At 71.4% G+C, this 56,472-nt stretch carries 51 protein-coding genes (2 of these 51 cut by a window edge); 27 read left to right on the top strand and 24 right to left on the bottom strand.

Annotated elements, in window-relative coordinates; genetic code table 11:
• Together OHA21_RS20835 and OHA21_RS20830 are read right to left on the bottom strand one after the other, a co-directional pair.
• Positions 1-557: the 5' portion of an MOSC domain-containing protein gene (locus tag OHA21_RS20835; RefSeq protein ID WP_328476020.1), read on the bottom strand. It extends 148 nt beyond the left edge of the window; 557 of the gene's 705 nt are visible here — the first part of the coding sequence; the start codon lies at positions 555-557; its stop codon lies off the left edge, out of view.
• A gap of 117 nt (positions 558-674) precedes the next feature.
• Positions 675-1,124 carry a hypothetical protein gene (locus OHA21_RS20830; RefSeq protein ID WP_328476018.1) on the bottom strand — a complete coding sequence of 150 codons (450 nt, stop codon included), beginning with the start codon at positions 1,122-1,124 and terminating at the stop codon, positions 675-677.
• A 437-nt stretch (positions 1,125-1,561) separates the two neighbouring features.
• Between OHA21_RS20830 and OHA21_RS20825 the strand changes: the two genes are divergently transcribed.
• Entirely contained in the window at positions 1,562-1,732 is a 171-nt protein-coding gene (locus tag OHA21_RS20825) for a YdeI/OmpD-associated family protein (protein ID WP_328476016.1), read from the top strand.
• A 136-nt stretch (positions 1,733-1,868) separates the two neighbouring features.
• Here the strand turns inward: OHA21_RS20825 and murQ are convergent, their stop codons facing one another.
• Complete coding sequence (murQ, locus tag OHA21_RS20820) at positions 1,869-2,816, bottom strand: N-acetylmuramic acid 6-phosphate etherase (RefSeq protein WP_328476014.1); 948 nt, start codon at positions 2,814-2,816, stop codon at positions 1,869-1,871.
• Positions 2,813-3,700 (bottom strand): MurR/RpiR family transcriptional regulator, encoded by an 888-nt coding sequence (locus OHA21_RS20815; protein ID WP_328476012.1) that lies wholly within the window; start codon positions 3,698-3,700, stop codon positions 2,813-2,815. Before OHA21_RS20815 ends, murQ begins: the two co-directional genes overlap by 4 nt.
• 48 nt (positions 3,701-3,748) lie before the next feature.
• On the opposite strand from OHA21_RS20815, the gene OHA21_RS20810 reads away from it, so the two are divergent.
• Entirely contained in the window at positions 3,749-4,732 is a 984-nt protein-coding gene (locus OHA21_RS20810; protein WP_328476010.1) for an N-acetylglucosamine kinase, read from the top strand.
• Here OHA21_RS20810 and OHA21_RS20805 read toward each other — a convergent pair.
• A complete protein-coding gene (locus tag OHA21_RS20805) occupies positions 4,711-5,952 on the bottom strand; it encodes an exo-beta-N-acetylmuramidase NamZ family protein (RefSeq protein WP_328476008.1) in 1,242 nt (413 codons plus the stop codon). The genes OHA21_RS20810 and OHA21_RS20805 overlap by 22 nt on opposite strands.
• Entirely contained in the window at positions 5,949-7,649 is a 1,701-nt protein-coding gene (locus OHA21_RS20800; protein WP_328476007.1) for a glycoside hydrolase family 3 protein, read from the bottom strand. The genes OHA21_RS20805 and OHA21_RS20800 overlap by 4 nt, the downstream gene beginning before the upstream one ends.
• Positions 7,650-7,758: 109 nt before the next feature.
• Between OHA21_RS20800 and OHA21_RS20795 the strand changes: the two genes are divergently transcribed.
• The 6 genes from OHA21_RS20795 (at position 7,759) to OHA21_RS20770 (ending at position 14,441) form a co-directional block, all read left to right on the top strand.
• Complete coding sequence (locus OHA21_RS20795) at positions 7,759-9,507, top strand: serine hydrolase domain-containing protein (RefSeq protein ID WP_328476005.1); 1,749 nt, start codon at positions 7,759-7,761, stop codon at positions 9,505-9,507.
• Between the two features lie 13 nt (positions 9,508-9,520).
• Positions 9,521-10,921: an N-acetylglucosamine/diacetylchitobiose ABC transporter substrate-binding protein gene (gene ngcE / locus OHA21_RS20790; protein ID WP_328476003.1), complete on the top strand. Its 1,401-nt coding sequence runs from the start codon at positions 9,521-9,523 to the stop codon at positions 10,919-10,921.
• A gap of 1 nt (position 10,922) precedes the next feature.
• On the top strand, positions 10,923-11,828 hold the full coding sequence (locus tag OHA21_RS20785) for a carbohydrate ABC transporter permease (RefSeq protein WP_328476001.1): 906 nt from the start codon (positions 10,923-10,925) through the stop codon (positions 11,826-11,828).
• Entirely contained in the window at positions 11,828-12,715 is an 888-nt protein-coding gene (locus OHA21_RS20780) for a carbohydrate ABC transporter permease (protein ID WP_442875112.1), read from the top strand. Before OHA21_RS20785 ends, OHA21_RS20780 begins: the two co-directional genes overlap by 1 nt.
• Before the next feature lie 47 nt (positions 12,716-12,762).
• Positions 12,763-13,707, top strand: coding sequence for a class A beta-lactamase (bla, locus tag OHA21_RS20775; RefSeq protein WP_328475997.1), 945 nt, complete (start codon positions 12,763-12,765; stop codon positions 13,705-13,707).
• Positions 13,708-13,817: 110 nt separating this feature from the next.
• The gene (locus OHA21_RS20770) at positions 13,818-14,441 is read left to right on the top strand and encodes a DUF4760 domain-containing protein (RefSeq protein ID WP_328475995.1); all 624 of its coding nucleotides are present in this window, start codon (positions 13,818-13,820) and stop codon (positions 14,439-14,441) included.
• Positions 14,442-14,517: 76 nt separating this feature from the next.
• On the opposite strand, the gene OHA21_RS20765 is transcribed toward OHA21_RS20770, so the two are convergent.
• Genes OHA21_RS20765 through OHA21_RS20740 form a run of 6 tightly spaced genes read right to left on the bottom strand, consistent with a single transcriptional unit; the run spans position 14,518 to position 20,954 of the window.
• On the bottom strand, positions 14,518-15,078 hold the full coding sequence (locus OHA21_RS20765) for a pyridoxamine 5'-phosphate oxidase family protein (protein WP_328475993.1): 561 nt from the start codon (positions 15,076-15,078) through the stop codon (positions 14,518-14,520).
• Between the two features lie 40 nt (positions 15,079-15,118).
• On the bottom strand, positions 15,119-16,276 hold the full coding sequence (locus tag OHA21_RS20760; protein WP_328478473.1) for an ROK family transcriptional regulator: 1,158 nt from the start codon (positions 16,274-16,276) through the stop codon (positions 15,119-15,121).
• A 48-nt stretch (positions 16,277-16,324) separates the two neighbouring features.
• On the bottom strand, positions 16,325-17,821 hold the full coding sequence (locus OHA21_RS20755; protein WP_328475991.1) for a glycoside hydrolase family 36 protein: 1,497 nt from the start codon (positions 17,819-17,821) through the stop codon (positions 16,325-16,327).
• Positions 17,822-17,841: 20 nt separating this feature from the next.
• Positions 17,842-19,179 (bottom strand): ABC transporter substrate-binding protein, encoded by a 1,338-nt coding sequence (locus OHA21_RS20750; protein ID WP_328475989.1) that lies wholly within the window; start codon positions 19,177-19,179, stop codon positions 17,842-17,844.
• A gap of 27 nt (positions 19,180-19,206) precedes the next feature.
• Entirely contained in the window at positions 19,207-20,076 is an 870-nt protein-coding gene (locus OHA21_RS20745) for a carbohydrate ABC transporter permease (RefSeq protein ID WP_328475987.1), read from the bottom strand.
• On the bottom strand, positions 20,073-20,954 hold the full coding sequence (locus tag OHA21_RS20740) for a carbohydrate ABC transporter permease (protein ID WP_328475985.1): 882 nt from the start codon (positions 20,952-20,954) through the stop codon (positions 20,073-20,075). The genes OHA21_RS20745 and OHA21_RS20740 overlap by 4 nt, the downstream gene beginning before the upstream one ends.
• A 122-nt stretch (positions 20,955-21,076) precedes the next feature.
• Between OHA21_RS20740 and OHA21_RS20735 the strand changes: the two genes are divergently transcribed.
• The 7 genes from OHA21_RS20735 (at position 21,077) to OHA21_RS20705 (ending at position 29,302) form a co-directional block, all read left to right on the top strand.
• Positions 21,077-22,960 carry a DUF4832 domain-containing protein gene (locus OHA21_RS20735; RefSeq protein ID WP_328475983.1) on the top strand — a complete coding sequence of 628 codons (1,884 nt, stop codon included), beginning with the start codon at positions 21,077-21,079 and terminating at the stop codon, positions 22,958-22,960.
• A gap of 10 nt (positions 22,961-22,970) precedes the next feature.
• The gene (locus OHA21_RS20730) at positions 22,971-24,314 is read left to right on the top strand and encodes a DUF4832 domain-containing protein (protein ID WP_328475980.1); all 1,344 of its coding nucleotides are present in this window, start codon (positions 22,971-22,973) and stop codon (positions 24,312-24,314) included.
• A 61-nt stretch (positions 24,315-24,375) separates the two neighbouring features.
• Positions 24,376-25,659, top strand: coding sequence for an alpha-glucosidase/alpha-galactosidase (locus tag OHA21_RS20725; RefSeq protein WP_328475978.1), 1,284 nt, complete (start codon positions 24,376-24,378; stop codon positions 25,657-25,659).
• Entirely contained in the window at positions 25,656-26,573 is a 918-nt protein-coding gene (locus OHA21_RS20720; protein WP_328475976.1) for a carbohydrate kinase family protein, read from the top strand. The genes OHA21_RS20725 and OHA21_RS20720 overlap by 4 nt, the downstream gene beginning before the upstream one ends.
• Positions 26,570-27,619, top strand: a complete 1,050-nt coding sequence (locus OHA21_RS20715) for an amidohydrolase family protein (RefSeq protein ID WP_328475974.1) — start codon at positions 26,570-26,572, stop codon at positions 27,617-27,619. Before OHA21_RS20720 ends, OHA21_RS20715 begins: the two co-directional genes overlap by 4 nt.
• A gap of 11 nt (positions 27,620-27,630) precedes the next feature.
• A complete protein-coding gene (locus OHA21_RS20710; RefSeq protein ID WP_328475972.1) occupies positions 27,631-28,626 on the top strand; it encodes a UDP-glucose--hexose-1-phosphate uridylyltransferase in 996 nt (331 codons plus the stop codon).
• Positions 28,627-28,660: 34 nt separating this feature from the next.
• Entirely contained in the window at positions 28,661-29,302 is a 642-nt protein-coding gene (locus OHA21_RS20705; RefSeq protein WP_328475970.1) for a hemerythrin domain-containing protein, read from the top strand.
• Here OHA21_RS20705 and OHA21_RS20700 read toward each other — a convergent pair.
• From OHA21_RS20700 to OHA21_RS20680, 5 genes are read right to left on the bottom strand one after another with little or no spacing between them, the layout of a single operon-like run.
• Entirely contained in the window at positions 29,241-32,384 is a 3,144-nt protein-coding gene (locus OHA21_RS20700) for a BTAD domain-containing putative transcriptional regulator (RefSeq protein ID WP_328475968.1), read from the bottom strand. The genes OHA21_RS20705 and OHA21_RS20700 overlap by 62 nt on opposite strands.
• Before the next feature lie 11 nt (positions 32,385-32,395).
• The gene (locus OHA21_RS20695; RefSeq protein ID WP_328475966.1) at positions 32,396-33,781 is read right to left on the bottom strand and encodes an alpha/beta hydrolase; all 1,386 of its coding nucleotides are present in this window, start codon (positions 33,779-33,781) and stop codon (positions 32,396-32,398) included.
• Positions 33,782-34,624, bottom strand: a complete 843-nt coding sequence (locus tag OHA21_RS20690; RefSeq protein WP_328475964.1) for a helix-turn-helix transcriptional regulator — start codon at positions 34,622-34,624, stop codon at positions 33,782-33,784. It lies immediately after the preceding gene.
• Between the two features lie 9 nt (positions 34,625-34,633).
• Positions 34,634-35,305 (bottom strand): DNA alkylation repair protein, encoded by a 672-nt coding sequence (locus OHA21_RS20685; RefSeq protein WP_328475962.1) that lies wholly within the window; start codon positions 35,303-35,305, stop codon positions 34,634-34,636.
• A 29-nt stretch (positions 35,306-35,334) separates the two neighbouring features.
• Positions 35,335-36,690 (bottom strand): phenylacetate--CoA ligase family protein, encoded by a 1,356-nt coding sequence (locus OHA21_RS20680; protein ID WP_328475960.1) that lies wholly within the window; start codon positions 36,688-36,690, stop codon positions 35,335-35,337.
• 33 nt (positions 36,691-36,723) lie between these two features.
• Here OHA21_RS20680 and OHA21_RS20675 point away from each other — a divergent pair, with 33 nt between their 5' ends.
• Positions 36,724-37,920: a glycosyltransferase gene (locus OHA21_RS20675; protein ID WP_328475958.1), complete on the top strand. Its 1,197-nt coding sequence runs from the start codon at positions 36,724-36,726 to the stop codon at positions 37,918-37,920.
• A 4-nt stretch (positions 37,921-37,924) separates the two neighbouring features.
• Positions 37,925-38,476, top strand: a complete 552-nt coding sequence (locus tag OHA21_RS20670) for a TetR/AcrR family transcriptional regulator (RefSeq protein WP_328475956.1) — start codon at positions 37,925-37,927, stop codon at positions 38,474-38,476.
• 62 nt (positions 38,477-38,538) lie between these two features.
• Here OHA21_RS20670 and OHA21_RS20665 read toward each other — a convergent pair whose 3' ends face one another.
• Complete coding sequence (locus OHA21_RS20665; RefSeq protein WP_328475953.1) at positions 38,539-39,315, bottom strand: DeoR/GlpR family DNA-binding transcription regulator; 777 nt, start codon at positions 39,313-39,315, stop codon at positions 38,539-38,541.
• A gap of 89 nt (positions 39,316-39,404) precedes the next feature.
• On the opposite strand from OHA21_RS20665, the gene OHA21_RS20660 reads away from it, so the two are divergent.
• From OHA21_RS20660 to OHA21_RS20645, 4 genes are all read left to right on the top strand, one after another.
• A complete protein-coding gene (locus tag OHA21_RS20660) occupies positions 39,405-40,283 on the top strand; it encodes an SIS domain-containing protein (RefSeq protein WP_328475951.1) in 879 nt (292 codons plus the stop codon).
• Positions 40,280-41,158 (top strand): 1-phosphofructokinase family hexose kinase, encoded by an 879-nt coding sequence (locus OHA21_RS20655; RefSeq protein WP_328475949.1) that lies wholly within the window; start codon positions 40,280-40,282, stop codon positions 41,156-41,158. Before OHA21_RS20660 ends, OHA21_RS20655 begins: the two co-directional genes overlap by 4 nt.
• A 13-nt stretch (positions 41,159-41,171) precedes the next feature.
• Positions 41,172-42,005, top strand: coding sequence for a class II fructose-bisphosphate aldolase (locus tag OHA21_RS20650; RefSeq protein ID WP_328475947.1), 834 nt, complete (start codon positions 41,172-41,174; stop codon positions 42,003-42,005).
• A 69-nt stretch (positions 42,006-42,074) separates the two neighbouring features.
• Complete coding sequence (locus OHA21_RS20645) at positions 42,075-43,583, top strand: amidohydrolase family protein (protein ID WP_328475945.1); 1,509 nt, start codon at positions 42,075-42,077, stop codon at positions 43,581-43,583.
• A gap of 38 nt (positions 43,584-43,621) precedes the next feature.
• On the opposite strand, the gene OHA21_RS20640 is transcribed toward OHA21_RS20645, so the two are convergent.
• A complete protein-coding gene (locus OHA21_RS20640) occupies positions 43,622-44,425 on the bottom strand; it encodes a tyrosinase family protein (protein WP_328475943.1) in 804 nt (267 codons plus the stop codon).
• A gap of 27 nt (positions 44,426-44,452) precedes the next feature.
• Complete coding sequence (locus OHA21_RS20635; RefSeq protein ID WP_328475941.1) at positions 44,453-44,893, bottom strand: tyrosinase family oxidase copper chaperone; 441 nt, start codon at positions 44,891-44,893, stop codon at positions 44,453-44,455.
• Between the two features lie 360 nt (positions 44,894-45,253).
• On the opposite strand from OHA21_RS20635, the gene OHA21_RS20630 reads away from it, so the two are divergent.
• Both OHA21_RS20630 and OHA21_RS20625 read left to right on the top strand, forming a co-directional pair.
• Positions 45,254-45,724 carry a tyrosinase family oxidase copper chaperone gene (locus tag OHA21_RS20630; RefSeq protein ID WP_328475939.1) on the top strand — a complete coding sequence of 157 codons (471 nt, stop codon included), beginning with the start codon at positions 45,254-45,256 and terminating at the stop codon, positions 45,722-45,724.
• A gap of 68 nt (positions 45,725-45,792) precedes the next feature.
• On the top strand, positions 45,793-45,951 hold the full coding sequence (locus OHA21_RS20625; protein ID WP_328475937.1) for a hypothetical protein: 159 nt from the start codon (positions 45,793-45,795) through the stop codon (positions 45,949-45,951).
• Here the strand turns inward: OHA21_RS20625 and OHA21_RS20620 are convergent.
• The gene (locus OHA21_RS20620; RefSeq protein ID WP_328475935.1) at positions 45,899-47,590 is read right to left on the bottom strand and encodes a glycosyltransferase family 4 protein; all 1,692 of its coding nucleotides are present in this window, start codon (positions 47,588-47,590) and stop codon (positions 45,899-45,901) included. The two genes, OHA21_RS20625 and OHA21_RS20620, sit on opposite strands and share 53 nt — an antisense overlap.
• Before the next feature lie 119 nt (positions 47,591-47,709).
• Between OHA21_RS20620 and OHA21_RS20615 the strand changes: the two genes are divergently transcribed.
• The gene (locus OHA21_RS20615) at positions 47,710-48,999 is read left to right on the top strand and encodes a glycosyltransferase family 4 protein (protein ID WP_328475933.1); all 1,290 of its coding nucleotides are present in this window, start codon (positions 47,710-47,712) and stop codon (positions 48,997-48,999) included.
• Positions 48,996-50,528 carry a glycosyltransferase family 2 protein gene (locus OHA21_RS20610; RefSeq protein WP_328475931.1) on the top strand — a complete coding sequence of 511 codons (1,533 nt, stop codon included), beginning with the start codon at positions 48,996-48,998 and terminating at the stop codon, positions 50,526-50,528. The genes OHA21_RS20615 and OHA21_RS20610 overlap by 4 nt, the downstream gene beginning before the upstream one ends.
• Positions 50,529-51,371: 843 nt before the next feature.
• Here the strand turns inward: OHA21_RS20610 and OHA21_RS20605 are convergent.
• From OHA21_RS20605 to OHA21_RS20595, 3 genes are all read right to left on the bottom strand, one after another.
• Positions 51,372-52,148, bottom strand: coding sequence for a sulfotransferase family protein (locus OHA21_RS20605; protein WP_328475929.1), 777 nt, complete (start codon positions 52,146-52,148; stop codon positions 51,372-51,374).
• A 92-nt stretch (positions 52,149-52,240) separates the two neighbouring features.
• A complete protein-coding gene (locus OHA21_RS20600) occupies positions 52,241-52,417 on the bottom strand; it encodes a hypothetical protein (protein ID WP_328475927.1) in 177 nt (58 codons plus the stop codon).
• Positions 52,418-52,420: 3 nt separating this feature from the next.
• Positions 52,421-53,527 (bottom strand): FAD-dependent oxidoreductase, encoded by a 1,107-nt coding sequence (locus OHA21_RS20595; RefSeq protein WP_328475925.1) that lies wholly within the window; start codon positions 53,525-53,527, stop codon positions 52,421-52,423.
• 118 nt (positions 53,528-53,645) lie between these two features.
• On the opposite strand from OHA21_RS20595, the gene OHA21_RS20590 reads away from it, so the two are divergent.
• Both OHA21_RS20590 and OHA21_RS20585 read left to right on the top strand, forming a co-directional pair.
• Entirely contained in the window at positions 53,646-54,482 is an 837-nt protein-coding gene (locus OHA21_RS20590; RefSeq protein ID WP_328475923.1) for an ATP-binding protein, read from the top strand.
• A gap of 35 nt (positions 54,483-54,517) precedes the next feature.
• On the top strand, positions 54,518-56,472 hold the 5' portion of the coding sequence (locus tag OHA21_RS20585) for an AAA family ATPase (RefSeq protein ID WP_328475921.1). It continues 265 nt past the right edge of the window; only the first 1,955 of its 2,220 coding nucleotides appear in the window; the start codon lies at positions 54,518-54,520; its stop codon lies off the right edge, out of view.

Genomic DNA, 56,472 nt, shown 5'->3' with positions numbered 1-56,472 from the left:
ACGCATCGGGTGAGCGGTCGGACGATGCGCAGAACAACGTCGGCACCTACGCGGAGCCGACATCCTGACCAGTTGTCCTCTGGAAACCCATCCCCGGCACCATCGATCAGCAGGTTGGTCCGGAACCGTAGAGGATTGACCTCCCCGCCGCCGGGTTCGCCGCCGCTGAGCTGGGACAACGCCCGCAGAGATGCCGTGGTGAGCAGGCTGACGGGGCCCTCGTCATGGTGCGGGATGGATGCCTCCGGGGTGAGCGTCACCGTGCGGCCGAGGAGCTCACTGACTGCTCGATGCCCGGCGGGGTCATCGGCGGAGTAGGAGCGACCATCAGGCATCTCGACGACAGGAGCCGGCTCTGCGGCGTATGCCCGAAGGCGAAAGAGGCCCGGCATTCGCCGGAATCGCCGGGTGCTCTTGCCGCTGCCGAACTTGCCGTCCGCGTCGCGTGCCGCCCACAGCCGGTCACCAGCCAAGCCGCGTTCACCTATGTCGGCGGCCGGCACCGCCTCGCCAAGCATGGACTTCACCGGAAAGCGCCGGATCTCAACAAGCTGCACGAGGCGACGGTACGAGATCAGCGAAAGGCCGCCGTCTGGCCAGGGCCGTTGCCCCATAACGCCCCGAGGACCTGCTGCACTGGCTGTCCCGGCGCAGGCTCCGCCGGGCGCCGGCCTTCAGCTCTGGGCGAAGAGCGCGTACGGGGCGACGGTTACCCCTTCGGCGACTGCCCGTTCGTCGTCCTCAGCGGCGTCAGGGTCGAGGTCCTGAGCCGTCCGTGATCCCATTGACCACACTGCGAAGCCCGCGTGGAAGTTGAAGCCGATGTCGGACGGAGCGCTGGTGTAGCCCTTCGCAGTGAGGTCCGCGACCACGTCGTCGAGGAACCGGAACGTGAGCTGGACGCCCTGGAAGAACACTTCCTCGCGGCCGTCACCGGAGTATCCGATCTCGACAACTTCGACGGTGTTCGCCGGCGTGTAGCCGACGACGATGCCGGGCGTGGTGTCGTAGACGGCTTTTCTTCCACCCGGTCCGTGGACCGGACCTCCGATGCGTTCTTCGACGTCCTCCCGACGATCGCCGATCTTGGCAAGTGACACACCCACACCCGGAATGATCTCCACGGCCTCATCCTTCCACGAGGGTGACCCGGCGACGGGCTGCGAACGAGGTCAGGGGCACGGGATCAGAGCTGGTGGACAGGCTGGGTCCAGCTCAGAAGTGGCCAGGAGCTGTGGCTATTCTCCTGCGATGCGAACGCGGCGCCGGTGGTGTGACGGGTGACGAGGTACCGACGCCAGGGCCGCTGGCGTAAGAGCCCGGGCGGTGGCCGCCACTGGGTGAACACGCACAACGTGACACGGTCGTCCGGCAGATCCTTCCTGCCGCCGCGCCCGTCACCTTCGATACGGCCGTGGGCGAGCCGGTGGTCGTCGAGGACGCCGAGCGCGCCGCGCGGGTGCTTCGCAGGTCACCCGTCTCTCCGCTGCGGTCGACACCGCAACCCACGCCGTAGCCGTCCCCACACAACCAGTGGAGAGTGCTGGCTGGGTTCGCGATCATGCTGGTGTGGGGCGTCGGCATGGCGGCATTCCTCGCCACCGTCGGCCGTCGCGATCACCACCGGATCCTCGCCTGGATCGACGAAGCGAAGCGGCCCGACACCCGGACCCGCCGCATGGAAGAAGCCATCGCGTTGCTGCTCCGAGACCGGATTCCGCACCGGCCGTAACGCGCTGAGGTCATGCTTGCGCCGGTGTGGTGAAGGGATGCATGTGCGTGAGTTGCGGTTGTCGGATCGGTTGATGCGTTACGCGGCGACGATCGTGACCGGGCGAGGTTCGGCCAGATCGCCACGACGGCGTCGGCTAGTCCGGGGGGTGCTCTGCGCCGGCCCTGAGCGGCGAGCGGTGATCCAGCAGCCGCAGCGCCTGGTGGACGTGGCCTTCGGTCTCGACCAAGGCCTGGCCGGCCGCCTCGGTGCTGGCGCCGGCGATCAGCGTCACCACCGCGACCTTGGCGTCGCCGCCGGCGGACAGCAGGGCCTGGCGGCACTGGGCCAGATCGGCGCCGGTGGCTTCGGCCAGGATGCGCAGCTGGCGGTCGCGCAGTTTGGCGTTGCTGGCCAGCATGTCGGTCATCAGGTTCGAATAGGTGCGGCCCAGCCGCACCATCGTCGCCGTCGAGAATGCGTTGAGGACCAGCTTCTGCGCGGTCCCCGCCTTCATCCGGGTGGAGCCGGTCAGCACTTCCGGGCCGGTGTCCGGCGCGACGTGGACGTCGACCGCGGGGGCGATGGGGGACGCGGGGTTGGCGGAGACCAGGACAGTGCGCGCGCCGCGGGCCCGGGCCGTGGACAGGGCAGCTCGGACGTACGGCGTACGCCCGCTGGCCGTGACTCCGACGACCAGGTCTCCCTCGCTGACCTCGGCGGCAGCCGCCGCTCCGGCGGTCTCGTCGTCCTCGGCTGCCTCGGACGGCCGGGTGAGCGCCGACGTCCCGCCCGCGATGTGTGCGACCACCCGGTCGGGTTCGAGGCCGAAGGTGGGGATCAGCTCGGCCGCGTCCAGCACGGCGATCCGCCCGGAGGTGCCCGCGCCGAAGTAGTGCACGCGGTGCCCGGCAGCGAGCGCGGTCACGGCCAGTTCGACGGCGGCGGCGAGTGCCGGCAGCACGTCGGCGACCGCGACCGGGACCAGGCAGTCCTCGGCGTTGATCAGGCTCAGCAGTTCGAGGGTGGACATCCGGTCGATGGTCGAGCTGCGGGGGTTGCGCTGTTCGGTCCGCGACAGCGGGACCTCGTCGACGGGCCTCACCCGCGACCCCGCTCGGTGCCGAGGCGGCGTCCGCGGATCGCCGCGTAGGTGACGTCGAGGTTGGTGCGGGTCTGCTGGTAGGTGCGCTGGGCGACGCCGACGAACACGCAGTCGATGACGGTGAGCTGGGCGAGCCGGCTGGCCATCGCGCCGGAGCGGAACGTGGTCTCCCGGGCGGCGGTGGTCAGCACCAGGTCGGCGACCCGGGTGATCGGCGTCTTCGGGAAGTTGGTCAGCGCGACGGTACGGGCGCCGTGCCGTTTGGCCTCGGTGAAGGCGTCGATGGTGTCGGTGGTCGTGCCGGTGTGCGAGATCCCGAACGCCACGTCGCGCTCGTCGAGCAGGGCGGCGCTGGTCAGGGCCAGGTGGGTGTCGCTCCACGCGTACGCGATGCGGCCGATCCGGAAGAGCTTCTGCTGGAAGTCCAGCGCCACGAAGGCGCTGGCGCCGACCCCGTAGATGTCGACGCGCCGGGCGCCGGCGACCAGGTCGACGACCTGTTCCAGCACCGCGATGTCGATCTGCGAGGCGGTCTCCTCGACCGCCCGGGCGTCGGCGAAGGCGATCTTCTTGACCACCTGGGCGAGGTCGTCGCTCTCGCTGATGTCGCTGCCGACCGGCTCGTCCGAGGCGGCGGCGGCCTCGGAGGCGCGACCCGCCTCGGTGGCCAGGGTCAGCCGCAGCTCGGAGTAGCCGGCGAAGCCCATCGCCCGGCAGAACCGGATCACCGTGGTCTCGCTGGAGCCGGCCCGCTCGGCGAGGTCGGTGATGGTGAGCCGGGAGGCGGTGGCCGCCTCGTCGATGATCACCTGGGCCACCCGCTGCTCAGCGGGAGACAGCGTCGGCAGCAGGCCCCGCGCTCGAACCACCGTTTCGGCTGTCATGAATATTCTTTTCCTTTGCTCGGGGGTGCTGGTCAATATTCTTCAAGCATGAGCGCGACGTTCGTGGTCGGCGTGGACGCGGGAGCGACGACCACCCGGTGTGTGGTGGCGACGGTCGACGGCGCCGTGGTCGGCCGGGGTGAGGCCGGTGGCGCCAACCGCAACAGCAGCGGCGGCGAGGTGAGCGCGACGCTCACGGTGGCACTCTCCGCGGCGTTGGACGGCGTTGATCGTACGGATGTGGCTCTCGGTGTTCTCGGTGCGGCCGGCTCGGCCGGGGCCGGGCGTGACGCGTTCCGTGCGGCCGCGGCAACGGCCTGGCGGGACGCCGGTTTGACCGGCGAAATGGTCACGGTGACTGATCTGGAGGTGGCCTACGCGGCCGGCGCGGCCGAGCCCGATGGGGTGCTGCTGCTGTCCGGAACCGGTGCGCTGGCCGCCCGCTTCAGCGGCGGAGTGCTCCGGCGACGTTGCGACGGGTACGGGTGGCTGCTCGGCGACGAAGGTTCCGCGGTGTGGATCGGAGTGCGTGCGTTGCGCGCTGCGCTGGCTGCGCTGGACGGCCGCGGCGAGTTGACCGGCCTGGTCGGCGCCGCAAGCGCCCATTTCGAAACCAACGGCACCGAGCCGGAAGACCTCGCGCAGGCCCTGCTCGCCGCAGCCTTCGCTGTTCCGCCGGCCGCGCTCGGCCGGCTTGCGCCCGCGGTGAGCGCCGCCGCCGAGGACGGCGACCCGGTGGCCGCCCGGATCTGCGCCGAGGCGGCCACCCGGCTGCTGCACACCTACGACAGCGTCGGGCCGCCACCCGACGCTGTCGTGGTGCTGGCCGGGTCGGTGTTGCTCCGGCCCGGTCCGGTCAGCAGGGCGGTGCGTACCGGCCTGGTGTCGCGTACCGGCGCGGTGCCCCGGATGGCGCTGAACGGCGCCGCCGGGGCGGCCGCGCTGGCCGTCGGCCGGCTCACCGGCTCCCCCGTGGCGCCGGTGGTGCACGCCCGGCTGACCGGCAGCCCTCACGAGCCGTACCGTGGATAGAGCAGGTACGGCCGGCGCTGTTTCTCGAACGCGGCCAGCTCCCCGGCCCACGCCCCGACCACCTCGCTGGTCGACGCCCCCGCATCGATCATCGTGCGTAGCCGGGTGGATCCGGTCAGCAGATCGATCCAGTACCGGGTCCCGCTGTCGAGACGCCAGGTGAACGCCGCTTCTTTGCGGGCCTCCACCAGCATTCCGACCGCGGTCCGGATCGGATCGAAGGCCGCCTGGTCGGTCACCTTCACCTCGATTCCGGCGCACAGTTGGTTGGTGAACTTGTTGAAGGTCGGCGTGAAGTACGCCTCCCGGAACTCCACCCCCGGCAGACCGAGCGCGATCACCCGGTCGCACCAGTGGTAGTCGAAGCCCGGCCCGCCGATCAGCTCGAACGGCCGGGTGGTGCCACGACCCTCGGACAGCGACGACACCCCTTCGAACATGCCGGTGCCGGGGTAGACGATCGCGGTGTCCGGGGTGGGCATGTTCGGGCTGGGCAGCACCCAAGGCAGGTCGGTGTCGCCGGCCCGCAGCCGCCCGGTCCAGCCCCTACAGGTGATCACCTCGAGCTTCACGGCGCCGGAGAGGAACTCGCCGTTGTAGAACCGGGCCAGCTCACCGACGGTCATGCCGTGCTGCTGAACGATCTTGAGCCGGCCCACGCCGGAGGTGAAGCCGTCGGTCATCATCGGCCCGTAGGCGCGCCCGCCGATCGGATTCGGCCGGTCCAGCACCACGTAGCGCAGGCCGAGGCGGGCGGCGGCGGCCATCGAGTCGTAGAGCGTGTAGATGTAGGTGTAGAAGCGGGCGCCGACGTCCTGGATGTCGAAGACCACCGTGCGTACGCCCGCCGCGGTGAACATCTGCTCCCACTTGGCCTGCGTGGCGAGGTAGGCGTCGTAGACGGTCAGCCCGGTACGGGCGTCGGTGCCGGTGCCCTCGCTGCCGCCGGCCTGCGCCGAGCCACGGAAGCCGTGCTCGGGCCCGAAGACGCCGCCGATGGTGACGCCGTCGGCGTGCATCCGGTCGACCAGGTGCCGGTACTCGCGGTCCACACCGGTCGGGTTGGAGACGACGCCGATGCGCTCGCCGCGCAGCGCGTCCCAGTTCGAGGCGGCGAGCCGGTCCATCCCGGTCTGCACACGCCGCTGCGGTTTCGCGGCGCCCATCGAGAGCGCGGCTCCGCCGGCCAGACCCGCGGTCAGCAGGCCACGGCGCTTCACCTTGCGCTCCAGGTCAGCCCATATCCGTACGGATAAAGGTCCGGAATCTCGACCGGTAGCTTGCCGCGCGGCGCGACCGCGCCGGTCAGAACCTTCGCGAGGGACTCCATGGCGACTCCGGTGTAGCTGTAAGTGGCCAGGTAGGAGGTGACGCCCGGCAGGTACGCGATGTCGTACGGGTTCCGGACGGCCACCACCACGACCGGTTTTCCGGTCCCGAGCAGGGCCGCGACCAGGGCCTGCTGCCGGCTGTCGACTGCATTGTTGGTCAGCACCACGGTGACGTCCCGGGAACGGGCCGCGGTCACCACTTCGGCGACCTTCGCGTCGTCCGGCTGGTTGGCGATCAGCGGTGTCGCGTCCATCGCGCCGGCCAGCGCCGCGATGGTGTTGTACGCGCTGGAGTTCCACCCGGTGACCAGCACCGACTTTCCGGCGGCTAACGGGAGCAGGCCGGCGTCGTTGCGGATCGCGGTGACCGTACGGTCGGTGACGGACCGGGCGATGCGAAGGTGGGCCGGTGAGCCGACGACCCGTTCGGCGGCGGCCGGGTCGGCCGGCGCGGCGGTCAGCACGCCGCGTTTCTGCTTGAGGGCCAGGATCCGGCGCACCGACTGGTCGATGCGGGCCTCGGTGAGTTCTCCGGAGCCCACCGCGCCGAGCACCGCGTCGTACGCGACCTGCATGTTCGGCGGCATCAGCAGCATGTCGACGCCGGCTTTGAGCGCCAGCACCGGCACCCGGTCGTCGCCGTACTTCTGCCGCACCGCGGCCATCTCCAGGGAGTCGGTGACGATCACCCCGCGGTAGCCGAGCTCCTCGCGCAGCAGCCCGGTGATGATCGGCCGCGACAGCGTCGCCGGGTCGCCGGACGGGTCGAGCGCCGGCACCACGATGTGGGCGCTCATGATCGTGTCGACGCCGGCGGCGATCGCGGCCCGGAACGGTGGCGCGTCGATGCGCTGCCACTCCTCGCGGGTGTGGGTGATCACCGGCAGGCCGGTGTGACTGTCGGTGGCGGTGTCCCCGTGGCCGGGGAAGTGCTTGGCGGACGCCGAGATCCTGGCGCCGACTTGGAAACCGGCGACCTGACTCGCGGTCAGTGCGGCGGCCAGGCGAGGGTCGCTGCTGAACGAGCGAACGCCGATCACCGGGTTGGCCGGGTTCACGTTGACGTCGGCGACCGGCGCCCAGGCCTGGTTGATGCCGGCCGCGCGCAGCTCGGCGCCGGTGACCTGCCCGGTGCGGTACGCGTCCAGCGGGTTGCGGCCGGCGCCGAGGGCCATGCCGCCGGGGAACTGGGTGGCCGGCGCCGGCATCCGGGTGACCACGCCGTGTTCCTGGTCGGTGGAGATGCTCAGCGGGACGCCGGTGGCGGCGGCCTGCAGCCCGTTGCTGAGGGTCGCGATCTGTCGCGGGTTCTGCAGGCTGTTCGTCCAGGCGAAGTAGATCACGCCCCCGAGGTGGTACTTCGCGACGACTTCGGCGGGTGTGTCGACGCCGTAGAGGCGACGATTCTCCGGTGACGCGGTGTTCGCGTCGTTGCCGTAGGCGTACGTGGTGAACAGCTGACCGACCTTCTCCGGCAAGGTCATCCGGGCCAGAATGGCATCGATGGATGACGATGCATGGGCCGGGGTGATCGGCGCCGCGGCGACGGCGGCGACTGCGAGGAGGGCGACGAAACGCGTTCGCATGGTTTCGGAAGGTAGCCGGGTCACAGAGCGATGGCAATAACCTTCGCCCCCCTTGCGACTCGCGAAGGAAACCTCCATCCTCGACGAATCGGCGTATTGAGAGGCGTTGATGATCAGACTTCGGGTACTGCTCACGCTCGGCGTGGTCGCCGTTCTGGCCGTCGGCTCGCCCGCGACCGCCGCGCCCGTGCAGGCGCCGACCGTCACCCCGGCCGACATCGGCTTCCGGCGCGACGTGCTGCGCATCGGCACTGCTCAGCGGGCCGGGCTGCGGCCGGAACAGATCGCGGCGCTGCCCGGCATCGCCGCGGCCTACCTGCAGCCGACGCCCGATCACCCCAACTACCCGACGTACGCGGGAGCGACCGTGCTCGCTGCGCACCACGGGATCGTGGTCTCCCGGTTCGCGGTCGGCGACGCGGTCCGCTACACCGCCGGCGCCGGCGGCATCGTCGAACTTCCGACAGATCAACGGATCGCGGCCCGCACCGACACGCTGTGGGACCTCGCCTCGATCTCCAAGCTGTTCACCACGATCGTGGTGCTCCAGCAGGCCGAGGCGGGGCGGATCGACCTGGACGCGCCGGTCGCGAGCTCGGTCCCGGAGTTCGCGGCCGGCGGCAAAGCGGGGGTCACCGTCCGGCACCTGCTCACGCACACGTCCGGGCTGCCGGCCTTCGCACCTTTCTACTCGCGGTATCCGACGCCCGAGCAGCGCTTCGCTGCGGCGCTCGCCACGCCGGTGAACGCCGGTACGACGCCCGGCAGGCAGTACGTCTACTCCGACATCGGGCTGATCGCGCTCGGCGTGCTGGTCGAGCGGGTCACCGGCAAACCGCTCGCCGACGCCGTTCGGGACGGGGTGACCGGGCCGCTGCGGATGCGCGACACCGGCTACAACCCCGGCCCTGAGCTGCGTGAACGCATCGCCGCCACGGAGTATCAGCCGTATGTGGGTCGTGGCGTGGTCCGGAGCGAGGTGCACGACGAGAACGCCTGGTCGCTCGGCGGCGTGGCCGGGCACGCCGGGATCTTCTCCACCGCCGGAGACCTCGCGATCCTCTGCCAGATGCTGCTCAACGGCGGCGTCTACCGCGGCCGGCGGATCCTGTCCGAGTCGATGGTCCGGCAGGCCCTGGTCAACTACAACGCCGACCTGCTGCCGCAGTACCCGGCCGCCGCCCGCGGGCTCGGCTTCGAGCTCGGCAAGTACTCGTACATGGACGGCATGGCCTCGCCGGTCACCTTCGGGCACACCGGGTTCACCGGGACGTCGATCGTCATCGACCCGCTCGACCAGTCGTTCCTCGTGCTGCTCAGCAACCGCGTGCATCCCGACCGGGCGTGGGGGAGCAATGACGTGGCCCGGCGTGCTCTGGCGCGTACCCTCGCTGCTGCCCACCCGGTCCACGTACTTCCCGGCGGCGATCCCTGGCGCACCGAGCGGCGCGACAGCGCCACCCTGACCTTGACCGCGCCGCTGCGGCGCGCGGCAGGCGCGCAGGCGCAGGCTTCCTTCTTCTTCTGGTACGACACCGAGCCGCGTTTCGACACGGTGGCGCTCGAGTCGTCGGCCGACGGTGCGACGTGGACGCCCGTGCCGATGACCCTGCGGTCCGGCCGGCAGTCGTTCACCAGCGACGGCACGCTCAGCGGCTTCGGCGGCCGGCGCTGGTGGCGGGTCACCGCCGGCGTGCCCGCCGGCGCCACCGGGCTGCGCGTCACCTACCGCACCGACGCCGCCATGCAGGGGCGCGGCGTCCTGATCGACCGGCTCCGGGTGACCGAACCCGGCGCGATTCTCGTCGACGGCAGGTCGATCGCCGCCGACGGCTGGCACCAATCCGAGAACGCATAGGCGGGAGCCGAAGATGGGATACCGGATCAGTCGGCGCGGTCTTCTGCACGGCGCGGCGGGGGCCGCTGCCATCGGCGCGCTGGGCGGCTGCGCCATGGGCGGCGACGACTCCACCGACGACGCCAAGGGCGAGACCAGCGCGAACAACCCCCTCGGGGTCAAGGAGGACGCACCGCTCGAGGTGGTCATCTTCAACGGCGGATTCGGTGAGGAGTACGCCAAGGCGCACGAAGCGATGTACCAGCAGCGCTACCCGAAGGCGCAGATCAAGCACTCGGCCACCCAGCAGATCGCCGAGACGCTGCAGCCGCGGTTCGTCGCCGGTGACCCGCCGGACGTGGTGAACAACTCCGGCGCCAGCCAGATCGACTTCAACGGGCTGGTGTCCCAGGGCGCACTCGCCGACCTGGGTGAGCTGCTTGACTCGCCCAGCCGCGACGACCCGAACAAGAAGGTCCGTGACACCCTGCTGCCCGGCATCGTCGACGTCGGCTCGTACGACGGCAAGTTCCTGTCGCTGAACTACGCGTACTCGGCGTACGGCATCTGGTATTCACAGAAGCTCTTCGAATCGCGCGGCTGGGAGTACCCGAAGACCTGGGACGACATGATCGCCCTCTGCAAGACGATCAAGGCGGCCGGGATCGCGCCGTGGACGTACCCGGGCAAGCACTCCCGCTACATGAGCTGGCCGATCGTCGCCGCCGCCGGCAAGATGGGCGGCCTCGACGTGCTCAAGGCCCTCGACAACCTCGAGCCGAACGCCTGGAAACACGAGTCGGTGCGCGCCGCCGCCGAGGCCTACTACCAGCTCGCCGTCGACGGCTACCTGCAGCCGGGCGCTGCCGGCATGGACCACATCCAGGCGCAGACCGAGTGGTGCCGGGGCAAGGCGGCGTTCCTCTCCTGCGGCTCGTGGCTGGAGAACGAGCAGAAAGCTGTCACCCCGGCGGACTTCCGGATGGCCATCGCACCCACGCCCAGCCTCACCACCAGCGACAAGATGCCGTTCGAGGCGTTCCGCGGCACCGGCAGCGAGCCGTTCATCGTGCCGGCCAAGGGCAAGAACGTGCGCGGTGGCCTGGAATACCTGCGGGTCATGCTCTCGCAGCAGGGCGCCTCCGACTTCACCCGCAAGGTCAGCAGCCTCACCGCGGTGCAGGGCTCCAGCAACGGCATCGAGCTCGGCCCCGGTCTCACCTCCGTGACGAAGATGATCGAGGCGTCCAACGGTGGCGCGTTCACCTGGCTGTACAACTCGTACTACCGCAAGCTCGAACGGGAACGGATCGACGCGGCCTGTGCCGAACTGTTCGCCAAACGGATCAACGCCGCCCAGTGGTGCGACCAGGTGCAGAAGTCGGCCGACGAGTTCGCCCAGGATCCCGCGATCAAGAAGTACAAGCGGGCCTGACGTGTGGGGCAAGCGGCTGTTCATCGCCGTCTTCCTGATCCCGCCGCTGCTGCTCTACGGTCTGTTCGTCGTCTCACCGTACGCGCAGGCGTTCCAGATCTCCGGCACCGACTGGAGCGGGCTGTCGCCGTCCTACGAGTTCATCGGCCTGGAGAACTTCCGGCGGCTGCTCGGCGACGGCTACTTCTGGAACGCGCTGCGCCACAACGGGCTCCTGCTCCTGCTGCTGCCGGTCGTGACGATCCTGCTCGGGCTCTTCTTCGCCTCGATGATCAGCGTCGGTGGCCGGGCCGACCGGGTCGGCGTGCACGGCGTACGCGGCTCGGGCTTCTACCGCGTCGTCTACTTCTTCCCGCAGGTGCTGTCGGTGGCGATCATCGGCGTGCTCTGGAAGGAGATGTACGCCCCGCACACCGGCATGATCAACGGCTTTCTCCGGGCGGTCGGCCTGGACGGGCTGGCGATGGCCTGGCTGGGTGACCCGCGGTTCTCGTTCTGGTGCGTGCTGGTCGTGCTGATCTGGATGAATGTGGGCTTCTACGTGGTCCTGTTCAGCGCGGCCATGCAGTCCATCCCGCGTGATCTGTACGAGGCCGCGCTGCTCGACGGGGCGAGCCGGGTCACCACGCTGGTCCGGATCACCGTGCCGCTGGTCTGGGACACCATCCAGGTGGCCTGGGTCTATCTGGCGATCATCGCGATCGACGGGTTTGCGGTCGTGCAGATCATCACGGACGGCGGGCCGAGCTCGTCGTCGGACGTGGTCGGGCTGCGGCTGTACAAGACCGCGTTCGCCGACGGGCAGTTCGGGTACGCCTCGGCGATCGGGGTGGCGATGTTCTTCCTGACTCTCACCGTGGCAGTCATGTTCCTGCGGGTGACCCGGCGTGACCGGGTGGAGTTGTGATGGCCGTTCTCACCCGGACGCGTTTGGAGACGCCGTCCGTGTCGACGCCGCCCCCGTCCCCGCGGCCCGCGTTACTTTCGCACCTCTTCTTGACGTTTTGGGCGCTTATCACCACCCTGCCGTTGGTGTGGGCGGTGCTCAGCTCCTTCAAGAGCGACGAGGAGATCCTGACCTCCCCATGGAGCCTGCCGTCCTCGCTGCGCTGGGAGAACTGGGCCCGCGCCTGGAGCGAAGCCCACATCGGCCGCTACTTCTTGAACAGCGCCATCGTCGTCACCGGCGCCCTGACCCTGACCATGCTGCTCGGCGCGATGGCCGCGTACATCCTCGCCCGCTACCCGTTCCGTGGCAGCCGGATCATCTACTACGCCTTCGTCGGCGGCATGATGTTCCCGGTCTTCCTGGCCCTGGTGCCGTTGTTCTTCGTGGTCCGCAACCTGGGCCTGCTCGGCACCCTGCCCGGCCTCACCCTGGTGTACGCCGCCTACTCACTGCCGTTCACCGTCTTCTTCCTCACGGCCTTCTTCCGAACCCTGCCCACCACGGTCGCCGAGGCCGCGATGGTCGACGGCTGCGGCCACTACCGCCTCTTCTTCCAGGTCATGCTGCCGATGGCCCGCCCCGGCCTGGTCAGCGTGGGCATCTTCAACTTCCTGTTCCAGTGGAACCAGTACGTCCTGCCGATCGTCCTGATGCAGGGCGAAGGCGCGGAGAAGAAGTGGGTCCTGGCCCAGGGCCTGACCGCGCTGGCCGTGAACGAGGGCTACCGCGGCGACTTCAGCGGCCTGTTCGCCGGCATGACCATCGCGATGCTCCCGGTGATCGCCGGCTACCTGCTGTTCCACCGCCAGGTCCAGAGCGGCCTGGCCGCCGGCCAGCTCCGCTGATCGGACGCGGTCAGCCTCGCTGGCGGGCGGCTCCGATAATCGTCCGTGTGCATTCCGTCAGCCGCCGTCGCCTTCTCAGCCTGGCAACCCTGCTTCCGTTGGCCGCGTGCGCCTCCTCGCCACCGGCCTCTTCGCCCGGCCTGCCACCGGCCTCTTCGCCCGGCCTGCCGGCCACCCCGTCGCCCAGCCCGCCGGCCGGCGAGGCGGCGCCGACCAGGCATGATCGTCTCGTCGCGCTGGAGTCCAAGTACGAGGCCCGTCTCGGCGTGTTCGCCGTCGACACCGGCAGCGGCGCCACCATCGCCCACCGCGCCGACGAGCGGTTCGCGTTCTGCTCGACCTTCAAAGCCCTGGCCGCAGCCGCCGTCCTCGCCCGGAACCCGATCACCCACCTGGATTCCCGCGTCACCTACACCCGAGACGACCTGATGGCGCACGCCCCGGTCACCGAGCGCAACGTCCGCCGCGGCATGACCATCCGCCAACTCTGTGACGCCGCGATCCGCTACAGCGACGGCACCGCCGGCAATCTGCTGATCCGCGACCTCGGCGGCCCGGCCGAGCTGACCGCTTTCCTCCGCAGCCTCGGCGACTCGGTCACCCGGATGGACCGCCTCGAGCCGGACATCACCACCGCCGTGCCGGGCGATCCCCGAGACACCACCTCGCCGCGGGCCATCGCCACCTCCTACCGAGCGGTGCTGTTGGGCGACGCCCTCTCCGCGGACAACCGGGCCTTCTTGACCGACCTGCTGGAACGCAACACCACGGGCGACAACCGCATCCGCGCCGGCGTACCCCGAGGCTGGCGCGTGGCCGACAAGACCGGAACCGGCTCCTATGGCACCCTCAACGACGTCGCCATCGTCGAGCCACCCGGCGCGGCCCCCATCGTCCTGGGCATCATGTCGAGCAAACCGACCAGGAACGCCGGCCGCAACGAGAAGCTGCTCGCCGACGCTGCCGCTTACGTTGCGGACACGCTCCGTTGACCACCGCGCTCTGCACCACCATCAGCGACGATCATTGACTGGAATAGATCGATAATTGCGTCTCCTATCCATACTGGAATTCCCGTTTCGGACTGACAGGATGGTGGGTCGTGGAAATCGGTGCCCTGATGAACGCAACCGCGGTTACGGTGTCGATCATGGCGCTGGCCGCATCGATCTCCATCGGGATCAGGCAGGTCGGAATGGCGCGTGAGCAGGTGCTGGCGGCGAAGAAGATGAACAACACCCACGTCGCTGTCGAGCTCTTGACCCAGGAGTGCCGTAGCGAGCATTTTCTGGACAGCGAGGAATTCGTTCTTCGGCGACTCCGGGCAGCCCATGGGCCGGAGGCCGGTGTTGACGGGCTCCCGGTGGACGCACGGAAGCACATCACACGGATAGGGCTGTACTACTCCAGCCTGGGAATGATGTCCGCGATGGGTGCGGTGGACCATGCCCTGCTCATCAGCTCGACCCACTATCGCGTACGCCGGTGCTGGGCGATTCTCGAGCCGTACATCCTGCAGGAACGAAAGATCAGAAAATCGACTTACATGGCTTACTTCGAGCACCTGGCCACCGTGGCGGCCGAATCCGACCTACCGGCTTTGCATCGCGGTCTGGGCTTGAAAAGCATCACCTCTAAATCAGCCGAACTCGCGGCGGAGTTCCGTGACGCCGACGCGGAGAGGGCGCAGCTGGCGACGCCGATGATCAGGTCCTCAGAGTCGTAGTAGCCGAAGCCGGGCCGAGCATGAAGCCGGCCCGTGCCTCAGTCACCGATCGATGCGTTCGGTGAGCGGGACGTCGTCAGCTCTGCTCGGCGAAGATCGGGCGGCCGTCGATGCTGGTGGCGTTCTTCACCCGGCGGTACTCCGCGAGGTCCGCGTCGGTGCGGCGGGAGTGGGAGCGGACCAGCAGATCGCGGTCGCCCTCGTAGGACATCAGGGGGACGGCGTAGCCGCAGGAGTCGCTGACACGCTCGACCGCGACGTCGATGATCGAGCGGACGCCGTGGGTGTCCGGCGCAGATGGGAACAGAGCCAGCAGGGAGGGATACTCCGCGGCGGTGACCGGGACTGCCCGGCCGTGGCCGTGGAGGCGGACGATGTTGGGCGGGCCCTGGAAAGCGCAGAACATCAGGGTGATGCGGCCGTTCTCGTCCAGGTGGGCGGTCGTCTCGGCGCCGCTGCCGTGGTAGTCCAGGTAGGCGACCCGGTGGTCGCCGAGCACGGCGAACGTGCCGGTCATGCCCTTGGGGGAGACGTTGACGTGGCCGCCGGGGCCGGTTGGCGCGGTGGCCACGAAGAACATCGGCTGCGCTTCGATGAAGGAGCGCAGGCGGCCGTCGATTCGTTCATGCACCTTCATGGGACCGATCCTGCCTCTCAGTGGCAAGATCCAGAAATCATTAACGGCGGGGTGCGACCGGCGCGGACAGGTTTGCGCTGAACAGGCGCTGTTCGACGTCGTTCAGGGAGAGCTTGAGGGCGCCCAGGGCGACCGAGTCGGCGCCCAGGGTGGAGGCGCGCACCTCGGGCATGCGCAGGCACAGGCGTTCCAGTTCGCGGCGCAGCGGGTCCAGGACCAGGTCCGCGGAGCGGGAGAAGCCGCCGCCGAAGATCACGACCTGGGGGTCCAGGGTGAGCACCAGGGCGGCCGCGCCGATGGCCAGGTCCTTCACGTACCGGTTGACCGCGGTCCGTGCGGCCTTGTGTCCCTCCCGGGCGGCGTTGAAGACCCACGCCGCGGCGTCGTCGGGGGAGACCGTGTCCGGGACGCCGGGGCACTTCTGCAGGTGTTCGGGCGCGTTGAGCCAGCGGACGTTCTTGAGGGCGCCGATCTCGCCGGCCGCGCCGCCGTAGCCGCGGCGCAGCACCCCGTCGATGATCAGACCGGCGCCGTTGCGCATGCCGGCGAGCAGGTAGACGATGTCGTCGGCGTCGCTGGCCGCGCCCTTCCAGCGTTCGGCGAGGGCGGCCATTTTGCAGTCGTTCTCGACGACGATCGGGCAGGCGAACCGGGCGCCCAGGTGCGCGGTCAGGTCGACGCTCTTCCAGCCGGGCAGCGGGGTGAAGAAGCTGGTCCGGCCGGTCGAGTCGACGGCGCCGGTGACCGCCACGGTGATCGCCCAGATGTCCGGCGGCGTCTTGCCCGCCCCGCTCAGGCAGGCGTTGACCACCTCGTCGAGCTTGGCGAGCCGCTCGGCCGGGCCGGCTTCGGCGTCGACCGCGTGCCGGACGGACTGCACGATGTTGCCGTCGAGGTCGGCGAGCAGGGCCAGGATCTTGTGTGCGCCCACGTCGACGCCGAGCACGTGCCCGGCGCCGGCGCGGAACTGGTAGCGGCGTGCCGGGCGCCCGACGGCGCTGCTCGCCCCGGGCTCCAGCACGCTCGCCCAGCCGTCGGTGACCAGCCCCTGCGCGATGACGTCGACGGCGGGCCGGGACAGGCCGGTACGCCGGGACAGCTCGGTCACCGTGGAGGGCGGATGGTTGCGGAGCGCGCGAACGATGCTCAGCGAGTTGAGCTCGCGCAGCCGCGGCAGGTCCGCTCCGGTGGTGGTCACGTCGGTCAAGTCCGGTCCTTACGCTGTGAGCTTTACAAACTATCGTATTCAGGTGATGGGATACGCCTGCGCAGCCGGTGTGACGGCCGGCGTGAAGTCCACCTTCCGCCCGTCGACCTCGAACCGGTATCGGCCCAGCTGCCGGATCTCCGGCCGCGCCTTCAGATAGCTCTGCAGGTCCTCGCACTCGGTCGGCGTGAGCCAGGCGGGCGGGTCGGACAGCGCCCGGAACCGGCAGATGTCGGCGAGGTCGCGCAGCCAGGCCAGCTGCTGGTCGGTGAGCAGGTTGAGGCGGCTGCGGAAGTACACGACGTCCGGGTCGACCTCCACGAGCGGCTGCCACCAGAGCCGGTGCAGCGTGTTGACCACGGCATTGCGGGCCATCGCGTCGGACGGGTCGTCGCTGGCGTAGTTCTGCCACATCGGCGCGACGTCCGGGCCGCTGCGCAGCCCGTCCAGGAGGCCGAGCGACGGCAGCAGGAGGGCGCCGCTGCCGAGCAGGTAGACATCGTCGCCGGCGACCTGCCGGATCAAAGTCAGGGCATCCCGGTACGTCTGCTCGCGTTCGGCGCCGTCGAGGCGTACTCCCGGCACCGCGCCGGCGTTGATGAAGTCCAGCTTGAGATACCGGAAACCCCACTCGTGCACCACCCGGTGGATGAGCGCGGCGACATGCTCGCGGGCGGCGGGCCGGGACAGGTCGAGGGCGTAGTAGCCGGTGCCCCAGTTGTTCCCGGCGATCACCGGTTCGCCGTCGGCGTCGCGCAGCAGCAGTTCCGGGTTCTCCCGGGCGAACCGTGAGGTGGGCAGGGCGATGAACGGGGCCAGCCACAGTCCGGGGGTCATGCCGGCGTCGCTGATCCGGTCGGCCAGGGCCTTCATGCCGGACGGGAACTTCTCGTTGGGCTCCCAGTCGCCGACCAGCTGCTCCCAGCCGTCGTCGACCTGCACCACGTCGAAGGGCAGGCCCCGCAGGTCCTGGATGTCCGTGGCGAGCTGCTCCTCGGTGATCGTCTCGTAGTAGGCGTACCAGGAACACCAGACGTTGCCGGCCCGGCGCGCGCTGCTGCCCAGCCGGGCGGCCAGCTCGCGGGTGTAGGCGGCGAAGACCTGCTGCTCGGGGCCGTAGGCGGCGAACCAGGGTCCGGCGCCGTGCTCGTACCAGCCGGCCAGGGTGTCGCGGTCGGCGGACAGCCGGGGGGTGCCGAGGCCGAGCGACCCGAGCAGCAGGATGTTGCCGTCGCCGGCGTCCAGGGCCGCCACCGCCGAGGAGTGGTGGCGGCCCGGGTCGTCCCAGACGGTGTCGTCGGCGGTGACCCGCCGCTGTGGGTTGGCGATCCGCAGTGGCGGTTCGGACAGCCGTCGCCACCCGCACGGGCTCCAGGAGTTCTGCCCGTGCCGGTAGAACAGGGCATCGCCCAGTTCGTGCAGCAGCGCGACCCGGCCGGGTGGCAGGATCAGCCCCCCGTCGGCTGCTTGCGGGCGGCCGGGGCCATCGTGAACGAGAGCGAAGGTACGGCCGGCCAGCTCGATGAGCGATGCCATTGTTCTCCTTTGACTTGTTACTACTTGAACAGGCCGTTGACCTGGTCGTTGGCCTTCTTCAACGCGGCCGCCGAGTCGCTCTGGCCGAGCACCGAGGACTGGATGGCGTCCTGCACGATTTGGCTGACCTCCTTGCCGTGGTCGGTGATCGGCAGGAAGAAGGTGCCGTTCGGGGCCTGCGCCTGGTCGATGAACGGCTGCACGTCGCGGCCCTTGCTCTGGTGCGCGGCCAGGGCCTTGTCACTGGCGGACTTGATCGCCGGGAAGACTGCGGCGCTGTCGCCGACGATGTTCTGGCAGTCGGTCGAACCGAGGAACTTGACCCACTTCCAGGCCGCGTCCTTGTGCTCGGTGCCGGCCCAGATCGCGTCGGACAGACCGTTGATCGCGGTCTTGCGGCCCTGCGGCCCGGTCGGCAGCGGGGCGAAGGCGAACTTGATCTTCGCCGAGTCGCCGAGGTAGCTGTTGATCGTCCAGGAACCGGCGACCGAGACCGCGCCCTTGCCGGCCTGCATCAGCGTGTCCCGGCTCATCGTCGAGGACTTGTCCAGCGGCGGGCTGTAGCCCTTGGCGATCAGTGACTTGAACCAGTCGATGGTCTGTGCCAGCGCCGGGTCGTCGTACTTGTACTGGGTGCCCCAAGGGTTCTTGTCGAGGTAGGTGAACCCGTTCATCGCGGCGAGCAGGCCCCACCCGTTCTGGCCCTGCGAGCCGTCGCCCCACTCGGGCAGGTAGCCGTACACCTTGACCTTGGACTTGTCGAAGGCCGGATCGAGGCCGTTGCGGCCGCTGGTGTCGACCGTGGCCTTCGCGATGAGCTGCTCGAAGGTGCCGCCGTCGGTGGGGTTCCAGGTGAGTTCCGGCAGGGACGCCGCGTCGATGCCCTGCTTCTCGAGGTGTCCGGTGTTGTAGACCAGCGCCATCGTGTCCCAGTCCTTGGGCAGGCCGTAGCGCTTGCCGTCCTTGGTGAACAGCTCGGCCAGCCCGCCCTGGTACTGGTTGAGGTCGACCTTGTCGGCGTCGACGTACGGCTGGATGTCGAGGATCTGGTTCGAGGTGACGAACTGCGGATAGTAGGAGCCCTGGTTGGTCCACACGTCGGGCGCCTCGCCGGCAGCGAGCTGGGTGGTGAGGTTCTGCCAGTACAGGTCCCAGGCCGACTGCGTGATCTGGATCTTGATGTTCGGGTTGGCGGCGGTGAAGGCGTCGGCGCAGGCCTGGTAGGGCGCCTTCTGGTTGTCGTCCCAGAGCCAGTAGTCGAGGGTGACCGGGCCGTCGGACGAGGAGCCGGAATCGGAGCAGCCGGCGAGGCTGAGGACGACTGCCAATGACAACAAGGCGCGGGATCTGCGGATCATCTCAATCTCTTCTCTGCGGGAGGGATGTCACTTGCTTCCGGTGAAGTTCAGGGACTGGACCAGGCGCTTGCCGAGGAAGACGAGCAGCACCAGGACGGGAAGGACGGACAGCGTCGAGGCGGCCATCAGCCCGGTCCAGTCCGGTTGAGTGTTGGGCGACTGCTGCAGGAAGACGCCGAGCGCGACGGTGACGAGACGGTTCTCCTCGCCGCGGCCGACCAGCAGCGGCCAGAGGAAGTCCTTCCAGGCCCAGACGATCGTGGTGAGCCCGATGGTGATGAGCGGGCCGCGGCTCATCGGCAGCGCGATGCGCCAGAAGATGCCCCACGGGCCGTTGCCGTCGAGGATCGCCGCCTCCTCCACGTCGCGGGGCAGGGAGAGGAAGAACTGGCGGAGGAAGAACACCGCGAACGGGGTCATCAGGATGGTGGGCGCCACCATGCCGGCCATGGTGTTCATCAGGCCCAGGTCCTTGACCAGCACGAAGTTGGGCAGCAGCGTGAAGATCGGCGGGACCATCAGGGCGCTGATCATGATCGCGAAGACCAGGTCGCGGCCGGGGAAACGCAGCCGGGCGAAGGCGTACCCGGCCATCGCGCAGAACAGGGTCTGGAACCCGGCGATCAGCGTGCAGTAGATGGCCGAGTTGAGGATGTAGCGGGCGAAGTCGATGTGCGCGCCGGAGCCGCCGGCGGCGCGGGCCTCGGCCTCGCTGGTCAGGCCCAGCACCCGGGCGAAGTTGATCAGGGTCGGGTCGTGCGGCAGCAGCCCGGCGTTGTCGGTGTAGAGGTCGGCGGCGGGGGTCAGCGCGGTGCGGACCATCCACCAGAACGGGAAGACGGTGGCCAGGACGATGACGGCCATCACCGCCCAGCCCAGGATGCGGCCGGTTCTCATGCCAGGTCCGATCGGGAGGCGCGCAGCAGGCGCATCTGGACGAAGGTGAGCACGCCGAGGATCAGCGTGAGGAAGATGGCGGCCGCGGAGGCGTAGCCCATCTTGAAGTAGGTGAAGGCCTGCTCGTAGATGAAGTAGTAGAGGGCGCGGGTGGCCCCGGCCGGGTCGCCCTGGGTGGTGACGGCGATGGTGTCGAAGATCTGGAACGAGCCGATCAGCGAGACCACCAGCACCAGGGCCAGGACCGGGCGCAGCAGCGGCAGAGTGATGCTGCGGAACATCCGCCACTCGCCGGCGCCGTCGATCGAGGCGCCCTCGTACAGGTACTGCGGGATCTGCAGCATCCCGGCGTAGAGCAGCAGTGCGGTGTAGCCGGTGTACGCCCAGGTGTTGATGGCCGCGATCGACGGCATCGCCCAGGTGGCGTCGGTGAGGAACCCGACGGTGTCCAGGCCGATGCTGGTGAGCAGGTGGTTGACGAAGCCGAGGTTGGTGTCGAGCAGCCACATCCACAGCAGGGCGACGGTGACGTTCGGGACCAGCCAGGGCAGCAGCAGGGTGGCCCGCAGCACGACCGAGCGGGTCAGCCGGTGCATGAGCGCCGCGACGCCCAGCGCCAGCACCGTCTGCGACCCGATGTTGAGGACCACGTAGTACGCCGTGACCAGCAGGGAGTGCCAGAACTTGCTGTCGTTCACGAGCGTGCTGTAGTTCTCCGCGCCCACGAACGACGGTGTGTTGAGCAGCGTGTAGTCGGTGACCGAGTACCAGGCGCCGCGTACGGCCGGATAGCCGTAGAAGACGGCGAACCCGGCCAGTACCGGCCCCAGGAACCACCACGCCGCGCGACGGTCGTCGCGCTGTCTCGTCGAGCTCATCCTCGCCTCTAATCCCGCTCTTGCCAGCTGACCCGATGTCGAATAATGATGTAGACCTTCAATATTTTGTCAATAGCTCTTCGTAATCCAGAGGAAACAACCGCTCCTCGGAGGTCGGAAAGATGAAGCTGTCCGCATGCGGCGCCGTCGTCCTCGGCGCCGTCCTCGCCCTCACCGCGCCGATCGGCGCTCAAGCTGCCCCGGCCGGTCCACCGCCGCGCCCGGCCGCACCCGCGAGCCCCGATCCGGCACTCACGGCCCACCCGCTCACCGCGGCGGCCGGCCCCGTCGACAACCCGTTGAAAGGCTGGGCCCGGTTCCACTCGCCCGGCAGCAACCAGAACACCGGCTATCCCCACTCACTGACCTGGGGCTACTTCGGCCTCTCCGAGATCATGACCAGCGCCTCGACCTGCGGCAGCTACAACTGGTCGATCGTGGACAGCATGCTGGCGGAGACCGCCGGCTACGGGAACCAGGCCGCGATCCGCATCTACCTGACCTATCCCGGTGGCACCGGCACCCACCCCGGCAACGCCATCCCGCCGTGCTTCAACGGCAACGTCGCGATGCGCTCCGACTCGTACTGGAACGTCACCCACCCCGACTACGACAGCCCGTTCCTGATCAATGCGCTGAAGAACTTCATCGCCGCGTTCGGCGCCCGCTACGACGGGGATCCCCGGCTGGGCTTCATCCACCTGGGCCTGGTCGGGTTGTGGGGGGAGTGGCACACCTGGCCGTACGACACCGACACCGCCGACGGGCGCCCGAACTACATGCCCACCGACGCCAACGGCGCCCAGCTGATCGCCGCGTACGACGCCGCGTTCAACCGGACCAAGCTGGAGATCCGCTACCCGGACCTGGCCGGCGGCGCCGCGAACAGCCGGGACATCGGCTACCACGACGACTCGTTCTGTTACCGGGAAGGCTCACCCCTGCAGGGCGTCACCCTGCCGGCCTCGCTGGGTGGCGCCTCCTACTCGCAGCTGACCCGGACCCTCGCGGCCGGCACCGAGAACAAGTGGACCACCAGCTCGATGGGCGGCGAGCTGCGCCCGGAGATCCAGTCGACGGCGTTCCAGCACTGGCCCAACGGGTCCGGGGCGGTCGACAACCTCAAGGCGTGCATCGAGCTCGAGCACGCCACCTGGATGATCAACGAGCAGAGCGCCAACTATCCGGCCGGCGACGCGAACGTGGGCGCCGCGGTCCGGTTGATGGGCTACAACTTCACCGTCGACAACGCCTACTACCGGGACACCGCGAGCGGTACGACGAACGTCGGCGTCCGCATCGCCAACACCGGCGTGGCCCCGTTCTACTACCCGTGGACCGTCACGCTGGGCCTGAAGAACAGCAGCGGCAGTGTGGTGCGCACCTGGGACACCCCGTGGGACCTGCGTAAAGTCCAGCCGCTGACGATCCGCAACTTCCCGGAGTGGAACGCCGGCGCCGACCCGAGCTACCGCGACTACGGGTACCGGCAGTACTTCCAGCACAGCGTGGACCTGTCCGGGATCACCACCGGCTCCTACCAGTGGGTGATGCGGGTGAAGAACCCGCTGGCGAACGGCAAGCAACTGCGCTTCGCCAACGCCACCCAGCAGGCCGACGGCTGGCTGGGGCTGGGCGCCGTCTCGGTCGGCGCAGGCAGCGGGACCAGCAGCCACGAGGCCGAGGCAGCGACAAGAAGCGGCGGCGCGCTCGTGGCCGGCTGTGCGGCCTGCTCCGGCGGATCGAAGGTCGGCTACCTCGGCAACGGCGGCACTCTCACCTTCCCGAACCTGCCCGGCAGCGGCACCCGCACGGTCACCATCCACTACCTCACGGCCGAGACCCGAACCGCGGTGATCAACGGGCAGACGGTGACCTTCGCACCGACCGGCAGCTGGGACACCGTCGGCACCACCAGCGTGCCGCTGCCCGCCGGCAGCACCTCGATCACCATCGCCAATCCCAGCGGCTGGGCACCCGACATCGACCGCATCACGATCAGCTGAGGAAGCCATCATGCGAAGAGCACTAGTCGCCCTGCTGACCGCCCTCACCGTGGCTGTCGGCACACCCGCCATCGCCAAACCGGCCCAGCAGTGGACCCCCCTGTCCTACGCGCCCGCACCGGCGGACAACCCGCTCAAGGGTTTCATGCCGTTCGCCGGTGACTTCGACACCTTCCCGCACAGCATGGAGTGGTTCTATCTGCCGCTGCGTGACGTGATGACCGGCCCGAAGCAGTTCGACTGGACGGAGTTCGAACGGCAGCTCGGCGAGATCGCCGCCCGCGGCCACCAAGGCGTGTTCCGGTTCTACCTGGACTATCCGGGCCGGCCCACCGGCATCCCGCAGTACCTTCTCGACGACGGTCTGCTGACCCGGCCGTACACCGAATTCGGCAACACCGTCAGCGTCGCCCCGGACTACAGCGACCCGCGCCTGGTCGCGGCCCTGGAGAACTTCATCACCGCGCTCGGCCGCCGCTACGACGGCGACCCGCGGATCGGCTTCATCACCCTCGGGCTGATCGGATTCTGGGGCGAGTGGCACACCTGGCCCTTCGACGGCACGACCCAGCCCGAGAATTGGATGCCGAGCACCGAGATCCTCACCCGGATCCTGAGCCGTTACGAGGCCGCGTTCAACAAGACCCGGCTGCACGCCCGCTATCCGAGTCCGGAGAACAGGAGCCTGAACATCGGCTACCACGACGACTCGTTCGCCTTCTCGACGCTGCCCCCGACGTCCTGGCACTTCGTTCAGCAGCTGATCGACGTCGGTGTCACCGAGAAGTGGCGGCAGCAGCCGATCGGCGGGGAGCTGCGCCCGGAGATCCAGTCCTGCCTCTGGGACGAGCCGGTCAGCTGCCCGCAATACGAGAGCTATGCCGAGTCGGTCGCGCAGACCCACGCCTCCTGGCTGATCAACCACGCGGCCTTCGCGGGCGCCGGCTTCAGCGGCGACAAGCTCCAGCGCGCCATCAACGGCGCAAAGGCACTGGGGTACGAGCTGAGCGTCACCGAATCATCGATAAGCCGGGACCGGGTGCAGATCCGCGTCGCCAACCGCGGCACCGCGCCGTTCTACTACGACTGGCGCACCGAGCTCGCCGCGGTCGACCGCACCGGCCGGATCGTCCGGCGCTGGCCGGCACCGTGGACCGTGGCCGGCATCCAGCCCGGCCAGGACCCCGCACAACTGTCGGCCCGGATCACCACACACGGCCTGCGCGACGGCCGCTACGACATCGTGCTGCGCGTCGCCAACCCGATGCGCGGCGGCATCCCGCTGCGGTTCGCCAACACCAGCCAGAACGCCGACTCCGGCTGGCTCACCCTCGGTTCCCTCACCCTGCGGTAACGCGCCGCCGCCCGGCCGGACCCCTCCGGCCGGGCGGCGCACCCCCGATGCGAAGGCACTCATGACGACCATCGTCTTTCTCGGCGCGGGCAGTGTGGTGTTCACCCGCCAGCTGCTCACCGACATCCTCGGCTTCCCCGAGCTCACCGGCGCCCACCTCGTCCTGCACGACATCGACCCGGAGCGGCTGGCTACCGCCGGATCCGTGGCCACCCGGATCGCCGAGGCGCACGGCGCGCGCCCGAAGATCACCGCGACCCTCGACCGGCGGGCCGCCCTCGACGGCGCCGACTTCGTCATCAACGCGATCCAGGTCGGCGGGTACCCGGCCACGCGTACCGACTTCGACGTGCCGGCCCGCTTCGGCCTGCGCCAGACGATCGGCGACACGATCGGCATCGGCGGCATCTTCCGCGGCCTGCGCACCTTCCCGGTGCTCGCCGCGATCGCCGCCGACATGGCCGAGCTGTGCCCGGACGCGTGGCTGCTCAACTACACCAACCCGATGGCCATGAACGTCACCTACCTGTCCCGGGTGGCGCCGCGGCTCAACGTGCTCGGCCTCTGCCACTCGGTGCACTGGACCGTGCACGGGCTCTGCGAGATCGTCGGCGTGCCGTTCGAGGAGGTCGAGTTCGACAGCGCCGGCGTCAACCACCAGGCGTGGATCCTGAGCTGGCAGCACCGCGGCGCCGACCTCTACCCGGCGCTGGACGCCGCGATCGCCGCCGACGAGCAGCTGCGCCGGCGGGTCCGCGTCGACATGTACCGCCGGCTCGGCTACTACCCGACCGAGACCAGCGAGCACTCCGCCGAGTACGTGCCGTGGTACCTGTACCACGACGAGGAGATCGAACGGCTGCGCATCCCGGTCGGCGAGTATCTGCGGGTCAGCCAGGACAATCTGGCCGAGTACGCGGCGATCCGCGACGGCGCCCCGATCACCGCGGACAGCGACGCCGTCGAGTACGCGCCGCAGATCATCCACAGCATGGTCACCGGCACACCTCGCCGGATCGTCGCCAACGTCCCCAACGTGGGATTGATCGGCAACCTGCCCGCCGGGTTCGCCGTGGAGGTGCCCACCCTCGTCGACGCCGCCGGTGCCCGCCCGCAGCCGATGGGCCACCTGCCGCCGCAGCTCGCCGCGGTCAACCGGCCGTACGTCAGCGTCGGCGAACTCACCGTCGAAGCGGCGCTCACCGGCGACCCGCGGCTGGTCCGGCACGCCGCGATGGCCGACCCGAACACCGCCGCCACGCTGACCGTCGACGCGATCGAGCGGATGTGCGACGCGCTGACCGAGGCGCACGGCGACCTGCTCCCGGAAGGGCTGCGCCGATGACGTTCGACCTGCTGGTGGTCGGGGACGCCAACCCTGACATCGTGCTTTCCGGGGTGCCGGCCGAGCTGCCCTGGGGACAGCGGGAACGGCTCGTCGATGCCGGCGCGATGACGCTCGGCGGCTCGGCGGCGATCACCGCGTGCGGCGCCGCGCGGCTCGGGCTGCGGACGGCGTTCGCCGGCCGGGTCGGCGACGACGTGGCCGGCCGGTTCTGCCTCGACGCGCTGCGCGACCGCGGCGTCGACGTGACCGGCTGCGTCGTGGACCCGGACGTGCCGACGGCGATGACGGTGGTGCTCGGCGGCGGCCAGGACCGGGCGATTCTCACCGCGGCGGGCTGCCTGCCGTTGCTGCAGGTGAGCGACATCGGGCCGGTGCGGGCCCGGCACGTCCACGTGAGCTCGTACTTCCTGCAACCCCGGCTGGCCGCGGGACTGCCGGCCTGGTTCGCGAAGCTGCGGGCGGAGGGGATCACGACGTCGCTCGACACCAACGACGACCCGTCCGGTGAGTGGGCCGGCGGGGTGATGGACGCGATCGCGCAGACCGACATCTTCCTGCCCAATGAGGCGGAGGCGCGCGCGCTCACCCGTACCGATGATGTTCTTGCCGCAGCGAAAGCTCTCGCCGCGGCAGGCGGCCTCGCCGTGGTCAAACGCGGCGCGGACGGCGCCCTGGCCTGGGCGGACGGCGGACCGGTCGCCGTGCCCGGCCGGCCCGCCGACCCGGTCGACACGGTCGGCGCCGGCGACAGCTTCAACGCCGGCTTCCTCGCCGGCCACCTCGGCGGCGCCGGCCTCACCGCCAGCCTGCGACTCGCGGCCGCATGCGGCGCGCTCTCCACGAGAGCCGCCGGCGGCACCGCGGCCCAACCCACCATGATCGAGATCGGTACGGATATGAGCACCCGGTGAACCTCGACAACCTGCGCCTGCGCGACTACACGCCCGTTCCCTCCCTGCGCCGGCCGCTGACCCACGTGCCGCGTGCCGCCGTGCCGGCCGTCGACGTGCACAACCACCTCGGGCGCTGGCTCGGCGGCGGTGACTGGCTGATCCTCGACGTGCCCGCCCTGCTCGACCTGATGGACGAGGTCGGCGTGCGAACCGTGGTCAACCTCGACGGCCGCTGGGACGCCGAGCTGGACGCGAACATCGCCCGCTACGACCACGCGTACCCCGGCCGGTTCGTGACCTTCTGCCACCTGGACTGGTCGCTGCTGCAGCAGCGCCGCGACCCGGCCCCCGCGCTGATCGCCGGCCTGCGCCGCGCTCGTGATGCCGGTGCCCGCGGGATCAAGGTGTGGAAGGACCTCGGCCTGAGCGTCACCGACGGTGACGGCACCCGGGTGCTGCCGGACGATCCCCGCCTGAGCGACGTGTTCGCGGCGGCCGGCGAGCTGGGCCTGCCCGTCCTGATCCACACCGCCGACCCGATCGCCTTCTTCGCCCCGCTCGACGCCCGCAACGAGCGGCTCGAAGAGCTGGCCGCGAACCCGTCGTGGTGGTTCGGCGCACCCGGCCATCCCACCTTCGACCGGCTGATGCAGGCCCTGGAGAACGTGGTCGCCGCGGCGCCGGGCACCACGTTCATCGGTGCCCACGCCGGCTGCGCGGCCGAGGACCTGGACTGGGTCAGCGGCATGCTGGACCGTTACCCGAACTTCCACATCGACCTGGGCGGGCGCCTCGCCGAGCTGGGCCGCCGGCCGCGCGCCACCCGCCGGCTGATCCTGGACCACCCGGACCGGGTGCTGTTCGGCTCGGACGCGTTCCCGGCGACCCGTTCGGCCTACGAGGTCTACTGGCGTTTCCTGGAGACTGAGGACGAGTGCTTCCGGTACGCCCCGGACGAGCCCGTGCCGCCACAGGGCCGCTGGGACATCTCCGCGATCGGCCTGCCCCCGGAGACGCTGGGCCCGGTGTACGCCGGCAACGCCCACCGCCTCCTCGACCTCTGAAAGGCGCCACGATGGACGCACCGCACCGGCGGTTCAACCAGCTCACCGGGGAGTGGCTGCTGGTCTCCCCGCACCGCACCGCGCGACCCTGGCAGGGGCAGGTCGAGGACACCGCGCCGGTGTCGCGGCCCGCCTACGACCCGGAGTGCTACCTGTGCCCGGGCAACAAGCGGGCGGCCGGGGCGACCACGCCGGCCTACGACTCGACGTACGTGTTCGACAACGACTTCGCCGCGCTGCTGCCCACGGCGAGCGGCCCGAGCTCCGGGGGCCTGCTTAGGGCCGAGCCGGAGCGTGGCATCTGCCGGGTGATGTGCTTCGACCCGCGGCACGACCTGACCCTGGCCGGGATGCAGGTATCGGCGATCCGCCGGGTCGTGGACGCCTGGGCTGCGCAGACGACCGAGCTCGGCGACATCCCGTGGGTGCGGCACGTGCAGATCTTCGAGAACCGCGGGGCGATGATGGGCGCCAGCAACCCGCATCCGCACGGGCAGATCTGGGCCACCGAGCACGTGCCCGGCGAACCCGCCAAGGAGATCGCACGGCAGCAGGCGTACGGCGAGTGCCTGCTCTGCGACTACCTGGCGGTGGAGCTGGACGCGGGGGAGCGCGTCGTCTGCGACAACGACGAGTTCGTGGCGCTGGTGCCGTTCTGGGCGGCGTGGCCGTACGAGACCTTGGTTCTGCCGAGGCGGCATCGCGGCGCCCTGCCCGATCTCGACGACGCTGCCCGCGACGGTCTGGCCGACATCCTGCAGCGCCTGACCTCGGGTTACGACCGGATGTTCGGCGTCGAGTTCCCGTACTCGATGGGCTTCCACCAGCGGCCCACCGACGGCGAGCCGTACCCCGAACTGCATCTGCACGCGCACTTCTATCCGCCGCTGCTGCGCTCGGCGACGATCCGCAAGTTCATGGTCGGTTTCGAGCTGCTCGGCCAGGCGCAGCGCGACATCACCCCGGAGAGCGCGGCCGAGCGTTTGCGGGCCTTAAGTCGCCGTTAGGTGGGCCGAAGGCGGGCCGGCGCAGGGTATCGGCATGAACAACGAACCGACCGGACTGCTGCTGGCCCACCGCGCGATGCTGCGCGACCTCGACCGCTGTGCCGAGCTCGCCGCCGGCCTCGCCACCGCCCGCACGCTGCTGCACCGCAAGCGGGCCGCCGCTGTCGCCGACTACTTCACCGACTTCTGCGACAGCATCCACCACCATCACAGCGCCGAGGACGACGTGCTGTGGCCGGTGCTGGAGCGGGCGGCCGGCGCGCACGTCGACCTGACCGAACTCACCGACGACCATGCGGTGCTCGACCCGAAGCTGGCCCGGATCCGGGCCGGCGCGGCCGCGCTGAAGGCCACCTGCGTGGTCTCGCCCGAGCTGGCCACCGACCTGGCCGACCTGCGCGACACCCTGCACGAGCACATCGCCGACGAGGAGCGCACGATCGTTCCGCTGATCAAGCAGTACGTCTCCGACGACGAGTGGAACCGGGTCGAGGCCAGCATCCGCAAGCGGGGCGCGAAGATGAGCTTCGAGGTGCCGCGGATCCTGGCGGTCAGCACCGCGGGCGAGCTGGCCGAAGCCCGCAAGGAAGGCGGCATCCCGGTCGCGCTGATGATCAAGCTGATGCCGCTGCCGTTCCGCCGCCGGGAGGCCCGGGTGTTCGGAGCCGCGCGGTGAGTTCGGCCGCCGACTTCGCGTACGCCGGGTCGCCGGACAGGGCGTGCAGGGCGGCGTCCACCGGCCCGGCGTAGAGGGTGCCCGAGTCGAGCCCGGCGATCCGGCCGGCGAACGGCAGCAGCTCGGCGAAGATCTCCTCGCCGGTTGCCGTGTCGCCGAGCCGGGCCGCGGCGTGCCCGCGCAGCGTGGTGTACCCCAGCCAGTAGTAGTTCCGGTCGATCGGCTGCCGTCGCGCCCAGACCTCCCGGGCCTCAGCGGGGAGGCCCGCGTCGAGCAGGGCCAGCACCAGCGCGTCAGTGACCCGGCCCGGGTAGGCGGCCTCGATGGCGCTCAGCTCCTCCCGCAGGTGGGCGAGGTCGCCGCGGGCCATGGCCGCGCCGACCCGGCCCACGGTGGCCATCTCGGCGCCGTTGAGCGCGCCGTGCTCGGCCAGCCGCCGGCTCACCTCGCTGTAGCGGGCCAGCGCCTCGTCGACCCGCCCGGCCAGCAGCTCCAGCAGGGCCGAGAAGATCCCCACGACCGCGAGCAGGCCGCTGAGCTGGCCGGTCGTCGACCGGGCCACGGCCAGTTCCATCTCGGCGCGGGCACCGGCCAGGTCGGTGTGCGCCGCCGAGTCGAGGAACAGCAGCCAGTGCGCGACGGCCTCGTGGTCGATCTCGCCGGCCGCCACGGCCACGGCCAGGTATTCCTCGGCGACGGCCCGGCGCTCGTCGCGCAGGTCGGGGCCGAGTGCCGCGTACGCCCGGACGTTGAGCGCGGCGCACAGCAGACGGGCGTCGCCGACCGTGCGGGCCAGAGCCAGGGCCTCGGCGCTGACCTCGCGGGCGGCGGCCTCGTCGTAGCCCTCGAATTCGCGGAACAGCGCGACCAGAAGCCGCACCCGGACGTCGTCGGCCGGCTCGCCGGCCAGCTGCCTGCGGATCGCGGCGACCGCTGCGCCGGACGGCTCCCGGCCGTCGCGGGTCGTCCAGATCAGCGGCGCGTCCCAGGCGGTCAGCACGGCGACGTCGTCGTGCCGGGTCAGCGCCTCCAGATAGATGGCCCGGGCCCGGATGACGTCGCCGGCCCGGGCGTGCGCGGTCACCGCTGAGGCCAGAAGGCTCGCGGCGGAACCGGTCGCCCGGCTGCCGGCGAGCGCGTGCAGGCGCAGCGCGTCGCGCCACTGGGCGGCCGCCTCCCGCCACGATCCGGCCTGCTCGTCGGCGTGGGCCGCGGCCACCGGATAGCGGATCGCCTCCTGCGCGGTGGCCGGGCCGGCCGCGGCCGACGCGTGCCGGGCGAGGGTTGCCGCGTCCGCGTGGCCGGTGAGCACGTTCAGCGCCCGGGTGTGCAACCGGGCCCGGCGCAGCAGCGGGGTGTCGTCGTAGAGGGTGTCGCGGACCAGGGCGTGGGTGAACCGGACCTGACCGGGCGCCGGCTCGTCGAGCAGCCCGGCCAGGACCGCGGCCTCCAGCGAGTCGAGCAGGTCGTCGGGGTCGCGGCCGGCCACGCCGGCCAGCACGTCCAGGTCGGCCTCGCGGCCGAGCACCGCGACCTGGCGCAACGTCGTGGCCACCGGATCGGGCAGCCGGGCGACCCGGCGGCGCAGCACCTCGCGTACGCCGGCCGGCACCGCGGAGTCCGCCGCGTCGCTGCCCTCGGCGGCGATCAGCCGGGCCAGCTCCCGCACGAACAGCGGGTTGCCGCCGGTGCGTTCGGCGACCATGGCCAGCAGCTCGGGGCCGGCCTCGTCGAGCCCGTGCCGGCGGGCCAGCGTCGCCACCGCGGCCGGGTCCAGGCCGCGCAACGTGAGATGGGCGGCGGTGGAGCCGAGCAGGGCGGCGATCGTCGCCTCCAGCTCGTCGCCGCGCTCCGCGGTGCGGTAGGTGACCAGCAGGAGCACCGGATGCTCGGCAAGCAGGGCGCTGACCTGCCGTAACAGGTGCAGGGTCAGGTCGTCGGCGCGGTGCACGTCGTCGAGGAGAACCACGGTGCGGCCGGTGCCGAGTGCGGCGGCGATGGTGCGGCCGAGCTCGAACGGGTTCGGCTGGTGGGCGTCGATCGCCGCCGCGCCGAGCGCCTCCGACCAGGCCCAGCCGGGCGGGGCGCCGGACACCTCGGGACAGCGGCCGCGACGGCTCTGCCAGCCGTCCGCGGTCAGCGCGGCCACCGCGGCCTCGGCCAGGGTGGTCTTGCCGGCGCCGGCGTCGCCGCCGACCAGCACGATCCGGGCGCCGTGCCGGGCGACCTCGCCGGCCGCGGCGGTGATGGCGGCCAGCTCGGTCTCGCGGCCCAGGGTGGCGGGCGGTTCGCGGCGCACCCGGACCGGCGCGGGGGTCGCAGCCGGCAGGTCGAGGTCCGGCGCCTGCGCCAGGATGTCGGCCTCCACGGCGCGCAGCACCGGGCCCGGGTCGACGCCCAGCTCGTCGGCGAGGTGCTCGCGGGTGCGGCGCAGCACGGCGAGGGCGTCACCCTGCCGGCCGCAGCGGTACAGGGCCAGGGCCAGCAGGCGTACGGCCCCCTCGCGGCCCGGGTTGTCGTGCAGGTGGCGTTCCAGCTCGGCGACCACGACGGCCGGGCGGCCGAGGGCGAGTTGCGCCTCGGCCCGCAGTTCCATCGCCTGCAGCCGCAGCTCGGCCAGCCGGGCGACCTCGGGGACCGCCCAGGGCTCGTCGGCGAACTCGGCGTACGCCCCGCCCTGCCAGCAGCCGAGCGCCTCGTCGAGCAGCCGGAGTTGCTCCTCGGGGCCGGTCTGCGCCGCGCGGCGCACCAGGTCGTCGAAGTGCCAGGCGTCGACGGCGGCGGGTGGCAGGCGCAGGGCGTACCCGGGGGCGGCGCTGACCAGCACCGACGCCGGGCTGCGGCGCGGGCGGCCGGGTTCCAGCGCGCGGCGCAGGTGGGACACGTGGACCTGGAGCGTGGCGAGCGCCTTGGCCGGCACGTCGGCGCCGCCCCACAGGTCGTCGACGATCCGGTCGGTCGAGACGACGTCGCCGCCGGCGACCGCGAGGCGGGCGAGCACTGCTCGCTGCCGGGGTCCGCCGAGGTCAGCGACGGCCCCCTGGACGCTGGCGCGCAGGGGGCCGAGTACGGAAAGGAACACGATCGAACCTATCAACAGATCTTCAGGAACCCCTCGACCGTCCGGTCACCTTCTGCGTTGCGGCCCTGGATCGAATGGCCCATGCCGGCGATCACGACCAGCCGGCCACGTGGGGTACGGGCCGCCTGCTCGCGGGCCCACTCCACCGGCGTGGACAGGTCCCGGTCTCCGTTGATCAGCAGCACCGGCATGGTCAGCCGGGCGTGCGGCGGCCGCGGGTTGGGCCGCGACACCGGCCAGTGCCGGCAGCCCTGGATGATGCCCTGCTCCACCGCGGTCCGCGGTTCGAACGGCCACACCTCCCCGGCGTCGATCTTGTTCAGGGCGCGGGCGATCGCCACGTCACGTTCGGGCAGCGGCGTGCTCGAGTCACCCCACGGCGCGCTGCGCAGGTCCGCGCAGAGCGTCGCCAGGTGCAGGCCGGCGCTGTACTCGGCCGCCGGCGTCACCGAGCCGTGCCGCAACTCCTCGACGGCGGCGTTCAGCGGGCCGGGATCACCCTGGGCGGCCCGGTGCAGCAGGTCGAGCACCGGGTAGAAGGTGGTGCCGGTCAGCTTCGGGTCGACGATGCTGGCGATCACCAGCAGGTCGAACACGCCGACCCCGTTGTCGTAGCGGCGGACCACGTCGGCGAGTTCCTCGGCCGGGTCGTATCCGCACTGCTGCTCACGGCAGGCGCTGCGCAGCACGAAGCCGGCCCGGTGCAGGCTGTCCAGGTAGAGGGCGTCCGGATCGTTCTGCGGGACGACCGAGTCGAGGACCATCCGGCGGACCCGCTGCGGGTGGGTCAGGCCGTACTGGGCGGCCACGAAACTGCCGTACGAGACGCCGTCGAGGGTCCAGCGCGGCACGCCGAGCGCGCGGCGTAGATCGTCCAGGTCGGCCACGGTGTCCGCGGTCGTGTAGTGGTGGCGGTCGGCGCCGAGCAGGTCCGCGCACTCCCGCACGGCTTGCGGCGACGGCGGCGTGACGTCCGAGGAACCCACCTCCGCCTGCAACCGCGGGCAGTCGATCGCGCCGGCGCCGGTGCCCCGCTGGTCGATCATCACCATCCGGTAGTCGTCGAGCAGGTACGACAGCCGCTGCGAGATCCGCGGCACCAGGGCCGGGCCGGGCTGGCCGGGGCCGCCGGAGAGCACCATCAGCACACCCCGCGGCGCGTCCGCGTTGCCGGCGACCGCGACGCGCAGCCGCAGCGTGCCGGGCCGGTGGCCGCTACGGTCGAGCGGCACGCTCAGGTAGGAGCAGGTGAACGTGGTGATCTCGGGGCACGGCCGGGAGTCGGTCAGAGTGGGGCCGGCCTGGACCGGCACGGTCAGCGAGGCGGTCATCAGCAGGGCGATCAGCGCATGCATGACCCCATGCGACACCGGGCCGGCCGCCGCGGCGTTGGACATTCATGCTCGGTGCGTCAGCAACTCCCGGACCGTGCTCGGCGGCCGGCCGAGATGCCGGCGGACGACGCGGGTCAGGTGCGACTGATCGGCGAAGCCGTAACGGGCGGCCAGGGTTCGCAGGCAGTCGGCGCCGTCCTGCAGGTCGGCCAGGACCGCGCGGATCCGCATCCGGTTGCGATAGTCGGTGAGCGGCTCACCGGTGACCGCCCGGAATAGCCGGCTCAGGTGGTGCGGCGAGCAGTTCACCCGGGCCGCGATCTCGGTCAGGCCGTAGGCGTACCGGCCGTCGGCGAGGACCTCCCGGGCGTCCGCGACCAGCCTGCGGTGTGCCACCGCGGTCACCGGGCGGTGCGGGCCGCCGCCGGCGACGTGCGGTGCGAGCCGGTCCAGGACGGCGTGCAGCCGCTCGGCCACGGCGAGCGCGTCGAAGCCACGCCGGCAGGTGGCGACCAGCAGGCGGTGGTCCAGGTCCGTCGCATCGTCCAAGGGGAACCGGTACGCCGTACGCGGCCACCGCTCGGCCACCTCCGGATCGAGTTCCACCGCGGTGAACGTGTCGCCGCAGCCCAGCGGATGCGCCACCCGCAGCTCGTCGCCGGGCCGGGTCAGAACCGCGGTGCCGCTGTCGACGAAGATCTCCTGCCCGTTCACCTGTAGCAGGTAGGCGCCCGAGCGTGGCAGCACCAGCCGGTGGCGCGACTCGTACCCGGGCCGGCCGAACCGCTTCCCGTCCACCCCGCACCGGGCCTCGAACAGGCGCATGCCGTCCAGGTGCCCGAGACAGCGGCCGGAGCCGGGCTGTCCCGCGTACCGCGCGACGCACTGCCGGCAGGTCCGGGGCATGCGACCCGCCTATCCGCCGTCCTGGCGGCGGACCATCTCGGTGATCCAGATCGGGGCGAACGGCGACGTGCAGCCCGGCGGCGTCGGATAGTCCTTGAGCACCTCCAAGCGCTCGCCGATGCCGAGGGCGCGGGCCCGCAGCTGCGGATGCTCGATGCCGATCTGCGCGAGGCAGTGGTTCATCGCCCACTGCAGCCGGTCCGGCGCGTCCTTCATCCGCGCCTCGATGACGTCGAGCAGACCGGCCAGGTCGAGGCCGTCGGGCTTCTTGGCGACGCGCTCGGTGGTCAGCGCCCAGCCGGCGCTCTCCACCACCGGATCCGGGTCGGCCATCCAGATCACCCGCAGGTCCTCGACGTGCGGGTTCTTCTTCACCACGTAGTTGACCAGCCAGTCCTGCACCTTCGGCGTACTCGCCTCGCGCAGCATGGTGTCCAGCTCGTCCTGCGCGAACAGCTTCGGCCGGCAGATCAGCAGGGCCAGCAGCCGGGCCGCGCTGTCCTTCGTCTGCCACAGCTCGACCGCGAGATCCTGCTGAACCTTCAGCCGCTTCGCGACCGCGCGCAGCTTGGTGAGGTTCACCCCGTGGTCGTCGCCGTGCTTCTCGTTGACCGCGCGAACCTTGGGTTCCTCCAGCGCGGCCAGCTCGGCCATCACCTCGGCCACCGTCGTCTCAGTCACCGCTCCGCCTCCCTGCCGTCGCGAGCAGCCTACGAGAGAGCGACGACTGTGCGGAACTTGCCGCCGGGCGTGCGCTCGGGTGGGCGGGGGTCGCGCTCCACGCGTACATCGCTGAGGTTGTGGGTGTCGAGCAGAGCTCGCAGCGCGCTGCGGAGCTGGTCCCAGGCCCGGTCCGCGCCGTCTTCCAGGAGGAGCCGGACCGTGAGCCGCTGGGGGCCGTCCTGGATGATCTGGAACATCCGCACGCCGGGGGTGCGATCGGCCAGCGTGCCGAGGGCGAGCGCGGGCACGGCCACCTTGCGGCCGTCCGGCCGGCGGAAGGACAGGACCTCGGCGGTACGCCCACGCACGCGAACCGCCGGCAGCGGGTTGCCGCACGGGCACGGGCCGGGGCGCGCCGTGACGCTGTCGCCCAGGTCGTAGCGGATGATCGGCTGGACCCGGTTGGCCAGGTTGGTGAGCAGCACCGTGTGCGACGGCCGGCCGGGCGGAACCGGGCGGAACTGCTCGTCGACCGGCTCCAGGATCGCCCAGTCGGCGTTGACGTGCAGCCAGTCGTGCCGGCAGCCGTGTGCCAGGCCCATGAACTCGGAGCAGCCGTACTGGTCGCGCACCTTTCCGGGGAAGGTCTCGCGGATCAGCGCGCGATCCTGTTCGGTCAGGGTCTCGGCCGACGTGATGACCAGCAGCGGGCGGATGGACAGCCGGCCGGCGCGCTGCTCGCGGGCCAGCAACGCCACCGCGCTCGCGTAGCCGTTGAGGATCGTCGGGCGGAAGCTGCCGACGCCCGCCACCAGGTCGTCGAGGGTGCTGTGGACCGAGATGACGCGGATGCTGCGCTGCCGGATCGGCCGCTCGCGGATGAGGCGGCGGGCCGTGGAGTACCCGGCGAAGTGGCCGCCGGTCGCCCAGACAGCGGCCACCCGGTTGCCGCGCCGCAGCATCGCGAGGTAATCGCTTCCGGACAGCCAGGAGCCGCTGGCCCGGGCCACGGTGAGCGCGGACAGGACCGTGTACATCCGCTGGTCCTGGACGAAGACGCCGCGGACCCCGCTCGTTCCCGACGTGGTCACCACCTGGTAGCGGTCCCGGTAGGGGGCGCCGATCCGGTCGGGGTCGGCGATGAACGCGCGGACCTCCGCCAGCGTGACGTCGCGGTCGGTGGCCCAGTCGTCGTAGCGGGCCATCAGCTCGGTCTTGGTGGTGACCGGCAGCGCGGTCACGTCGTCGACGTGGTCCGGCAGGTCGCGGTAGAGCTGCCGGTAGTAGGGGGAGCCGGCCCGGGCGTGGGCCACCAGGTCGGCGAGGCGGGCGCGCTGCCGCTCGGCGACGAGGGCCGGACCGGTACGGCGGACCCGCCGCAGATCCCAGAGCACCGACATCATGCCGACTACTATAATCATAGTAGTCTCGGTCCCATGGCCCACATCGTTGTCGTCACCCTCGGCACCCGCGGCGACGTCGTGCCGTTCCTCGCCCTCGGCAGCGCTCTGCGCGACGCCGGCCACCGGTTCACGATCGCGACCCACGGCTCGCTGCGCACCCATGTGGAGGGTGCCGGGCTGGGCTTCGCCGCGCTGCCCGTCGAGTTCGGCACCTCCGGGCCGCTGACCTCCACCGAACTCGCGCGGGTCCTCGCCGGCCACTGGCTCGAGGTGGGCCGGGCCGTGGCCGCAGCCAGCAAGGACGCGGATCTGCTGCTGCTCGGCGCGTCCGGCTGGATCGGCTACCACGTGGCGCAGGCCCGCGGCGTGCCCAGCATGGGCGCGTTCCTGCAGCCACTCGAACCGACCAGGGCGTTCCCGCCGGCGCTGCTCACCACCCGCTCACTGGGCGGCTGGGGCAACCTGACCGCGGCCCGGGCGTTCCGGCTGCTCGGCCAGGCCCCGTTCGCCCGGCAGACCGCCGCCCTGCGCCGCGAGCTCGGACTGCCCCCGCGCAGCCCGGCCGCGACCTTCCGGCAGATGGACGCCGAGCGGTGGCCGGTCCTGCACGGGTTCAGCCCGGCCGTGGTGCCGCCGCCCGCGGACTGGCCGGCGTACCGGCCGGTGACCGGCTACTGGTGGCCGCCGCCCGGCGGTGAGCTCTCGCCCCGGCTGCAGCGGTTCCTCGACGACGGCGAGCCGCCGGTGTTCGTCGGCTTCGGCAGCATGACCGGACACCAGCTGAGCGACCTGATCCACCGCACCGGGTGCCGGGCCGTCGTCCAGGGCAGTGCTGGTCCGGACCGTGCCGGTCCGGACCGTGCCGGTGCGGACAGCCGGAACGTGCTGGCCGTCGGCGACGAACCGCACGCGGCTCTGTTCCCGAGGGTGGCGGTGGCCGTGCACCACGCCGGGGCGGGCACCACCGCGGCAGCTCTGCGGGCGGGAGTGCCGGCGGTGTGCGTGCCGTTCACCGCGGACCAGCCGTTCTGGGCGCATCGGGTCGCCGCGCTCGGCGCCGGCCCGCCGCCCCTGCGCCGGCGGGGACTCACCTGGCAGCGGCTCGCCGGCGCGATCGAGGCCGCGCGCGGATGTCGCCCGGGTGCTGCCGCGATCGCCGCGAAGCTGGCCGCCGAAGACGGTGTCGGGCGGGCGGTTGCCGAGATCACCCGGCGCCTGCCGGTAGCCTGACCCGGTGCCCTCCGCCACCGCCGTGCGCATCGTCGACGCCGCGCTGGAGGTCCTCGGCACCGGCGGCATCCATGCGCTGAGCCACGCCCGGGTCGATGCGGCCGCCGCTCTGCCGTCCGGGTCGACCTCGAACTACTTCCGGACCCGCGCGGCCCTGGTCGCCGCCACAGTCGACCGGCTGCAGCAGTTCGACGAGCAGCAGTGGCAGGCCACTCAGTTCGCGGACCGGCCGGCGAGCGTCACCGAGCTCGCCGACGCGTTCGCCGCCTTCGTCGAGGCCGCCACCGGCCCGCAGCGGACGATCACGGTGGCCCGGTACGTCATCTACGTCCAGGGCGTGGTCGAGCCCGCCCTGCTGGAGACCCTCAACGCCAACCGCCGCCGGGTCACCGACTGGACCGCGGGCATCCTGGACGACCTGGGCGTGCCGGATGCCGCCGACGTCGCCGCGACCCTGCTGGCCGCCGTCGAAGGCCTGATCCTGCACCGCCTCACCGGCTTCGCCGCCGTCCCGCCCGGCCCACACCTGCGCCGGCTGCTCGCCGCGGCGGCCTGAAACCGGCGGCGCCTGAAACCAGCGCCGCCTGAAACCAGCTGCTCCCTGCGGCAGGCTGACCGTCAGGTCGCGGCGACGACGACCTCGATGCCGGCCCGGCGCAGCGCGTCCACATCGGCCGGGGCGGCGCTGGAGTCGGTGACCAGGGTGGCCACGTCGGTGACGGCGCAGATGCGGGCCAGGCAGACCTTGCCGACCTTCGACCCGTCGGCGACCACGATGACCCGGTCGGCGCGGTGGATCATCTGCGCGTTGGTGTTCGCCTCGATCTCGTCGTGGGTGGTGAGGCCGCCGCGGGCGCTGATCCCGTCGACGCCGACCACCGCCACCGCGAAGTTGAGGTTGGCCAGGGCCTGGTCGGCGATCGGGCCGACCATCTCGTACGACTGGGTGCGCGACACCCCGCCGGTCATGACCAGCTTCAACCGCGGCCGCAGAGCGAGCTCGGCGGCGATGTTGAGCGCGTTGGTCACCACGGTGAGGTCGACCCGCTCGGCCAGCAGCCGGGACAGGAAGTGCGTGGTGGTGCCGCCGTTGAGCCCGAGCGACAACGGGCCTTTCGGCAGCATGCGGAACACGGTCTGCGCGATCAGCAGCTTCTGCTCGCGGTGCTGCCCGGACCGGAACCGCACCGGCAGCTCGTAGTCGGAGTCGGCGGCGACCGCTCCGCCGTGCGCCCGGGACAGCAGCCGCTGATCCTCGAGGAGCTGCAGGTCGCGCCGGATGGTCGCCTGGGAGACGGCGAACCGGTCGGCCAGCTGGGCGGCGTTGACCGAACCCTGCTGCGAGATCTGTTCCAGGATCGCCGACACCCGGTCGGCTCGGCGCAGGGTGCTCATGGCCGTCACGCTAGCAAACGCGCATCCTGAAATGCTCACTTGTGCGCGGACGCTTGTCATCCGAAAACAAACGCGCAAACACTGTCCGCATGAGCGCCACCGCTGAAGAGATCGCCAGCCAGCCCGACGTCTGGGAGCAGGCCCTGCGCCGGGTCGCTGAAGCCCGCGCCGCATTGGCCGCGCCGGGGGAGCGGGTGCTGTTCCTGGGCTGCGGCACCTCATGGTTCGTCGCGCAGAGCCTCGCCGAGCTGCGGGAGGACGCCGGCCTCGGGGAGAGCGACGCCGTGTGCGCGTCGGAGTACCGCTCGCGCCGCCGCTACGATCGGGTCGTCGCGATCACCCGCTCCGGCACCTCCACCGAGGTCCTCGAAGCGCTGCACCAGGTCCCGGACGGCATCCGCCGGGTCGCCGTGACCGCGGTCGCCGGGATGCCGGTCGACGACCTCACCCACACCCGGCTGCTGCTGGACCTCGCCGACGAGCGCAGCGTCGTGCAGACCCGCTTCCCGACCACCGTGCTGGTCCTGGCCCGGGCCGCGTTCGGCGAAGACCTGAGCCGGGTGGCGGCCGACGGCTGGGCGGCGCTGCAGGCCCCGCTGCCCGCCGACCCCGCCGCGATCGAGCATCTGGTCTTCCTCGGCACCGGGTGGACGGTCGGGCTCGCCCACGAGGCGGCTCTCAAGGTGCGCGAGGCGGCCCAGGCGTACTCCGAGTCCTACCCGGCGAAGGACTTCCGGCACGGTCCGGTGGCCGTGGCGAACTCCCGCAGCCTGGTCTTCTCGTTCGGCGACGTCCCCGCCGACCTGGACGACACTGCTCGATCGGCCGGCGCGATCGCGTACCGCGACCAGCGTGATCCGCTGGCCCAGCTGGTGCTCGCCCAGCGGTTCGCGGTGGCCCTGGCCGCGCACCGCGGCCTCGGCCCGGACCGTCCACGCCTGCTGACCCGCTCGGTGGTCCGCCAATGATCATCACGGTCACGTTGAATCCCGCACTGGACCTCACCTACACGGTCGGTGAGCTCGTCCGGCACGGCACGCACCGGGTCGAGACGATGGCCGAGCGGCCCGGCGGCAAGGGACTCAACGTGGCCGCGGTGCTGCACCTGCTCGGCGAACCGGTCGTCGCCACCGGCCTGCTCGGCGGCGTCACCGGCACCCGGATCCGCGGTCTCCTCGGCGAGGCGGGCATCAGCGCCGAGTTCACGCCGATCGCGGGGGAGACCCGCCGCACGGTCGCGGTCGTCGACGCCACCGACGCCACCGGCTTCTGGGAACCCGGCCCGCAGGTCAGCGGTCCCGAGTGGGCGGCCTTCGCCGACCGGTTCCGGGCGCTGATCGCGCCCGGCGACGTGGTCACCCTCAGCGGTTCGCTGCCGCCGGGCATTCCGGAGGACGGGTACGCCCACCTGATCCGGATCGCCGCCGAGGCGGGTGCGGCCACCGTGCTCGACACCAGCGGCCCCGCCCTGCGGCACGGCCTGGCCGCCGGCCCGGACCTGGCCAAACCCAACACCGCCGAACTCGCCGACCTGGCACCCGGCGACACCCGCGGCGCCCGCGCGGTGGTGGTGTCGCACGGTCCCGGCGGCCTGCACGCGCAGACCCCCGACGGCGCCTGGCAGGCCACCCCGCCCCAGCAGCTCACCGGCAACCCGACCGGCGCCGGGGACGCCTGCGTCGCGGCCCTTGCCCGCGGCCTGCGCGACCGCACACCGTGGCCGCAGCTGCTCGCCGACGCCGTCGCGCTGTCGGCCGCCGCGGTCGTCGCACCGGTCGCCGGCACCGCCGATCTCGACACCTACGCACGACTGCGTCCCGCGGTCACCGTGCGCCGCGCCTGAGAGGAACCACTCCGTGTTCGTACCCACCGGCGAGATCGTCGCGGCGGCCCGGAACGCCGGCGCCGGGATCGGCGCCTTCAACGTCATCACCGTCGAGCACGCCGAAGCGGTGGTCACCGGCGCGGAAGCCGCCGGCCGGCCGGTCATCCTGCAGATCAGCGAGAACGCGGTGCGGTTCCACCACGGCCGGCTCGCGCCGATCGCCACCGCCGCGCGCTGCGTCGCCGAGGCGTCGAGCGTGCCCGTCGGTCTGCACCTCGACCACGTCACCTCCGACGAACTGCTCGACCAGGCCGCGGCCAACGGCTTCGGGTCGGTCATGTACGACGCGTCCCAGCGCCCGTACGAGCAGAACCTGACCGCCACGGCCGACGCCGTACGCCGGGCGCACCGCCAGGGGCTGTGGGTGGAGAGCGAGCTGGGCGAGATCGGCGGCAAGGACGGTGCGCACGCGCCGGGCGTACGCACCGATCCCGACGAGGCCGCCACCTACGTTGCCGCCACCGGCGTGGACGCGCTCGCCGTGGCGGTCGGCTCCTCGCACGCCATGGCGACCCGGACCGCGCGCCTCGACCACGACCTGATCACCCGCCTGCGGGACGCCGTGCCGGTGCCGCTGGTGCTGCACGGCTCGTCCGGCGTGCCGGACGACGAGCTGATCGCCGCGGTCCGCTGCGGCATGGTCAAAATCAACATCGGCACGGCGCTGAACAGCGCCTTCACCGCGGCGGTACGGCAGCGGCTGGACGGCGACACCGCGCTCACCGATCCCCGCAAGTATCTGGCGCCCGCGCGTGACGCGATGGCCGGCACGGTGGCGGCAGCCCTACGCGTGCTGGGGAGTTAGCCCCACCGACACCGGCTTCCGCACGGCTGAGGATCGATGACAACGACCTCGACCGGCAGGAGACCTCCCATGGCGACGACGATGTCCCGGCGTACCGTGCTGGCCGGAACCGCGGCCGGCGTGCTCGGCGCAACCATCGGCGCGGGCCGATCCGAAGCGGCGGCGGGCGGCGTCACGGCAGTCACCGGCGTGACCGTTTTCGACGCGGTCGGCGGCGTCCGGCGCGGCCAGAACGTGCTGGTGCGCGGCGACCGCGTCCTCGACGCCGGCGACCTGCGGCGGGTCCCGGTGCCGCACGGCGCGCGGGTGGTCGACGGTCGCGGGAAGTTCTTGATCCCGGGCCTCGCCGACATGCACACGCACGCCACCGAGATCGACCCCAGAGACCCTGAGCTGTACGCGGTGAACGGCGTCACGACCGTACGCCAGATGTCCTCGAGCGACGCCGTGCGCGAGTGGCGCGCGCAGATCGCCGCCGGCGCCCGGCTGGGCCCGCAGTTGATCGTCGGCAGCGCCATCGTGGACGGCGCGCCCTCGCTCTGGGAAGGTCTCGGCGTGCCGCACCTCGCGGTCGCCGACGCCGCGCAGGCCCGGGCGGCGGTCCGCGAGCAGGCCGCGGCCGGCGCCGACTTCATCAAGACCTACACGCGCCTGACCAGCGGATCCTTCCACGCGATCGCCGCCGAGGCGGACCGGCTGGGCATCCCGTTCCTCGGGCACGTGCCCGACTTCGTGCCGGTCACCGACGCCAGTGACGCCGGGCTGCGCAGCATCGAGCACCTCTTCGAGTTCTGGTACGACACCTCGCGCGACGAACGGCGGCTGCGCCGCGAGATCGCCCGGATCAAGGTCGCCGGCGGCGATTACGCCGGCTGGTTCACCGGCCTGCACCCGATCGAGTACGCGGCCGCGCGCACCTACGACCGCGACAAGGCGGCCCGGGTCTTCGAGCGGCTGGCCCGCAACGGAACGCACGTGACACCCACCCTGACCGTGCACTGGACCTGCGACGTTCCGCAGGACGTGCCGCACGACGATCCACGTTTCCGGTATGCCAGCGCGGACACGCTCGGGTACTGGCAGTGGGCGACCGAGAACATCTACCTGAAGGGGCGCACCCCGCGGGAGAGCGCCGAACGCCGCGAGTTGTTCGTCCGGCGGCTGCGCCTCGCGGGTGCGCTGGCGCGGGCCGGGGTGCCGCTGATGACCGGAACCGATCTCGGCACGGCGTATCTGATGCCCGGCTTCAGCGTGCACGACGAGCTGCGGCTGCTGGTGCACGCCGGGCTGACCCCGGCGCAGGCGCTGCGGGCGGCGACGTACGAGCCGGCCCGGCACCTCGGCCATCGCGACCGGGGCACGATCGCGCGCGGCAACGTCGCCGATCTGGTGCTGCTCGACGCGAACCCGCTGCGCGACATCGGCAACACCACGCAGATCGACAGCGTCTTCGTCCGCGGGGAGCTCATCGACCCGGCCACCCGCCAGCGGATCCTCGCCGAGATCGAGGCCGCCGTGCAGAACAAGCCGTCCACCGGTGCGGTTCCCGCCGCGGTGGGTTGCGCCTGCGGGCGATAGTCCGGCCCATGTCGCGGCGGCCTTTCGAGCCAGGCGGCTTACAGGTAGCTGTAACCGAGCGTGGCGATGTCCCGGACCGACGACGGGTTCCTGCCGGGGGCGAACGGGCGCATCGTCTCGGTGTTGTCGACGACCCCCGAGGTGGAGCCGCGCGGCTGGTAGGTGTCGAGTCCGCGGTTGCTCTGCCACAGCCACCACAGGCGGTCGATGTTGCAGTGGTGCAGCCAGAAGGCCGGGTCGTTCGGCGCCTCCCGGGTCGCCATGTGGCCGCCGACGTAGTTGTGCACGCGGTTGTGCAGCTCGATCTCGTTGCGGTTGCGGTAGCTGTTGGAGACCGAGGAGTTCCACGGCGACTGGTCGTAAACCGTACGGCTCTGGACGTTGTTCACCGTGCTGGTCGTGGGACGTGACGCGTTCTGCCCCACCCGGCGCTGGAGGAAGCTGGTGGCGAGACTGCTCCGGTAGATCGACCAACCCCAGTTCGGGCTGAAGTTGCCACTGGAGACGCTGCCGTTGGTGATCGAGCCGAGGAAGTCCGCGGTGAACGGCGACGTCGATCCGGTCCAGTCCCAATACGGAAGGAACAGATTCGGGTTCCCGCTGACCGTCTGGAGATCGAACTCGAGCAGCCGCAGATATTCGCGATGCCACGGGAAGAACGACGGTGACTGGTGTGCGTGACTGATGTTGTCAGAGGTGCGCGAGAAATAGGTGATGTGCTGGTCGATGTACCAGTTGTAGTTCCGCCCGTTGGCGGAGGTGGTCTTGAACTGGCGGAGCGCATTGACGAATGCGGTCTTCTCCGCCGGGGTCAACGTGCTGATGCTCTTACGTACGGCCATCGGTCAGTCGCCTCTCAGATGGAGAAATCAGTGCTGGTGCGCTTTCGCGGCCTCGTCACTGATCCCGATGTCACCCAGGATGTCGACGACTTTGCGAGCCAGTTTCCGCAGACCGTCCCGGTTCCGGACGTCGTTGATCTCGACCGGGTCGTAGTGGTTGATCGCGCTGATGTAGCCGAGCCCCACATGCTCCGGCGAACCGTCCTCCGGCACGAACAGGGTGGTGACGAGCGTGAGCGCGAGCTTCTTGTTGTCGATGTGCAGCTCGTCCCGGTCGCGGCCGAGGTGCCGGCCCCTGATCTTCCGGCCCTTGTATTTCTCGTCGAAGTCACGGGGGTCGCGTGGGTCACGTGGCCCAGCCGGCGCGGCGGCGGACTCCTCGGTGGCCAGGCCCGGGGCGGCTACCAATGCGGTGGTGGCAGTCACTGCCCCGGCTGCGCTGTAGCGCAGAACGTCACGACGTTTCATTTCGGCCATAATGAACCTCATTCGAAAGCGATCAGCGTTCGTCATTCGCCATTTCGGCGTTCGCTCATGGAACCACAGGAATGCCGGTCCGACAGTGGGATCGGCCCCGCCTCGGGCGCATGTCCGGCGTGATGTGGCCGAACGTACCAACGGTGGATTATCGGTACGGTTTCCGAACGCGTCACCAGAGCAGTCTTTCGGGTGAATATCACCACGGTGTGTCGTTTCCCTGCGCCGCACCGGTCCGTGGCACCGCCGCTGATCCGGGCGGTTCCGGGGGTAGGATCGAGGCACGGCACCGCAAATTCGGCGGCGGAGCCGAACCATATTCGACCACTCAGATGATTGGCGTGATCGGCCATGACCGTATTTCTCCGGAAAGAGAATCGGGCTCGGAAAGCCAAGCGGTCGTTCGCTGTTCTGGTGGCGGCCGCCGCGATGGTGGGCGTCGCCGTCTCGGCCGGTGCTGCCCCCGTCAGTCCGAATGCCTCGGCCGCCCCGAATGCCTCGGCCGCCCCGACTGCGTCGGCGGCCCCGGCCGTGCCGCGTGCCGGGTTCTACGAGCAGTACCGCGGGCACCACATCATGGGCTGGGGTCTCGACGACGCGGCGTGCGCCTACATCGACGGCGTCCAGCTGGTGCTCTACCCGGAAGGCGCGGGTTGGTACCGCAGCGCGTTACAGGCCTACCGGAAGGAGCGTGGCCTGCGCGCCATCACCAAGGCTTCGGTGCGGATGCTCGGCGAGCTGGACATGGCAGCTCCGGCCGATCAGGTGCCGGGCTGCCCGGTCCTGGTCGCCGACCGTAGGTCGGCCCCCGGCGGGTACTGATCGCCGCGGTCGCAGCCGGCTGCGCCTGCGGGCGATAGATGGGGCCCTTGCGGGGTATTGGAGGCGCTATGAACACCAACACCATCGTTCGGACCGCACTGCCCGTCGTGACCAGCGCCGCCACCGCCTGGGTGATGAAGAAGACCCGGCTGCCGGGCCTGGCGGCGCCGCTGGTCAGCCTGGCGGTCGGCGCGGCCGTGGCCAAGGCCGCACAGCGGATCCGCTGACCCGGCGCGCGACCCGGACGCCGGTGCGGACCAGGGCTTCGGGCACCGGGGACGGCAACCGTCGCAGCGGCAGCCGGGCCGGTTCCGGCACGGTCGCCGACGACGGCGGAGCGCCTGCGGTGTACGCCTGGCGCAGCTGCGCGCGGACCGCCTCGGTGCCGTAGCGGGCCAGCAACTGCGTCCGTGCTCCGGCCAGGTCCAGCGCCGCGAAGCGGGCCTTCAGTTCGCGGTAGGCGGCGACGATGACGGCGGGATCGTCGGTCGGCTCGAACAGCGCGCCGGCCAGGTCCTCGATGCCGTCCAGGGTCTCGGCCGGGCCCTCGCTGCGGGCCACCAGCACCGGGGTGCCGGTTGCTACGGCCTCGACCACCGTCATGCCGAACGTCTCGCGACGGCTCGCGTGCACCAGCAGGTCGTGCTCATGCAGCAGCGCGGTGACCTGCTCCGGCGGTACCGGTGGCCGCCGGATGACCCGGTCGGCCCAGCGCTGCGGTGGAGTCGGGTCAGCGTCGGGCCGGGCCCGGCACTCGGCGAGGCGCCGGTCGATCTCGGCATCGAGCGGGCCGCCGCCGACCAGGGTGAGGGTGACCCGCGGATCCTCGGCGGCGACCCGGGCGAAGGCGCCGAGCAGGGTCAGCACGCCTTTGTGCTCCATCATCCGGCCCAGGTAGAGCCAGCGCAGCGGCTCGCGGGGTGGCTCGGCGCGGACCGCGAACCGGTCGAAGTCGATGGCGTTGGGCACGATCCGCAGCTTGCCGGCGTGCTCCGGGAAGATGCCCGCGAGTTGGTCGCGCAGCGCACGGCCGACGCAGAGCACGGCGTCGGCGCGGGCCAGCATGGCGGCATACCGGCGCTGCACGCCGGGCTGCGCGAAGGCCAGAGCCAGGAAAGTGGCGTGCTCGGTGACCACGATCCGGGCGTCCGGGCGGGCCAGCCGCGCGGCGACCACCCCGCCCATCAGGCCGGTGTGCGCGTGCACCACGGGTGCCTCGATCCGGCCGGTGGGCAGGGCCGCCCGCAACGCCCGGGTCTGTTCGTCGGCGTACGCCAGGTAGTCGCCGCCTCCCGGGGTCGGGGTGGCGACACGGGCGAGTTCGCCCTCGGCGGTGTCCAGGACGACGGTGTTGCCGGAGCGCAGCGCCTGGCGTTCCGCGGCGACGCCCAGCAGCTGCCCGGGCAGCCGGCCGGGTGAGTAGAACCAGCTCTGCGTGTGCAGGACCGACACCCGCGCGAAGTCGCCGGTGACCGCGGCGGTGGCGGCCTGCACGAAGGCGCCGGCGAACGGGTCGTCCGGCGACGGATACCACGGGGTGAGCACGGCCAGGTCGGCCGGTTGCGGGCGGCGGGCCGGGTCGGCGGAGGGTTCCAGCAGGACGCCGGGGCGGCCGGTGGCGTACGCCTCGGCCAGCGCTTCCGGGTCTCCGGCGTACAACGTCCCGGCTGCCGCGATGAGCGGCCGCGCGGCCCGCGGCGTGCGCACCCGCCGCAGGGTCACACCCGGGGGGATCGGTACGCCGTCCCACTCCGAACCGGCGGTGGTGACCAGGGTGACCGGCGTGCCGTCGGCGGCCAGCTGCGCGGTGTGGGCGACGGCCGCGCGCACGCGCCGGCCGCCCAGCGCCAGGTAGGTGACATCCATCTCGACGGCAGACGGTATTCACGCCGGGCGGACGGCAGATGACGCGGCCATGGCGGCTGGATGTATTGATGCTGCGGGCCGGTGCCGGGCGCGGAAACCGCTCATACACTCGCGCCATCATGAGTAGCGATCGGGTCGTCATGCTGGTCGACAACGGTGTTCACGGTGATTCCCGGGTGCAGAAGACGGCCCGCTCGGTCGCCGAGGCGGGGTGGGACGTCACCCTGCTCGGCTGCTCGCCCACCGCGGAGGAGCAGCAGTGGACCCTCGGCCCGGCCCGGGTGCGGCTGCTGCCGATGGGCGGCGACCGGTCCGGCGCGATCCGGCAGCGGCTGGTCCGCCGCGGTGGCCGGCTGCTGCGGGCGGCCCGGCTGGCGCGCCGGCCGGTGGAGCGCGCCCAGGTCGGGTTCTGGCGGGCGGTGCACGGTGACCGGGCCTGGCGCCGGCTCGAACCGGGCCTGTGGAGCTATGAGCGAGCCTTCGGCGAGGTGATCGACGAGCTGGACGCCGACCTGATCCACGCCCACGACTTCCGGATGCTGGGCGTCGGCGCGCGGGCGGCCCGGCGTGCGCGCGAGGCCGGCCGGGACGTCAAGCTGGTGTACGACGCGCACGAGTTCCTGCCCGGCGCGCGGCCGCGCCGCGACAACGCCCGCTGGCTGCCCGCCCACCTCGGTTACGAGCGGGAGTACGTGGGAGACGCCGACACGGTGATCACGGTGTCCGAGACGCTCGCCGGGATGCTGCAGCGCGAACACCGGCTGGCCGAGCGGCCCGCGGTGGTGCTGAACGCGCCGGAGACCACCGGCGGCGAGGCGGTGCCCGATCTGCGCGCGCTGTGCGGTGTCGGCGCAGCGACGCCGCTGCTGGTGTACAGCGGGTCCGCGTCGCCGCAGCGCGGGCTGGCCACGGTCGTCGAGGCGCTGCCCCTGCTGCCGGAGGTGCACCTGGCGCTGGTGGTCGGCGATCCGGCGGCGCCGCACATCACCGCGCTGACCGCCGCGGAACGGGTGCACGCGGTGCCGTACGTGCCGCCCGCGCAGGTCCCGCGATTCCTGTCCGCCGCCGACATCGGGGTGATCCCGATCCACCACTGGGTGAACCACGAGATCGCGCTGGTCACCAAGTTCTTCGAGTACTCGCACGCCCGGCTGCCGATCGTGGTCAGCGACGTGCGGACGATGGCCGAGACAGTCCGCGCCACCGGTCAGGGCGAGGTGTTCCGGGCGAAGGACGCCGCTGACTTCGCGCGCGCGGTGCGTACCGTCCTGGCGGATCCGCAGCGCTACCGGGCGGTGTACGACGGGCCGGACAGCCCGCTGCCGGGCTGGACCTGGGAGGCGCAGGCCGAGAAGCTGGCCGGCCTCTACCGCTCGTTGCTGGGCGTGACGCAGCAGAGCAGCCGATGAACCGGCCGGACGTCTCGGTGGTGGTGGCGGTCTACAACGCCATGCCGTACCTGCGGGAATGCCTCACGTCGCTGGCCGGGCAGACGATCGGGGCGTCCCGGATGCAGATCGTCGCGGTCGACGACGGCTCCACCGACGGCGGCGCCGCGGAACTGGACCGCTTCGACCGCCGGCATCCCGGCCTGTTCACCGTGATTCATCAGCCGAACTCCGGTGGGCCGGCGGTGCCGTTCAACCGCGGGCTGGACGCTGCCACCGGCCGCTACGTGTTCTTCATCGGCGCGGATGACCATCTCGGCCCGGAAGCGTTGGAACGGCTGGTGGCGGCCGCCGACGACTACGAGTCGGATGTTGTCCTCGGCCGGGTGGTCGGCGTCAACAGCCGCCACATTTATCAGGACATTTTCGCGCGTACCGAAACTGATCTTGATCTTTTCGAATCGCCGTTGCCGCGGTCGCTGGCCAACACCAAGCTGTTCCGGCGGGAGTTGCTCGACCGGCACGCGATCCGTTACCGCGAGGACATGCGGATCGGCAGTGACCTGCCGTTCACGCTGGAGGCCTGCTATCGGGCACGGCGGATCTCGGTGCTGGCCGATTATGATTACTACTTCGCGGTGCGGCGGTTCGAGGCCACCAACATCACCTATCTGAGCCGGCACGGGCTGCGGGTGGAGACCGCGGAGAAGGTGATGGACTTCGTGGCCGGCCTGATCGGGCCGGGCAAACAGCGCGACGCGATCATGGTGCGGCGCTTCGACCACGAGATCGCCCGGCTGGTCGAGGACGACCTGCTGCACCTCGACCGGCCGGCGCAGCAGCGCGTGCATGCCGGTGTGGGCCGGATGGCCGCGGAGCATCTCACCGACGACATCGCCGAGCAGTTGGCTGCGGAGACCCGGATCCGGCTGGCGGTGGCCCGGGACGGCTCGCTCGACGACCTGCTGGCCGTGATCCGCCAGGATGCGGAGGTCGGCGTGCCGGCCACTGTCGTCCGGAACGGCCGGCGCTACGCGCAGTACCCCGGCTTCGGCCGGCTGCCGGACGCCTGCTTCGACGTGACCCGCTCGCCCGACTGGCCGGTGAAACTCGACGCCACCGCGATCGGCTGGGACGGCGACGATCTGACGATCACCGCCCGCGGTGGGGGTGCGACGGCGTTGAGCGTCAGCGCCGAGGAGATCCCAGCGCGGGTCTCGGTGGCCGGTGACACCGTGCGGATCCGGTTCAGCGTTGCCGAGCTCCTCGCCCGCAGCGCGGTGACCGGCCAGCGGCGCGCGTTGTCGGCCCAGCCGGGCACGTTCGACCCCACCCGGGCAGTGGGCAAGCAGAGCGCCACCGGCGCTGCGGGTGCGGCCGCAGTGCGAGCCCCGGGCGTACGCATGCCGGCCCCGGCCATGCGCCGCCACGGCACCCGCCTGTTCGTCGTGATGCCCGCCGTGGACGCCTCAGGCCGGCTGATGATCTCGGTGGTGCCGCTGACCGCCCAGCGGGTCACGGCCCGCTTGCTGCGCGCGCTGCGCCGCTGATGCCGAATTTTTGAAACGGTTGTGAGCCCACCCGTCCGGCCTCGCAGCCGCGCGCCGTCCGGTCGATCCACCCGGGCCGTTCCTCGTCCCCGTCGTAGCGTGCGTGCGCGGCGGCTCGTGGGTGCGGGCCGCCGCTCAGGCGTGCTTCCTGGGCGCGGATTGGTGCCTGGCTGGCGGCTGGTGGGTGTGGGCCGCCGTTGAGGCGTGCTTCCCGGGCGCGGATTGGTGCCTGGTTGGCGGCTGGTGGGTGTGGGCCGCCGTTGAGGCGTGCTTCCTGGGCGCGGATTGGTGCCTGGCTGGCGGCTGGTGGGTGTGGGCCGCCGTTGAGGCGTGCTTCCCGGGCGCGGATTCGTGCCTGGTTGGCGGCTGGTGGGTGTGGGCCGCCGTTGAGGCGTGCTTCCCGGGTGCGGATTCGTGCCTGGTTGGCGGCTGGTGGGTGTGGGCCGCCGTTGAGGCGTGCTTCCTGGGCGCGGATTCGTGCCTGGTTGGCGGCTGGTGGGTGTGGGCCGCCGTTGAGGCGTGCTTCCTGGGCGCGGATTCGTGCCTGGTTGGCGGCTGGTGGGTGTGGGCCGCCGTTGAGGCGTGCTTCCTGGGCGCGGATTCGTGCCTGGTCGGCGGCTGGTGGGTGCGGGCCGCCGCTGAGGCGTGCTTCCCGGGCGCGGATTCGTGCCTGGCTGGCGGCTGGTGGGTGCGGGCCGCCGTTCAGGCATGCTTCCCTGGACCGGAACGTGGTCGTGGGCGCCGGCCCGGAACGGCACTCAGAGCCGGTCAGGCAATCGGGCTGGCTGTGAGGGCTGTTTCGGAAGGCGGGATACGACACTCAGCGCCAGCTGGACAGCGGCGCTACTTGCCGGCTGGGTACGGGCTGAACGGCTTGTTCAGCACCTGGCGCACCGCGGCCTCGTCGAAGTCCTCGCCGAGGAAGCGGTACAGCGCGCGGATGTTCTCCAGAGAGTCGTCGATCTCGTCGTAGAAGAAGTGGAAGTGCCGCTCGTCGTCGGCGATGGCCAGCAGCCGCTCGTCGGCGTCGCGGATCTTCGCCTCGGCGTCGCGGACCTTGACCCACCAGGCGCTGCGGGCCACGGCGGCCGGGTCGCGGTGGTTGATGACGATCCGGGAGCGGGGGAACGCGTCGAGCAGGAAGTCCAGGTATTCCTGCAGGTCGGCCATGTGCAGCGGGGTGTAGCGGATCTCTTTGAAGCCGAGCACCCGGTCGCCGGGTTCGGGGCGCAGCACGTTCTGCACGAAGTTGCTGACCAGCCCGGCCCGGTACGCGTGCTCGCGTACCCGTGGCGTGCCGTACCAGGAGCTCTGCGGCTTGAGGTCCTCGGCGCTGGAGAATTTCTCGCAGGCTTTCGTGACGGCGGCGTCGGCCTGGTAGAGCCGGTAGAGCGTGTTGTAGTTCTCGCCGCGGATCCGGTAGCCCGGGATGGCGTTGAGGATGCCCATCAGCAGCGTCGAGCCGGACCGGCCGTACGTGACGACGAAGACGTAGCTGTAGTCGCCGACCAGCCCGGTGGTGCGCATGACGGCGTGCAGTCGCTTGCGCAGCAGGCGCGAACCTCCGCGGCGCAGCGGGGAGAGGATCTGCCGCACTGGTCGCGGGACTCGTTCACGCATGTTGCACTCCTGTCAACGCCTCGGGCCGCCCGCACGCTAGCGCGCGGATCTGACCGGTGGCCGAACCCCGGGTGTACGGGCAGGGATGCCTGTCAGGTGATCCAGTTCAGGAGTGCTCGCCCGGCGCCGGCCGCCGTGGTGATCGCGGTGACGGCGAGCAGCGCGATGCTGGACCGTTCGATGCGGGTCTTGTCACGGACGTGCGGGCTGTCGAGGGCGGCGAGGACGACGCCGGCCCAGGCGGCCAGGGCTCCCAGGACGAAGAGCATTGCTCATGCTGGCGCGTGCGGGCGTGGCGTACGGTAACCGATCGTGTCCGGAACGTGAATGGATTCGGGCGTGATGGTTCGTCTCAGTGCGGCGACCGCTGCCCGGCCGGCCCGGTTGGCGCCGACGGTGGACTGCGACGGACCGTAACCGATCAGGTGGATGCGCGGGTCGGCGGCGACCTGGGTGCCGCTCATCGGGATGCCGCCGAGCGGTCCGCGCAGGTGCAGCGGTTCGAGGTGGGCGAGGGCGGCCCGGAAGCCGGTGGCCCACAGGACGGCGTCCAGTTCGATGCGGGTGCCGTCGGTCTCGCGTACCCCCGAGGTTGTCATCTCGGTGAACATCGGGCGCCGCACCAGCGCGCCGCGCTCGTGCGCGGCGCGGGCGTAGTCGGTCCAGCCGAGCCCGGTGTAGGAGACCACGCTGCTGCTGGGCCGCCCGGCCTCGACGTCGGCGATCACCTTGGCGATGGTGGCGCGGCCCTCGTGTTCGGGGCGGAACTCGTCGATGAACACCGGTTCGCGGCGGGTGTACCAGAACGTCGTCGCGACCCGGGAGATCTCCTCGAGCAGTTGCACCGCGGAGATGCCGCCGCCGACGATCGCGACCCGCTGCCCGGCGAACTCGGCGGCGTCGACGTAGTCGTGGGTGTGTAGCTGGCGGCCCTGGAATAGCGCGGACCCGGGGTACTGCGGGCGGACCGGGTTGGTCCATGTGCCGGTCGCGTTGATCAGCGCGCGGGTCAGCCACTGCCCGTGGTCGGTGTCGACCAGTAGCTCACCGCCCGGGGTGTCGTCGACGCGCCGGACCCGGACCGGGCGCAGGATCGGCAGGTCGAAGGCGCGCTCGTACGCGGCGAAGTACCGCGGGATCGCGGAGCTGCTGGACTCGTGCTGGTCGACCTCGGGCCGGGGCATGCCGGGCAGGTCGAAGATGCCGTTGACGGTGTCCATCCGCAGTGACGCCCACCGGTGCTGCCAGGCCCCGCCCGGCTGCGCATCGGCGTCGAGAACGACGAACTCGGACGCGAAGCCGCGGCGCTGCAGGTGGTAGGCGGCGGAGAGACCGGCCTGTCCCGCACCGATCACCACCACTGACGTTCGTCGGATCACGTTGATGACAACAACTTGCATGGTCAAACAAATTCCGGTGCAGATCCCGCCAATAGCGCGAGTACGCACGGCAGGCGGAGCCGATTCATACTGGCCAATGAGTCGGGGATGTGCGGGCATGGCTTTCGAGGCGCCATATCTTTTCGGACCTGCCGGAACCTCCGCGGAGGCATCGATCACCGCGATCGCCGACGCGGTGACGGGGACGGTCGAGGTCGCGGTGGCCGGCTGCTGGAGCGGGCGGCTGCGCGGCGACACCTACTACGCCCTGCGCACCTGCCTGGCCGAGCACCCGGTCGCCCTGCTCGTGGACCTGACCGCCCTGGACGACCCGTGGGCCGGCAGCGCACCGGTCTGGCTGTCGGCTCGCAGCTTCGCCGCGAGCATGGCACCCCCGGTCACCATGGCGCTGTGCCTGCCCGCGACGGCGCCGCTGACCGGGAGGCTGCACGGGACGGGCACGATGCGCGCCGTACCGGTCTTCGCCGGTCCGCAGCAGGCCCGCGCCGCGCTGGCCGAGCGCCGCACGCTGCACAACTGCGTGCACCTGGTGCTGCCGGCCCGGCTGCAGGCCGGCCCGCTGGTCCGGGAGACGGTCGCCCAGGCCTGCCGGGACTGGGGTTTCCCGGGGCTCATCGCGGTGTGCCGGCTGGTCGCCTCGGAACTGGTCGTCAACGCGGTCGAACACGCCGGTGACGCCCCGGTGGAGGTGGTGGTCTCCCGGCGCGACTACGGCATCCACGTGGCGGTGGTCGACGAGAGCCCCGAACTGCCGCGCCTGTACCCGGACCCGCCCCGGGGCGCCGCGTCGGTGCACGACCGTGGGCTGGGCCTGCGGATCGTGCACACCGCGGCGCTGGCCTGGGGCGCGCTGCCCAGCCACCGCGGCAAGATGGTCTGGGCCCTGTTGAGCACCCGTCCGACCCGCCGGGTGTCGACTCTAGGACTTGGGTGACCGGAGCCGGCCCGCCGGCGGGCAGACTTACCTCGATGACGGACGCTTCGGCGCGCACCAGCCGGTTCGTCGGCCGCGGCCGGGAGTTGCGGGTGCTCGACGACGTCCTGGCCGCTGCGGCCGGCGGCGAGGGCGGTGCCGTGCTGGTCAGCGGCCGGGCCGGGATCGGCAAGACGGCCCTGTGCCGGGAGACCGCCCGGCGGGCGAGGCAGGCCGGGTTCACCGTGGCGTGGGGCAGCTGCTGGCCGGGCGGCGGCGCCCCGCCGTGGTGGCCCTGGCAGGAGATCCTCGCCGGCCTCGACGAGCCGCGCGGCGCGGCGCTGCTCGCCGCCGGGCCCCACCTGGACCCGGAACGGTTCGCCCGGTTCAGCGCGATCGAGGAGCTGCTCGGCGCGCGGGCCCCGCTGCTGGTCGTGGTCGACGACGTGCACGCGGCCGACGCCGGAACGCTCCTGCTGACCCGCTTCCTGGCCCGCGACGTGGCGCGGCGCCCGATGATGATGCTGCTGGCGCGGCGCGACACCACGCCCGATCCGCTGTCCGGGGTGGCGGACACCCTGATCAGCCTGTCCGGCCTGGATCTGGCCGAGACCGAGGCGCTGCTGCGGACCCGGTGGGCGCGGATCGAGCCGGGCCTGCTGGCCACCGTGCACCGGATCACCGGTGGGCATCCGCTGCACCTGCGCCGGGTGATGGCCGTCGGCGGCGCCGAACCGGCCCGCGGATGCGTGCGCGAGGTCATCGGCGACGCCGTCGACCGGCTCAGCGAACCGGCCCGCGCGCTGCTCAGCACCGCCGCCGTGCTCGGCCCGGCGCCGTCCGTGCCGGAAGCGGCGGCGCTGAGCTGCACCAGCCCGGCGGGCGTACGCGCGGCCCTGCGCGAGGCGGCTGGTGACGGTCTGGTCGAGCACGGGCAGCGCAGCCGGTTCGTGTTCAGCCACGAGGTGGTACGCGAGGTGCTGCTGGCCCGGCTGACCCCGGCGCAGGAACTCGACGCGCACGCCCGGGCCGCCGACCTGCTCGATGGCGCGGCCGTGAGCGGCGCCGACCGGCCGGTCCGGCACGCGCATCACGCGCTGCAGGCCGCCGACCGCTCGGCAGCCGATGCGCGGCGCGCGGTCGCGGCCTGCCGCACGGCCGCCCGGGTCATGCTGGACACCTTCGGGTACGAGTCCGCAGCCGATCTGCTGGCCGCAGCGGTCGCCGTTCCGCAGCCGGCCGAGCCCCGCGCGCCGCTGCTGGTGGAGTACGCCGAGGCGGTGCTGCGCTGCGGCCGGCTCGCCGAGGCCCGCAAGCTGTTCGACGAGGCGGCCCAGGTGGCCGTCGCCGAGCGGGACACGGTGGCGCTGGCCGGCGCCGCGGTCGGCCTCGGCGGAATGTGGATCAACGAGCACCGCAACCGGCTGGACCGGGAACGGGTCGCCGGGCTGCAGCGGCGGGCACTCGCCGAGCTGCCCGCCGAGCAGACCCGGCTGCGCTGCCGGCTTCGGGTACGCCTGACCGCCGAGGCCGTCTACCAGGGCGGCCCGGTGGCGCCGGTGCTGGCCGCGCTGGACGAGGCCCGCCGGCTCGGCGACGGTCCGGTGCTGGCCGAGGCGCTGTCGCTGGCCCATCACGCGCTGCTGACCCCGCGGCACACCGCGGACCGGCTGCCGCTGGCCGAGGAGCTGACCGCGGTCGCCGCGAAGGCCGGCGAGGGGATGCTGGCGCTGCTCGGGCTCTGCTGGCAGGCGGTCGACCTGTTCCATCTCGGCGACCCGCGCGCCGAGCGGGCCCTCGCCGAGCTGCGGCAACGGGCCGACGCGCTGGGCTGCCGCAGCATCCAGCACATGGCGGCGGCCTTGGAGACCATGCTGCTGGTGCGGGCCGGCCGGCTGGCCGACGCGGAGGAGCGGGCGTACGCCTGCTTCGAACTCGGCACCCTGGCCGGCGACGCCGACGCGACCGGGTTCCTCGGCGCCCAGCTGATGTCGATCCGCTGGCTGCAGGG

Source organism: Actinoplanes sp. NBC_00393, from assembly GCF_036053395.1.
In the GTDB taxonomy this organism is placed as follows: Bacteria; Actinomycetota; Actinomycetes; order Mycobacteriales; family Micromonosporaceae; genus Actinoplanes.
The sequence above is the reverse complement of the archived record's forward strand: the minus strand, read 5'-3'. Positions and strand labels throughout refer to the sequence as shown.

Excerpts from the sequence above, each read along its gene's own strand:
- OHA21_RS20615 (WP_328475933.1), top strand. The coding sequence starts at position 47,710 with ATGAGTAGCGATCGGGTCGTCATGCTGGTCGACAACGGTGTTCACGGT.
- OHA21_RS20605 (WP_328475929.1), bottom strand. The coding sequence starts at position 52,148 with ATGCGTGAACGAGTCCCGCGACCAGTGCGGCAGATCCTCTCCCCGCTG.
- OHA21_RS20800 (WP_328476007.1), bottom strand. The coding sequence starts at position 7,649 with ATGCGAACGCGTTTCGTCGCCCTCCTCGCAGTCGCCGCCGTCGCCGCG.
- OHA21_RS20730 (WP_328475980.1), top strand. The coding sequence starts at position 22,971 with ATGCGAAGAGCACTAGTCGCCCTGCTGACCGCCCTCACCGTGGCTGTC.
- ngcE (WP_328476003.1), top strand. The coding sequence starts at position 9,521 with ATGGGATACCGGATCAGTCGGCGCGGTCTTCTGCACGGCGCGGCGGGG.
- OHA21_RS20640 (WP_328475943.1), bottom strand. The coding sequence starts at position 44,425 with ATGGCCGTACGTAAGAGCATCAGCACGTTGACCCCGGCGGAGAAGACC.
- OHA21_RS20815 (WP_328476012.1), bottom strand. The coding sequence starts at position 3,700 with ATGACAGCCGAAACGGTGGTTCGAGCGCGGGGCCTGCTGCCGACGCTG.
- OHA21_RS20710 (WP_328475972.1), top strand. The coding sequence starts at position 27,631 with ATGGACGCACCGCACCGGCGGTTCAACCAGCTCACCGGGGAGTGGCTG.
- OHA21_RS20660 (WP_328475951.1), top strand. The coding sequence starts at position 39,405 with ATGAGCGCCACCGCTGAAGAGATCGCCAGCCAGCCCGACGTCTGGGAG.
- OHA21_RS20610 (WP_328475931.1), top strand. The coding sequence starts at position 48,996 with ATGAACCGGCCGGACGTCTCGGTGGTGGTGGCGGTCTACAACGCCATG.
- OHA21_RS20635 (WP_328475941.1), bottom strand. The coding sequence starts at position 44,893 with ATGAAACGTCGTGACGTTCTGCGCTACAGCGCAGCCGGGGCAGTGACT.
- OHA21_RS20740 (WP_328475985.1), bottom strand. The coding sequence starts at position 20,954 with ATGAGCTCGACGAGACAGCGCGACGACCGTCGCGCGGCGTGGTGGTTC.
- OHA21_RS20680 (WP_328475960.1), bottom strand. The coding sequence starts at position 36,690 with ATGATGTCGGTGCTCTGGGATCTGCGGCGGGTCCGCCGTACCGGTCCG.
- OHA21_RS20735 (WP_328475983.1), top strand. The coding sequence starts at position 21,077 with ATGAAGCTGTCCGCATGCGGCGCCGTCGTCCTCGGCGCCGTCCTCGCC.
- OHA21_RS20590 (WP_328475923.1), top strand. The coding sequence starts at position 53,646 with ATGGCTTTCGAGGCGCCATATCTTTTCGGACCTGCCGGAACCTCCGCG.
- OHA21_RS20780 (WP_442875112.1), top strand. The coding sequence starts at position 11,828 with ATGGCCGTTCTCACCCGGACGCGTTTGGAGACGCCGTCCGTGTCGACG.
- OHA21_RS20690 (WP_328475964.1), bottom strand. The coding sequence starts at position 34,624 with ATGCCCCGGACCTGCCGGCAGTGCGTCGCGCGGTACGCGGGACAGCCC.
- OHA21_RS20630 (WP_328475939.1), top strand. The coding sequence starts at position 45,254 with ATGACCGTATTTCTCCGGAAAGAGAATCGGGCTCGGAAAGCCAAGCGG.
- OHA21_RS20810 (WP_328476010.1), top strand. The coding sequence starts at position 3,749 with ATGAGCGCGACGTTCGTGGTCGGCGTGGACGCGGGAGCGACGACCACC.
- OHA21_RS20755 (WP_328475991.1), bottom strand. The coding sequence starts at position 17,821 with ATGGCATCGCTCATCGAGCTGGCCGGCCGTACCTTCGCTCTCGTTCAC.
- OHA21_RS20600 (WP_328475927.1), bottom strand. The coding sequence starts at position 52,417 with ATGCTCTTCGTCCTGGGAGCCCTGGCCGCCTGGGCCGGCGTCGTCCTC.
- OHA21_RS20725 (WP_328475978.1), top strand. The coding sequence starts at position 24,376 with ATGACGACCATCGTCTTTCTCGGCGCGGGCAGTGTGGTGTTCACCCGC.
- OHA21_RS20645 (WP_328475945.1), top strand. The coding sequence starts at position 42,075 with ATGGCGACGACGATGTCCCGGCGTACCGTGCTGGCCGGAACCGCGGCC.
- OHA21_RS20705 (WP_328475970.1), top strand. The coding sequence starts at position 28,661 with ATGAACAACGAACCGACCGGACTGCTGCTGGCCCACCGCGCGATGCTG.
- OHA21_RS20765 (WP_328475993.1), bottom strand. The coding sequence starts at position 15,078 with ATGAAGGTGCATGAACGAATCGACGGCCGCCTGCGCTCCTTCATCGAA.
- OHA21_RS20665 (WP_328475953.1), bottom strand. The coding sequence starts at position 39,315 with ATGAGCACCCTGCGCCGAGCCGACCGGGTGTCGGCGATCCTGGAACAG.
- OHA21_RS20675 (WP_328475958.1), top strand. The coding sequence starts at position 36,724 with ATGGCCCACATCGTTGTCGTCACCCTCGGCACCCGCGGCGACGTCGTG.
- OHA21_RS20795 (WP_328476005.1), top strand. The coding sequence starts at position 7,759 with ATGATCAGACTTCGGGTACTGCTCACGCTCGGCGTGGTCGCCGTTCTG.
- OHA21_RS20625 (WP_328475937.1), top strand. The coding sequence starts at position 45,793 with ATGAACACCAACACCATCGTTCGGACCGCACTGCCCGTCGTGACCAGC.
- OHA21_RS20620 (WP_328475935.1), bottom strand. The coding sequence starts at position 47,590 with ATGGATGTCACCTACCTGGCGCTGGGCGGCCGGCGCGTGCGCGCGGCC.
- OHA21_RS20825 (WP_328476016.1), top strand. The coding sequence starts at position 1,562 with ATGCTGGTGTGGGGCGTCGGCATGGCGGCATTCCTCGCCACCGTCGGC.
- OHA21_RS20655 (WP_328475949.1), top strand. The coding sequence starts at position 40,280 with ATGATCATCACGGTCACGTTGAATCCCGCACTGGACCTCACCTACACG.
- OHA21_RS20750 (WP_328475989.1), bottom strand. The coding sequence starts at position 19,179 with ATGATCCGCAGATCCCGCGCCTTGTTGTCATTGGCAGTCGTCCTCAGC.
- OHA21_RS20720 (WP_328475976.1), top strand. The coding sequence starts at position 25,656 with ATGACGTTCGACCTGCTGGTGGTCGGGGACGCCAACCCTGACATCGTG.
- OHA21_RS20745 (WP_328475987.1), bottom strand. The coding sequence starts at position 20,076 with ATGAGAACCGGCCGCATCCTGGGCTGGGCGGTGATGGCCGTCATCGTC.
- OHA21_RS20695 (WP_328475966.1), bottom strand. The coding sequence starts at position 33,781 with ATGTCCAACGCCGCGGCGGCCGGCCCGGTGTCGCATGGGGTCATGCAT.